Source organism: Streptomyces sp. NPDC048636 (assembly GCF_040650655.1).
GTDB lineage: Bacteria > Actinomycetota > Actinomycetes > Streptomycetales > Streptomycetaceae > Streptomyces.
This window is the reverse complement of the sequence record NZ_JBEZHR010000012.1, coordinates 1-47,781: the sequence shown is the minus strand read 5'-3', so window position 1 is coordinate 47,781 and position 47,781 is coordinate 1. Positions and strand designations below refer to the sequence as shown.

The following is a 47,781-nucleotide window of genomic DNA, read 5'->3' as shown; positions in this document are numbered from 1 at the left end:
CGGGCACCACGGACCCCGGTGACACCGGAGACACCGGAACCGGCACTGAGGATCCGGGTCTTGAGGACCCCGGGACCGGTACGGAGGACCCCGGTCTGGAGGACCTGGGCACCACGGACCCCGGTGACACCGGAGACACCGGAACCGGCACTGAGGATCCGGGTCTTGAGGACCCCGGGACCGGTACGGAGGACCCCGGTCTGGAAGACCCCGGAACCACCGACCCCGGTGACACCGAAGACCCCGGCACCACCGACCCCGACCACACCGGGAAGACCGGAACCCGGCCGCCCGAGCTCGCCGAGACCGGTCACAGCGCCCTGCTCGCCGGGCTCGGCCTGCTCAGCCTCGCGCTGCTGACCGGCGGCACCGTCCTCGTCGTGAAGTCCCGCCGCCCGGAGCGGTGAGCGCGGGCGGCGGGCGCGGACGGCGGTGATACGACCGCGACGGTTACTGGCCCCGGGGCCCCTCGCCCCGGCGGCGCAGCTCGTCATCGAGCTTGTCCGAGCCGGTCTGGATCTGTTCCGAGTGCTTGCCGCCGGTCTTCTTGTCCGCGACGTCGGCACCCTTGCGCGTGGCTTGCCGGGTCTTGTCCGGGTTCTTGCCGAGCGCGCCCTTCAGCTTGTCCATCATGCCCATGACGGTCTCCTTATGGTCCGGCTCGTTCCAGGGGCGGAAGCCACCCCTCCACTCAGGATCAGACACCTGTGCTGGTCTGTCGCGCTGGACGGCCGCATCCCGCGGGAGCACGGCTGGTAACCCCGCTGTCCAGCCCGGTTAGGCTGAGGGCGTCGCCAGGCGGTCGGCCCGGCCCCGAGGTCGTGCCGACTGTCAGTGGTCAAACCGAGCGTGGTCGAACCGAGCGGAGAGCAACCAGTGGCAGAGCGCAAGCCGATCGAGTCATGGCTCACCGACATGGACGGCGTGCTGATGCACGAGGGGATACCGGTTCCCGGTGCGGACCTCTTCGTGAAGCGGCTGCGGGAGACCGGGACGCCCTTCCTGGTGCTCACCAACAACTCCATCTACACCCAGCGCGATCTCCAGGCCCGGCTGTCCCGTATCGGACTCGAGGTGCCGACGGCCAATATCTGGACGTCAGCGCTGGCCACCGCCCAGTTCCTGGACGAGCAGCGCCCCGAGGGCACCGCGTATGTCATCGGTGAGGCGGGGCTGACCACCGCTCTGCACGACATCGGCTACGTCCTCACGGATGTGGAGCCGGACTACGTCGTGCTCGGGGAGACCCGTACCTACAGCTTCGAGTCGCTGACCAAGGCCATCCGCCTGATCAACGACGGTTCGCGGTTCATCGCCACCAACCCCGACGAGATCGGCCCCTCCGCCGAGGGCGCGCTGCCCGCCACCGGTTCGGTGGCCGCGCTGATCACGCGGGCGACCGGCCAGGAGCCGTACTTCGTCGGCAAGCCCAATCCGCTGATGATGCGGGCCGGGCTGAATGTGATCGGTGCGCACTCCGAGACCAGCGCGATGATCGGCGACCGGATGGACACCGATGTGCGGGCCGGGCTCGAAGCGGGTATGGAGACCTTCCTCGTGCTGACCGGTGTCACCAAGGGCGAGGAGGTCGACCGGTTCCCGTACCGGCCGTCCACCGTGGTCGATTCCATCGCCGACCTGGTCGGCCGCATCCGCTGAATGCCCTGGTGAACGCCTGGACTTCCGCGCCGCGCCGGGCGACCCGTTCGGCGCAGTCGAGGTCCGCAGCGGATGCGGTGTCCGGCCGGGCGCGTGAGCCTCGTGGTGGAGGAGGTTCACCATGCGCTCAGCCGCCCTCACTCTCTGTACCGTTGCTCTGGGCACTGTCACTCTCTGTTCCCTCGCCGCGCCGGCCCTCGCCGACCAGCGGCACGACGGCTCCGCCACGATCCGGGTCAGCCCGCTCACCATTCCCCCCGGCGCCGAGGTGGAGGTGCGCGCCTTCGGCTGTCCGGGCAAGGCGGCCACCGCCTCGTCACCGGTCTTCGTCGACGACGCCGAGCTGACCCCGGACGGGGACGCGCTCTTCAGCGAGGCGACGATCCGTTCCACCGCGGCGCGCGGCGCCCACCGGGTCACCGTGGACTGCGGTGACCGGGCGAGCGCCGCGGACGCGGGGGAGAAGGTGTCCGTCGCCGTCGAGCGCCCGCCCTCGCCCATCGCCCCGGCGCACGCGGGCGGCGGGGGCAGCGCACCCGTCGACACCCGGATGCGCGAGGACTTCGGCGGCGCGGAGGCGTACGGCCTGGTGCTCTCCGGCGGTACCGCGCTCGCCGTCGGCGGCCTCGCCGTACACCGGCGGCGCCGCCGTCCCTCCGGTTCGCGGGCGGGCTGAGCGCCATGGACGGATACGGATATGGATACGGCCTGGGAAGCGGCCGGGACGGCGGCCCCGGCGACGAGGACGGCGACGGCGGCGGTGGCCGGAGGTTCCGCGGCACCGGGCGGCTGGCCATGGGTGTCGCCTGGGCGGTGCTGCTGCTCGGCCTGTGGATGTGGGGCCGGGACACCACGGAGGGGACGGGCGGATCGGTGCCGATGACCGGCGATGTGGCCGCGGTCGGACGCCCGCCCGCGCATCCGCTGCCCCCGGCGCACGCACCGCTGCCGTCCGCGCTGCCGAAGAGCGTCGAGATCGACGCGGCGGGGGTACGGGCCCCGGTCGTCGCCAGCGGTCTGGACGGTGCGGGGGCGCTCAAACCGCCGCCGTACGACCGGGCCGGTACGGTCGCCTGGTACCGCGCGGGACCCGAACCCGGGTCCGCGGGCGCGGCGCTGCTGGTGGGTCATCTCGACACCAGGTCCAAACCGGCCGTCTTCCACGGGCTGGGCGAGCTCAGGCGCGGGGCGGCCGTGCGGATCGCGCGGACCGACGGCACCACGGCGGAGTTCACCGTGGAGAACGTGGAACTGGTGCCCAACGAGCGGTTCGACGCCCGGCGGGCGTACGGGGCGCGCACCCGCGACCGTGCCGAACTGCGGCTGATCACCTGCGGGGGCCGCTTCGACAAGGCGACGCGGTCCTACACCGCCAATGTGGTCGTCTCCGCGTATCTGACGGGCACCACCGGGCGGCCCCGGCATCCGGTGGGCGCCGCGGGCGGCGACTCCGGCTGACGGTGCCCGCGGGACGGCGAGCCTGCCCGTCGTCCGCCGTCGCGCGCGGTGCCACCGGATGTGAGACCCGCCACGCACAGCCCCGCTGACTAGTGCGGCGGGGCGAAACCAGGGTCCTGGGTCGCCGATGCGCGCCCCCGCCTCCGGCGCGGTGTGTAAGGATTGATTCGACCGGTCTTGTCCCGCCGGGGGACCACGGCGTGTTCCTCGCGCGTGCACCCAAGGGGGAGTGGATGTACGGCAGTTACACTGGCCGTCGGCATCATGTTGTCCGTCTTCGCAGCCGTCGTGCCCGTGGCCGTACCCGCGCGCTCTCGACCGCCGGAGCCCTGCTGTCACTTGTGACGCTCTCCGGCTGCTTCGGCTCCTCGAGCAGTGGCAGCGGCGACCACGCGGCTTCGGCCGAGCGCCCCCGGCAGCGGCCCAAGGCCACCGTGCCGTACTGGGTGAACCCGGACGGGAGCGCCGCCAAGCAGGTCGCGGCGTACCGCGAGAAGGGCGACCGGAGCCAGGCGAGGCTGATACAGAGGATCGCCGGTCAGCCGGTCGCGGAGTGGCTCGGACTGGACAACCCCGAGGGGCAGGCGAGCGGTTTCACCCACGCCGCGGCCGCGGTCGACCGCAGCGCGCTGCTGGTCTTCTACGAGATCCCGCACCGTGACTGCGGGCAGTACAGCAAGGGCGGCGCCGCCGACGGCAACGCCTATCGCGCCTGGCTGGACAAGGCGGTCCGGGGGATCGGCAACCGCCCGGCGACCGTCATCCTGGAGCCCGACGCGCTGCCGCATGTGGTGGACGGCTGTACGCCGAAGAAGTTCCACGAGGAGCGGTACGACCTGCTGACCGGCGCGGTGGACAAGCTCAAGGGGCTGCCGCACACCAAGGTCTATCTGGACGCGGGCAATCCGCACTGGATCAAGGACCCGCGCCGGATGGCACAGCCGCTGAAGCGGGCGGGTATCGCCAAGGCCGACGGCTTCGCGCTCAACATCTCCAACTACCAGACGACCAAGGAGAACACGGCCTACGGCAGGAAGCTGTCGGCACTGGTCGGCGGCAAGCCCTTCGTGATCGACACCAGCCGGAACGGGAACGGACCGGCGCCGGGCAAGGACGACCCGCAGGCGTGGTGCAATCCGAAGGGCCGCGCGCTGGGTGAGTCGCCGACCACCGACACCGCTGACGAGAATGTCGACGCCTATCTGTGGATCAAGCGTCCGGGCGAGTCGGACGGGCCCTGCAAGGGCGGTCCCAAGGCGGGCCAGTGGTGGCCCAGGTACGCGCTCGATCTCGCCCGTAACGTCGAATAGCCACGCCGCGCCGGATAGTCCGTAGAGCCGGATGTGTGAGGCGGCGCCCGCACGGGCGCCGCCTCCGCTGTACTCAGTCCCGCTTGGCCTTGGCGCCTGCCTTGAGGGCCTTCTTCCCCTTGGCCTTCGCGCCCAGGGTCCTGGCGCCGTCGGCACCCTTGGCGCCCTTGGCCTTGGCGGCTTTGCCGCCGGGCACCTTCACCCAGACCGCCTTCGACGGGGTGCCCTGCTTGTCGACCGCGTTGAGCATGTACCAGCCGGGCGGCACCAGCGAGGAGTCCTTGGGCAGCCGGACGGTGATGCCGTCCTTCTTCCGCTTGAAGTCCACCGCGATCGACCGCTGCTCCACATTGGTCACATGGGTGAAGGAACTCGGCCGCATCAGCCGTACCTTCTTGATCGCCGAGGGGCGGGAGGTGGTGTAGGTCGTCTCGCCGCCGCGCTTCACCGTCCGGGGCTCGGTGTCGGTGAACTTCGGGCGGGAGTCCCGGTAGAGATACGGCGGGGAGTAGATGTCGATCTGCTGCTGGAACTCGCCGGGCTTGGTGTTGGCCTTGTCGCTGAAGAGCGAGTCCGAACCGAAGGTCATCACCCGGCCGTCCGGCAGCAGCAGCGCACCGGAGTGGTAGTTGCGGCCCACCAGCGGGTCGGCCACCGAGCGCGAGGAGTTGGTCCTCGGGTTGTAGATCTCGGCCTTGAGCACGTTGCTGTCGCCACGGCCCCGGTAGTCGCCCGAGCCGTTGGTGGTCAGCACGGTGTCATCGGGGAGGACCACACTGCTGGGGTAGCGGGCCTTGGCGTACAGGTCCGGGCCGTCCTTGAAGCGCGGATCGCTGGCGTGCAGATCGACGATCCGGGTCTTGGCGGTGGCCCGCGCGTCCTCACCGACCCCGCCGCCGCCGAGCACCATATAGCGCTGGTCCTGGGCCGGGGGCAGCAGCACCGACATCGAGGTCTCCAGCAGCCGGGGGTCACTGATCCCCGGCACCACATCGAACTTATTGCTCTTCAGATCCCAGACACCGGGGACGCGGCCCTTGTCGTCGGGACCGTATCCGGCGTTGGAACCGGTGTAGAAGACGCGGCCCTTGTCGGTGAGGAAGAGCGCCGGGTAGGTCGGGAAGAACCGCTTCTTCTTCAGGTACTTCCACTTCTTGGTCTTCGGGTCGTAGATCTCGTTCTTGCCCGGGACCACCTGGCCGATTTCATCCAGACCGGAGACCGAGAGCACCTTGCCGTCCTGAAGGGTGGTCAGCGTCGGGTACCAGCGGGCCTCATGCATGGGGTCGACCGTGATGTAGCGCTCGGCCACCGGGTCGAATTCATAGGCTTCCTTGATGCCCTGGAAGTCCTTCTTGTCGAACGAGAGCTTCTGCGCGATGCCGTAGAAGTTCCGCTTGTCCTTGCCCTTCAGCCCGGAGATCCGGTAATTGTCCTCGGTCCCGGTCTGGTACTTCTTCCCCTTCCGCAGCGCCTCTACATAGACGCGTGCGGTGCTGGGGGTGACACGGACCTTTCCGGTCCTGGCGCTCTTGGTCTTCTTGGCGCGCGGGACCAGCAGCGGGTCCTTGGACGCGAAGGTCTTGCCGCTCTCCTTACCGGTGAAGCGGGTACCGGCCGGGAAGGTCTTGGGCTTGTCCGGATTCTCGTTGTGGACGAACATCAGTCCGCCCGCCTTCTCCACATCGCCCCTGAGCTTCTCGTAGCGCTGGGTGCCGCCCGCCACCAGCAGCTTTCCGTCCGGGAGTTGGGTGTGCCCGGCGCAGAAGAGGTCCTTGGGGGTCGGGATGTTCTTGTAGGTGTTCTTCTCCGGGTCCCACAGCACACTGCGGAAGGACTTGGCGTCGAAGTTCTTGGCGTTGTTCCCGGAGCCCGCGACCAGCAGCACCTTCCCCGTATGGAGCAGTGCCGCGTGGATGGTGTTGATGCGGTATTCCTCGGGGACGTTCACCACGGCCCAGTGGCCGTTGTCCGCCTTGTACTCCGGTTGGTTGATCTTGTACGCGTGATACTTGTCGGAGCTGAAACGGTAGAGGGCCGGGCCATTCATCCCGGCCACCACGATGATCGCCGCCGCACCGATCCCGAAGCGACGGGTGCGGCGACTCGGTCGGTACTTCACTTCTTATCGTCCCCCAAGGGCGGGCTGCGTTTTCCGTTTCTCCTGGCGGACGGTCCACCACCAGGCGATGATCGGCGCGGCTGAGACAGCCAGGGCGAGTGATGCCCAAACGGTCATCGCTGGATGACTGTGGCCGAAGTAGAAGGAAGAGGCGAGCGACCCGCCGAAGACCACCAGGAAGAAAAGATGGATCCTGAAGGTACCGAAGAGGGTGTCGGGGCTCGAGGAGTCGCCCTTGGGGGTCACCACGAAGCGGCTCTTACGGCGTAGTACGGCATCGAAGAGCGACCGGGCGTAGACGGGCGCGGCCAGCGCGGACATCACCATTCCGGCGACCCCGCCGGACCCTTCCGGCTCATGCGGGGAGACATTGTGCCGGCGGTTCCAGACGTAGAGCCCGATCTGGAGGGCGGAGGCGTTGCCGTAGAGCATCATCCAGATGGCGGGGTCGATCTCGATACCGGAGGCCCCGAACCCCAGGAACAGCGCACAGCTCAGCGCGGCCAGGATCCAGTTCAGCGCCGACATCGGATAGAAGATCACCATCAGCGTGTAGTTGAACAGCTTCCCCGGCGGCAGGCTGAACGGCGCCTTCCAGAACTGCTTGAGGATCGTCTCGTAGGTCCCGCGCGACCAGCGCAGCTGCTGGGTGAAGAAGTCGGTCCAGGCGGTCGGTCCCTCGCCGACGGCCAGCACGTCCGGGGTGTAGACCGAGGTCCAGTGGCGGCCGGTGGCCCGGTTGCGGTGCCGGTGCAGCTCGAAGCCGGTGGCCATGTCCTCGGTGATCGAGTCGTACAGCCCGCCGATGCCCTTGATGGCGCTGATCCGCACCGCGTTGTTGGTGCCCACGAACATCGGGCCCCGGTAGGCGTTGCCCGCCCGCTGGATCAGCGCGTGGAACAGGAACTGCTGGCTCTCGGCGGCCTTGGTGACGGCCGTGTCGTAGTTGCCGTAGACCTGCGGGCCGACGACGAAGGCCACGTCCGGGTCGCGGAAGTAGCCGAGCATCCGCTCCAGGTAGTTGGGCAGCGGGACATGGTCGGTGTCGACCGAGGCGAAGAACTCGTAGTCGTCGCCGTGGGCGTCCAGCCAGGCGTTGTAGTTGCCGTGCTTGGTCTTGGCCCGGTGCGGGCCCTTGGCCTGGTTCCACCGCGCCACGCCCTTGCGGGAGAAGTGGTGGACGCCCAGCCTCCGGCAGACCTCCTTGACCTCCGGGTCGTCGCCCTCGTCCAGCAGCCAGATGTGCAGCACGCCCCGGTGGCGCAGCCGGATCGCCGCCTCCAGCGTCTTCGTCACCATCTCCAGCGGCTCCTTGCCGGGGACGAAGGTGGTGATGAAGGCGACCTTGGTCCCGGACTCGGGGATGACGGGTATGGGGTCGCGGGCGACGAGCGTCGCATGGGCGTTGGACACCACGTTCATCGTGCGGAACAGCTCGATCAGCCCGATGGACACCAGCATGACCGCGTCCAGCGCGACCATCGTCGAGCTCATGCCCTCCCGGCTGGTCCAGTGCGAGGGCTGCATCAGCCAGATCAGCAGCCCGAGCGACACCAGCGGGGCCGCCCCCAGCAGCAGCGCCGCCCGTACGCGGTGCGGTTCGTCCGCGAGCAGACGGCGGTAGCGCACCCGGTACGGCCGGTCCGGCTCGGGCCGGGTGAGCGGTCCGGCCAGCCTGCTGTAGTGCTCGTAGTCGTACTTCGGCAGGGGCCGTCGCCGCCGGTGCCGGACCGGTCCGCTCCGGAGCTGGCGCGGGAGGCGCAGCCGGGTGGTGGCGGACGGGTCGTACGGCTGGTGCGACCCGGGCGGCCCGTGCTGTCCCTGCCGCCCCTGCGGCCCGTGCCGCTCGGTCGGCTCGTATGCGGGCTGCCGGGCGCCGGTAGGCGTCGACGTCATGAGTCATTCCCCCCGCACGCGTGGTCTGGCGCGTGTTGTCGGTGCTGTCGGCCGGAATGCCCCCTCGGCCGTAGGCCGCACATTAGTGGAGGCACACACCTGTACGGATGCGGAACGGGTATCTTCTGGTTGTTTGCTGAGTAAATCCTGTGCAAACCGATCCCGCATGTCCGGCGAGCGGGACGACCATCAACTTTGCTGCTGCGAGCCCTTGTTGTCCCTCGGAACCGCCCGTTCCGGGGCTGGTCGCGTTCGCCCGGTCACAGGGGCGAACCGGGGCGGGCAGGGCAAATCCGCGCGACGGAGAACGTCGAGCGGTGGCCGGAAATCGACTACTCGGGATGGGGGGAGGCGAGCCGGGCGCGGATGTTCCCGAAGTGCTCGCGGATGGCCTCCTCGGCCCGCAGCGCGTCCCCCGAGCGCACCGACTCCAGGATCTGCCGGTGCTGCTTGCAGGTCACCTTGGGGTCGGTCGGAATGTCGACCAGATCGGTGCGCACCCGGTGGAAGGCGTCCCAGAACGCCTCCAGCACCTCGCTCAACAGCGTGTTGTCCAGGCTGCCGTAGAGCGCCGCGTGGAACGCCCGGTCCGTCTCCGCCCGTACCGCTCCGGCTCCGGCCTCGGCCTCCATCCGCTGGACGATCGCGTCCAGCTCATCGAGGTCCGCCTCCGGTATCCGCCCCGCCAGTCGCGCTATCAGCCCGGTCTCCACGGCCTCGCGCAGCTCCAGCAGCTGGAGCAGGCTCTCCTCGCCCCGGTAGTGCCCGGCGACGGTCCGGAAGATCAGCCCCTCGATCATCGGCGCCATCGACATCGGCCCGACGTAGGTCCCGAAGCCGTGCCGGATCTCCACGATCCCCATGGCCTGGAGGGCCTTCAGCGCCTCGCGCACGGAGTTGCGGCTGACCCCGAGCAACTCCATCAGCTCGGTCTCGGTGGGCAGCGGAGCCCCCGACGTCAGCCGCTGGTCGACGATCAGCCGCTTGATGCGTTCCTGGATGTCACGCGCCATCCCCCGCGTATGCGCCGCCACGGCCACCGCCACCTCCGATCCGAACAGCTTACCGGGGGAGGCACGCGGTGTCGGTGCTCAGAGCTGCGCGGTGAAGGCGGCCCAGGCGCGGTGGCTGACGGCCAGTTCTCCAGTGGCGGTGTCCTTGGAGTCGCGGATGTGGACGGTGTCGGGGCGTATGGCGACCTCGACGCAGTTGCCGCCTCCGCCGCCGCTGTAGCTGCTCTTGAACCAGTCGCGTTCGGTGGTGCTCACCGGGGCTCCGCCGCGAAGGTGGTGAACGCGGCCCAGGCGTCGTGGGTGACGGCCAGCGAGCCGCAGGTGGTGTCTTTGGAGTCGCGGATGTGGACGGTGTCGGGGCGTATGGCGACCTCGACGCAGTTGCCGCCCCCGCTTCCGCTGTAGCTGCTCTTGAACCAGTCGCGTTCGGTGGTGCTGCTGCTCATAGCGCTCCTCGCATCTGCTCCAACAGGCTCGTGCTGGCCTGAGGGCTCAGAGCCTGTGAGCGCAGTTTGCCATAGCGCTGAAGCATCGCACTGATGGCTTTTGGGTCGGTGATCAGAGCGCTCGTGTCATGTGCTTCGACATAGCCCACCCACCGGTGGTCTTCCGTCTCGGCGAGGTACATCGGCCCATCGCTGCCGAAGTGATCCTCCTGTCGCAGAGGCATGATCTGGATCTCCACGTTCCAGCGGTGTTGCTGTTCAAGCATGTGGTCGAGAAGTGCCTCGGTGACTTCAGCACCCCCGAATTTACGGTCCAATAAAGCCTGTTCGACCACGAAGCAGAACGCGGTGTTCAGCCTGTCAGTGAACAGCTGCTGCCTGGCCAGGCGCGCGACCACTTGTTGTTCCAACTGCTTCGGCGAGATGTGCGGGATGCGACGCTCGAAGATGGCGCGGATGTACGGCTCGGGTTGAAGCAGACCCGGAACGACCGCGCACTCGTACGTGAGGAGCGACACCGACTCCTCCTCGATCCCTGCCCACCGCAGGAACCACGACGCGAGTCCCACCTTCCGTGTCAGCGTCCGGTACGCCGCGCCCAGGATGCGGGCGGCCGGGGCGCCCAGGACTTCCTCCGTGCGCGGGATCAGCTCCTTCGGCGGGAAGCGCCTGCCCTGCTCCATCTTCGCGATGTACGTCGCCGAGTACCGCACGCGTGGGGCGAACTGCTCCTGGGTCAGGCCCGCCTCGTCCCGTAGCGCCTTTAACACCGCACCAAAGGTCTTGAGGCTCTCCGACGTTTCCGGTTCCCTGTCTGTTGTCATACCCGTATGGTCACGGGCAGTGACCGAGGCGGTCCAGTGCGTGCACTGGTACAACGCGAACTGGGTGGGTGTCGGACCTGGCTGACAGCCGGTCGTCACCGGAACGCTTCGGCCATGACCGCTCCACAGGGCCAAGCCCCCGTCACCGTACGTACGTTCGCGCAGCGATTCTCCGCCACCCGGCGCGGCGCCCGGCTCGCCCGGCTGCTGGCCGCGCAGCAGCTCGCCGACTGGGGAGTCCTGGGCGGCCAGGACGCCGCCGTGCTCGTCGTCGCGGAACTGTCCGCCAACGCCGCCCTCCACGGGCGCGTCCCGGGACGGGACTTCACCCTGTTACTGCGGTACGACGACATCGCGGGCCGGGTCGAGATCGAGGTCTCGGACACCCATGACGCGGAGCCCGTGCCCAAGATCCCCGCGTCCGACGACGAACAGGGCCGTGGGCTGCTCCTGGTCGAGGGGCTGGCCGACCGCTGGGGTGTGCGTCCGCGCCGGGGCCCCGGCAAGACCGTGTGGGCCCATGTCGCGGCGGCGACGTGAACCATCCACGCCAAACCGCCAGTCTCCCGGGACGTCCGGAAAGCGGCGTTGCGGACTCCGCGCCATAGTTCCATGGCGGCTTTGCACGCGAGGGCGGCCGGAAAGGAAGTTCCGTGTGACCGAGTCCCGTATGGATGCGGAGGCTTCCGCCCTGCGCGAGCAGATGGTGGAAGGTCTGCGAGAGCGAGGGGCACTCACCTCATCTGCGGTGGAGGCTGCCTTCCGTAAGGTGCCGCGACACCTCTTTGTGCCCGAGGTATCCGCCGAAGAGGCGTACGGGGCACCGGAAGCGGTCTTCACCAAGCGCAACGCGCAGGGCAAGCCGGTCAGCTCGGTCTCGGCTCCGTGGCTGCATGCCCGGATGCTGGAGGCGGCCCAGGTGGTACCCGGTATGAGGGTGCTGGAGATCGGCTCCGGAGGGTGCAACGCGGCGCTGTTGGCGGAGTTGGTCGGTGAGCAGGGGTCGGTGACGACCATGGACATCGATCCCGACATCACCGCGCGGGCGCGCAGGCTGCTTGGAGAGGCGGGCTACGGGCAGGTGCGGGTCAGGGATGCGGACGGTGCCCGGCCGGTCCAGGACGCTCCCGTCCAGGGATTCGACCGCATCGTTGTCACCGTCGGCGCCTCCGATCTGTCGGTGGCATGGCTGGATCAACTCGCTCCAGCGGGACGGCTGGTGGTGCCGCTGCGGTTCCGTGGCCTCTCCCGCACCATCGCCTTTGCCCGGGAACGGGATCACCTGCGCAGCGACACGCTCATCGTCTCCGGCTTTGTCGCCATGCAGGGAGACAGCGCGCACGCGCCACGTGTCGTATGCCTGGCCGGGCGCGAGGTGCGGCTGGTGGTCGACGAGGATCAGCCCGCCGACGCCGACGCACTGACCGCGGCGTTCACCGGCCCCCGGCATGAGCGGTGGACGGGGGTGGAGCTGGGCGGCTCGGAAGGACTGCTGCCCCGGTTGGACGTGTGGCTCGCGGGCGCGGTCGCCCCCTACGGCAGGCTGCGCGCCACGCAGGCAGCGTCCGAGCGTGGCTTGGTGGGCTGGGTACTGAGCAGGGGCGCGCCCGCGGTGTGGGAGCACGACTCGCTGGCCTACGTCACGCTGCGCCAAGCCCCGCAGGCCACTGAGGAGCGTTACGAACTGGGGGTCATCGCCCACGGCCCGCAGCGCGAACGCCTCGCGGCCCACCTGGCCGAGGCTGTCCACCGCTTCGACAAGGTGATCAGGGACGAGGGAGAGCCCGTCGTGCGCGCCTACCGCCGTGACAGCCATGAACCCGGCCCCGGTGGCGTGACGGTCGACAAGCCCAGCGTCCGTTTGGTGATCACCTGAAGACGCGGACCGCCCCGCTGGGGCGGTCCGGATCCACGCCTCCCGGCGTCGAGCGCGGGGAGGCCCGAGTGGAGGGAGTGAAGATGGCATTACCGACACCCCAAGCAGTACCGAGAACCCCGGCACCGCCGACCGAGGAACTGGCCGGGCTGCCCGAGGGGCTGGCCGACGTCTTCGACCTGGACCCTGTCGAGGGGGAGATCGGGAGGCTGGACGTCTGGCTCGGCGGCGACGGCGACGACGACGAGGGCGACACCACTGGGGACGGCTGCGGTGAATCCCCACCGCAGGGTCCGACGACCGGCTGCTGACGGTACTCCGGGCCCGGGCGCGCGCAATGCGTGCCCGGGCTTCCCACTGGCGGGCCCTCACGACGGGATGGTGTGATGCGGAGGCTTTTCGACCCCTGCGCCGTGGCGATGGCCCGGATCCCGCTGTGCCCCCTCCTCGACCCCGTCGGCAGCGACTGCGACGGTGTGTTGAACGAAGGCGTGTTCCTGGCCGGTCGGAGCGCTGCGCAGGCGGTTGCCGAGGGTACGGAGCGCGGACGAGTGACGCGCTGTGCCTACGATCTGCGCTCCCGTATGCGGACCACTCCGCAGGGGGTGTTCGCCGGGGTCGCCCCCGCTGTGTTCGCCGCGCCTGCCCCCGGCATGCGACTGGGGGCCGCCCACCGGACCGTCACCAACCTCAGCCCCGCCTGGCTGACCGCGATAGCGGACCGGTTACTCCACGACGAGCCCGATCTGCTGCCCGCGCTCTCCCTGACCGCCGCATCCTCAGCCGCCATCAGAGGGGACCGGCTGGAAATCGAGCATCCCGCCTCCGCAGGGCCACGGTTCGCCAGCGTGCGCGCCACCGAGGTGTCGCGTCGGCTGCTGGAAGCCAGCCGCGCCGGAGCGTCGGCCGCTGACCTTCTCACCGACCTTCTCAGCCGCCATCCCGGGGCCACCCTGCACCAGGCCGCGCGGGCCGTGGTCGACATGATCGACACCGGTCTGTTGCTGACCGATCTGCTCCCGACCGACGTGCGCGCGGACCCGCTGATCCATCTGCTGGACAAGCTCCCGGCCACAGCGTCGGCACGGACTTCCCTGACCCGCCTGGACCAATTGCTGAACCGAGCCGATGCGCACCCGCCCGGCAACCGGCACAGACGGAAGCTGCTGGAGGAGGCCCGTGACCTGGCGGACACGCTGCATCGGACGAGTAGGCCGCTGGTCGTCGACACCCTCGCGGATGCGGAGATCGCCCTGCCTCCTTTGGTGGGCGAGCAAGCTGCCGAGGCCGCCTCGCTACTCTGGCGGATCGGTCACCGAACCGGTCCGTTGACCGACTATCACCGGCGCTTCTGCGCCGCCTACGGCCGCCACCGGCTCGTACCGCTGCTGGACGTCCTCGACCCCGTCACCGGCCTCGGTCCACCTGGGCCTCACGACGCGATCGGCACCGATGAGGCCCCCGACGCACGCCGCACCGCCGTGCTGGCCGGGCTGCTCTCCGACGCCTTGTCGGAAGGCAGGAACGAGATCGTCCTCCATGAGCGGCACATCGACCAGCTCACCCATCCCTCGCCACTGCCGCCGCCGCGCACCGCCGAGATCCATGTCCAACTGCTGCGCGACGCGGAGGGATTGCGCATCGCGGTCTGCCCCGGCACCGGCTCGCAGAACGCCGGAGCCGCACCCGGCCGCTGGACGAGGTGGCTCCCGGACCTCGCCCCCCGGGAGCAAAGCGACACCGGCAGCGGCCCCATGATCGCGGAAATCGTCTGCCGACCCCGTACCACCGCCGGCGCACTGGCCGCCGAGAGCGGCTCCGCTCCCTGGCGCATCCCGGTCGATGTCCCCGCCCGCCCCGGTGACCTCGTACCCCACAGCCTCGCCGTCACGACTGACGGAACCCACCTGCAACTGTGGTCCACCCACCATCAGCGGCCCGTCATTCCCGTGCTCCACAACCGCGTCGCGCCTCGGCTTCTGCCCCCGGCCGCGCACTTACTCCACCTTCTCGGGCACTCCGGAACCCGGCCGTGGCACCCCTGGAACTGGGGCCCGCTGTCCTGCTGGCCCTACACCCCGCGCGTGCGCTACCGCGACACTCTGCTGGCCCCCGCCCGCTGGCGGGTGCCTGACGCTCTCGTCGCATCCACAGACCGCCATGCCGCTTTCGAAACGGACCTCATGGCGTGGCGCACCCACACGCGGCCGACGCCGCCGCCCGTGCTCGTCGCCGAGGAGGCTGACCGCCGTCTCCCTCTCGACCTGCGCCAGCCCGACCAGCGCGAGTTGCTGCGCCGCAGCATCCGCCGTGGCACCCGCACGCTCGGAGAACCCTTCGCCGCTCCCGAGGAACTGGCCGTGGTCGACGGGCCAAACAGAACCGGCCACCTGATCGACCTCGTCGTCCCTCTCATCCGGCGCCACACTTCCCACCACGCGCCCTCCGATCCGCGGTACGCGCTGCGTGCCGCCGGAACCGGCACTCATCTGCCCGGCAGCTCTTGGCTGTCCGCCGTACTCTGCACCCCCGGCCACCTGCACGACACGGTTCTCACCGAGCTCGCCCCGCTGCTGGCCACCCTCCCCGACGATGTCGACCGCTGGTTCTGGTTGCGCTACACCACCCCAGCCCTCGGACCCCATCTGCGTCTGCGGTTCCACGCCAACCCCCACAGCCTCGCCACCCATATCCAGCCACAACTGGCGAGCTTCGCCGACCGATTGCACCACCGCGGTCTCCTCGGGCCCGGCATGCTGCGCCTGGAGCCGTACGAGCAGGAGATCGAACGCTACGGCGGGGCGCAGGCCATCACCGCCGCCGAGCACCTCTTCTGCGCCGACAGCCGTCTCGCCCTGGCCGCCCTCACCCATACCGAGGATGTGCGCTTTCTCGCTGCCGCCGTCACCGCCGCCGAGACCGCCCGCACTCTTGCTCCCGAGCAGGCCCGCTCGGCCCTGAACCCTGGCCGCCTCACCCGGGACCAGCGCCGTCACCGTGACGCCCTGCGCCCGCACCTCGCGGACGAGCCCCACCCGCTCCTCCCCGCCGATCTGGCCGCAGCGCGCGCAGAGCACCGCGCCGCGCTGATCGCCTACCGGGACGCCGTTCCGCCGCGGTTCACCGCCCGGTGCGCCAGCGATGTCATTCACATGCACGCCAACCGCATGCTTTCCATCGACCCCGGAGTCGAACGGATCATGCGGACCTTGGCCGCCGATCTCCTGCACCGCTCATGAAAGCCGACCTCCACGCCCGGGCCGCCGCGTGCGCCCTGGACATCGCCCGCGATCTACGCGTCCCCAGCGACGTCACCGCTTCCCTGTCGGACCGTGCCGCCCACACCTTGTGCCACGGGCTCGCAGGCACCGCGCTCCTGCACGCATGCCTCGCCGAGGCGGAACCCGGATCGGCCAAAACGGCTGCGGCCCACTGGGACGCTGCGGCACGCCTGCTGGGCAAAGCACCTCCGGACGGCATGCACACCGGCCCCGGAGCCCTTGCCGCTTCCCTGATCATCGGTACCGGCTATCTGGCACCTCACGACCCGCACCAGGCCCTGCTGCCCCGCGCCACGGCCTGGCTCTCGGCTCGTGCCGCCGCGCTCGCTCGCCACCACTTCCATCGGGCCGCCCGTGCAGAAGCAACCCCTTGGGCGGTCTACGACGCCATCAAGGGGCTCACCGGCATCGGGCGCGTCCTTCTCGCTGCTCACACCCGCGGCCACGGCGCCGAAGCCGAGCCGGGGTTGAACGCCGCTCTGACAGCCCTCACCCATATGATCCTCGCCAGCACCGGAACCCGACCGGGCTGGTGGCTTCCGGCCACCCTTCACCCACCCACCGTCCGTATCCCTTCCTCCGGCGCAGCCACCACCGGCCTCGCTCACGGCATCGCCGGTCCGCTCGCCCTCCTGGCCACAGCCCATCGGGCCGGACACACCGTTCCCGGCCAGAACGACGCGATCCACACCGCCGCTCAGTGGCTCCTGACCTGGCAAACTCCCCAGCGCACATGGCCACCCCACGTCAGTGGAACCGCCTTGGACGACGGCCCCAGTGGAACCACCACCCGCATCACAGGGCGCACCACCGCCTGGTGCTACGGGACCCCGGGCATCGCCGCAGCGCTCACCGGGGCTACCCACGCCCTTGGCCTTCCGGCACTCAACCGCACCGCCGCCGCAGCCATGGCCAGCCTCGCCGCCAGGTCACCGGATCACTGGGACACCGAAGGCACAGCCCTCTGCCATGGCAGCGCAGGCATCCTGCAAAGCGCCCTCCGCCTCTCCTGCCGCCCTCTGGTGGACATGGCCGCTCATGCCACGCTGCTCGGCGCCACGACCGCGCGCCCGCACGGCTTCCTCACCGGCCGGGCAGGCACCGCACTGACTCTCGCCGACCTCGGCGGACTGTTGTCGGCCGGACCGACCGCCACTTGGGACTGCCTCCTGCTGCTGTCGTAGCCACGACGGTGTGGGCCCATGTCGCGGCGGCGACTTGAGACATGCTCGAAGGGCGAGAGCCGTTGGGGTGCACACCCCGCGTGATCAGCGCGCAGACCGTGGCGCACACCCCGGTGCGCCGGGGTTCCGGTCTTGGCCGGTCGGCCCCGGATGCGGGAAATTCATCGGCGGGTCAATCGTGACCCTCACACCTTCTTCCTCCAGGAGGGGATATGTCGCGCATTCGTGCCTTAGCCGTCGCTGTCGTCGTCGCCGGGGTTCTCGCCGGTACTGGTACCGGCGCCTCGGCGTTGGCCGCAAGCCGCTTCGACGACGGCAGCTTCGAGACTCCCAGGGCGCCCGCCAACTCGTTCCAGACGGTGTCGGCGGGAGGCACCATCGGTCCGTGGAAGGTCACGTCCGGGAGTGTCGATCTGATCGGGGCCGGGTACTGGCAGGCGGCCGAGGGTGACCAGTCGGTCGACCTCAGCGGCCAGACCGGGGGGACGGTGGCGCAGACGTTCACGACGGTCCCGGGGAAGCGGTACACGGTGACGTACTCCCTGGCGGGCAACCCCGGGTTCGGCCCGGCCGTGAAGACCGGGAAGGTCTTTGTCGACGGGCAGAACTTCCAGGACTTCACCTTCGACACCACGGGCAAGTCCACGACGAACATGGGCTATGTGACCCGTGAGGTGAGCTTCGTGGCCACCGGCACCACCACGACGCTGGCGTTCGCCAGCACCACCAACACGGCCGCCGGACCGGTCCTCGACGACGTCAGGGTCCGTGAGTGCGAACCCTGTCCCTCCTGCTGATCCAGGGCACAGAACCCGGAGCCCCGGCGCGAGCGCGCCGGGGCTCCGGTGCGCAAGGGGAGTCGGCCCGCGCCGAAAAAGCGACTGGGGTTTCTCGGTGAACCGAGAAACCCCAGGTCAGTGGCGAAGCCACGGTGCGCCGCCAGGGACTCGAACCCCGGACCCGCTGATTAAGAGTCAGCTGCTCTAACCAACTGAGCTAGCGGCGCTTGCTGACGGCTGAATCTTACCGGACCCCGGAGGGTGCTCCGGACCGGGGCGGTGGGGGTCCGCATTGGTATGGACATGTCCAAAACCGCTCGCTAATCTCGGACTTGGTCTAGACCGCAATGCACGGCTCACGGACTCCCCACGTCTTCAGGAGCGAAGCATGCGCAACAAGATCCGCGCTGCTGTCATCGGCATCGGTCTCGCGACGGTCTCCGTCCTCGCGACCGGCGGCAGCGCTTCCAGCCACGGGTACACCGACTCACCCATCAGCCGTCAGAAGCTGTGCGCCAACGGGACCGTCACCGGGTGCGGGGCCATTCAGTACGAGCCGCAGAGCGTCGAGGGGCCGAAGGGGTTCCCGGCGGGCGGGCCGGCGGACGGGCTGATCTGCGCGGGCGGGAACAGCCGGTTCGCGGAGCTCGACGATCCGCGGGGCGGCAACTGGCCCGCGACCAGGGTCGGCGCGGGGCAGAGCTATACGTTCAACTGGCGCTTCACCGCCTCGCACGCGACCACCGACTTCCGGTACTACATCACCAGGAACGGATGGGACCCCGGCCAGCGGCTGACCCGCGCGAGCCTGGAGCCGCAGCCGTTCCTGACCGTGCCGTACCACGGGCAGCGGCCGCCGTCCTCGCTCTCCCACGCGGGCACGCTGCCGGGCGGGAAGAGCGGCAGGCATCTGATTCTCGCCGTGTGGACGGTCGCGGACACCGGCAACGCCTTCTACGCCTGCTCGGACGTCCAGTTCTGAGCGAGGCGGGGGCCAGGGGTGCGGTGCTGTCCGGACGGCACCGCACCGTGGTGGACCAGACCGGCGATCAGGGCGATGGTGGCCTCCGCCGACAGCGCGCTGTCCACGATCCGGCCGAAGGCGTCGGCGAAGACCCGGACGTCGTCGGCGCCCTCGACGTAGGTGGGGCCACAGACGTTCTCCTGGGTGACCACGTCCGGCAGCGGACCGCGGAAGCCGACGAGGGTGAACGCGCCCGCGTCACCGGGGTGCGGGGCGGCGTCCAGCGGGATCACCTGGAGGGTGACCGTCGGCCACTCGGCCACCTCCAGCAGCCGCCACAGCTGGGCGGTCATCAGGGCGGGGCGGCCGGTGAACCGGCGGCGCAGGGTGGCCTCGTGGATGACCGCCCACAGTTTCAGCGGAGCGGCGGGGCGGGTGAGGACGGCCTGCCGGGCGAGGCGCACCTCGGCGAGCGCGTCGATCTCGGCCCCGTCGCCGGCCACCGCCCGGGCCGCGATGGTCTCGCGTGCGTAGTCCGGTGTCTGGAGCAGCCCGGGGAGGACCAGCGGGGCGTAGTCGCGGACGGACTCCGCGTCCGACTCCAGGGAGATGTAGTCGGCGTAGGCGGGCGGGACGACCCCGCGGTAGGTCTGCCACCAGCCGCGTTTGGCGGCGTGCTGGGCCAGCACCTCGAGTGCGGTACGGGTGTCGGAGTCGTCGACCGCGTACGCCCGTAGCAGGGTGCCGACCTCGGTGGTGCGGATCGTGGCGTTGGCGTTCTCGATCCGGGAGAGCTTCGGCGCCGTCCAGCGGCGGGCGTGCGCGGAGCCGCTCTCCGCGGCGTTCAGGGCGTCGGCGGCCGCGTCCAGCGTCATCCCCGCCTCCGTGCGCAGTCTGCGCAGTGCGGCCCCCAGGCGCCTGCGCCGGACCGTGGGCACTGGCTGGTAGGACATCCGACCAGTCTGACGTACCACCAACTCACGGGTGGCCGGGGGCATATGCCAGTCTGATGGCCCAGGGGTCGAAACATTGCGAGTGGTACGCCCATGGGCCAGGATCCTCGGGTGAGGCGGCACGCGCCGTGCTTTGGAGGGGCCCCGGACCATATGGCTGAGAACATTCCGCAGCGGTACGTACTGCGCCTCCGTGTCCATCCGCAGACCCTCGCCGAGGTGCGCCGCGCGGTGGGCGCCCGGCTGCGCCGGTGGGGGCGCGAGGAGCTGATCACCGCGGCGGCGATGTGCGTCACCGAGCTGCTGTCCAATGTGCACAAGCACGCCGCGTCCCCCGAGTGCGAACTGACCCTGGAGAACCGCCGGTACGGCGTCTACGCCGCGGTCAGCGATACCGAGTCCGCGCTGCCGGTGGTCAAGGAGCCCGACTTCCTCTCGGAGAGCGGGCGGGGGATGTTCCTGCTGAGCAAGACGGCGCATGCGTGGGGCGCCGATCTCACGCCCACCGGCAAGACGGTCTGGTTCACCCTGCACGCCGAAGTGGTGGATCCCTGACCCACGGCGCCGGTAGCGTGGTGTCCCCCGGTCGCTACACCGTCCCGCATCCGCTGTCATCACCCCCGGATGGGGGTGATTTGTGGTCAGCTCCCCGCTGGCAGGTACCGGACAGCGGCCGGAAACGACGGTCGCGAAGTGTTGTGGGCCCGCTGCGCTGCGTGCGCCCGTCCGGTGTACAACTCGGCGGTTCCCGTAACTTGTTGACAGTTGGACTCCCACGAGGGCGTGCGCGGTCGTGTGCGCCACTGCGCCACGCACCGTTTGGGCAACTCTTTACCTTACGCCCCGCGTTGACGTCGTCGCTGTGTGCGAATTAGTGTCGAGTGGATTTCGCGCAATGCTGCCTCGGTATTGAGGCAAAGGAAATACGAGAACCAGGCCGGTATTTGGAAAAGTAAGTTTCTGAAGCCCTCAGGGGAAGTCATGGTTGGTCTAGTCCGCGCATCCGAGCCTTCTGCCGAGAGTGCGGCGGCGGCTCCGGGCATGGCCCCCGACTACGTGGAGCGCGCTCTGCTCGCGGCGCGCGACCTGATCGAGTCGACGGTCGTACGGCACCGCAGGGAGCTGGCCCAGGACTCCTGGGCGGGGACGGCTCTGGAGAAGGTGCCGCTCGCGGAGGTGATCGACACCCTGGTCGGCGGTGCCGAACGGACCGTGCAGATGGTCATGTCGGGCAGCGAGGAGCAGACGGACGCCCTCTGTGCGACGCTGGCCCGGCCCGTCGGGGGAGCCCGCCGGAATGTGGCCGTCCGGTTGCTCTGCGTGGAGCGCGCCGCGGCCGCGAACGGGATACGCGCGCTGGCGCGCACCGATCCGCGGTGCGAAGTCCGGGTCGGCGACGGCGTACTGACCGAGGCCCTGCTGATCGACGGCCAGCTGGTCTACGTACGGGGCGGGGGCGGCGGCCGGACGGATCCGGCACGGGGCGGCGGACGGCAGGCGGCCCTGGTCGAGGACCCCGCCACGGTACGGGCCCTGGAGCTGATGTTCACCGGAGCCTGGGGAAACGCGGTGGAGCTCGAGGACTACCCGCGGCTGGGCGGGCGGCTCTGCCGGGATTCCGCCCGGCGGATACTGGAATGTCTGCGCACCGGCCACACCGATGAGGTGGCCGCCCGCGAGATGCGGGTTTCGCTGCGCACCTATCGTCGCTATGTCGCGGAGATCATGCGGGAGCTGGGGGCCAGCTCCCGCTTCCAGGCGGGGGTACGGGCGGTGGAAATGGGGCTGCTGCCGAGCCGTCACTGACGGCGCTCGCGACCTTGACCACGTCATCGAGCGGGAAACCCGTGCGGGAGACCCGTACGGGAAACCCGGGCAGGAAATGGGGAGATGAACGACCGCGGACGCGATCCGGGGCCGGAGGCCACATACGCGGGGGACGGGCTGGACCGGACACTGCGGGAGGTGCGGGCGCTCATCGAGTCCACGGTGGTGGAACACCGTGCCCGGCGCTCCCGGAACGAGCAGTTCGCCGAGGTGGGAATTGAGGATTCCGCATTTCTGGCCGCCGCCGAGCAGGTGATCACCCATGCCCGGCGGGGGGTGGACGCGGTGTTCCCGGAGGCCACGGCGCGGATGGCGCCGGCGCACGCGGCGCTGGGGACGCTGCTGACCGGTCTCGACGGCGCGGTGCGGGTGCGGGTGCTGCGCGGCAGATCCGGTCCCGGTGGCGGTCCGCCGCCGGGACCCGCTCCGGTCTCCGTGCCGCTGCCCGGTGCCGAGCGGACGGCGGGGGGCGCGGCGGGGAGTGCGGGGAGTGCGGCGGGGGCCTCCGCACCGGCCGGTTCCGGGAAGTCCCGTGCCGGTGAGGCCGGTTCGGGGGAGTACGGTCCCGGACGGTCGGGTGGGCCCGGGGGTGCCGACGGCACGGGGGGTGCCAGTGGCGCCGGGGGCCAGAGCTCGCACCCCTGCCCCCCTCAGGTGCGTACCGCGGCGATCGCCCTGCCCACCGCCGTCATCGCCGACGGCCGGACCGCGCTGGTGTGCGTCGAGACCGACGAGGGGCGCCGGACCTCGGTGATCCAGGACCCGCTGGTCGTCGGGACCCTGTACGGCATGTTCACCACGATCTGGGCGAGCGCCGTACCGGCCGCCCGCCCCCTCGACTTCGGCAACCGCGCCCGCACCGAGATGGTGCGGCGGGTGCTGGCCCGGCTGCGGGACGGGGTCACCGACGAGGCGGCCGCCCGCGATCTGGCGATCTCGGTCCGCACCTACCGTCGCTATGTCACCGGGATCCTGGAGCTGCTGGAGGCCGGCTCCCGATTCCAGGCGGGCGTCCGCGCCGGTGAACTGGGCATACTCGGCGATCCGCCCAAGCCGCCGCCGGATACAGCGGCCCGCTGACATCCGGTGGCCACCGCCCGCCGGAACGCAAGGTGTCCGGTGGCCTCTTGCGGTCATCCTCGAGGGATTCTCTACCAGCGGCTTACGGCCCGTTCCTACCCTGACCGCGGGGCCGCACACCGTCCGCGTGCCCGGAGTCACGGGGGGATGTCCTATGCCGGAGAGCGACACAGCCAGTGCCCGCGAACGGGTGGCCGCACTGCACCGGCTCAAAGGCGAGGTGCGCGCGGGCGATCCCCGGGCCACCGCGGCCCAGCACGGGAAGGGCAAGCTGACCGTCCGCGAACGTCTTGAGCTGCTGTTCGACGAGGGGTCGTTCACCGAGCTGGAGCCGTTGCGCAGACACCGGGCCACCGGCTTCGGGCTGGAGGACAAGCGGCCGTACACCGATGGCGTGATCACCGGCTGGGGCACGGTGCACGGCCGTACGGTCTTCGCCTTCGCCCATGACTTCCGGATCTTCGGCGGGGCGCTCGGCGAGGCCCATGCCCAGAAGATCCACAAGCTGATGGACCGGGCGCTGGCCGCCGGGGCGCCGCTGGTCTCCCTCAACGACGGCGCGGGCGCCCGGATCCAGGAGGGTGTCTCCGCGCTCGCGGGCTACGGCGGGATCTTCGAGCGCAACACCCGGGCGTCCGGGGTGATTCCGCAGATCAGTGTGATGCTCGGGCCGTGCGCGGGTGGGGCCGCGTACTCCCCGGCCCTGACCGACTTCGTGTTCATGGTCCGGGAGACCTCGCAGATGTTCATCACCGGGCCCGATGTGGTCCAGGCGGTGACCGGCGAGAAGGTCTCGCAGAACGGACTGGGCGGCGCCGATGTGCACGCCGAGACCTCCGGGGTGGCCCACTTCGCCTACGACGACGAGGCGAGCTGTCTGGAGGAGGTGCGCTATCTGCTCTCCCTGCTGCCCGCCAGCAACCGCGAGACCCCTCCGCGGGTCCCCTGTGACGATCCGCCCGACCGCCGCTGTGACGCGCTGCTGGACCTGGTGCCGCTCAACGGCAACCGCCCGTACGACATGCGCGCGGTCATCGAGGAGATCGTCGACGACGGTGAGCATATGGAGGTCCATGAGCGCTGGGCCACCAGCGTGCTGTGCACCCTGGCCCGGCTGGACGGCCATCTGGTGGGCGTCGTCGCCAACCAGCCGCTGTCGCTGGCCGGGGTGCTGGACATCGAGTCCTCCGAGAAGGCGGCGCGGTTCGTCCAGTTCTGCGACGCGTTCAACATCCCCCTGGTGACGCTGGTGGACGTGCCCGGCTTCCTGCCCGGGGTGGACCAGGAGCACGGCGGCATCATCCGGCACGGCGCCAAGCTGCTCTACGCGTACTGCAACGCGACCGTGCCGCGTGTCCAGCTGATCCTGCGCAAGGCGTACGGCGGGGCGTACATCGTGATGGACTCCCGTTCCATCGGCTGCGATCTCTCCTTCGCCTGGCCGACCAACGAGATCGCGGTGATGGGCGCCGAGGCCGCGGCCAATGTGGTCTTCCGCCGCCGGATCGCCGCCGCCGAGGACCCCGGCACCGTACGCGGCCAGCTGGTCAAGGAGTACGCGGCCGAGCTGATGCACCCCTACTACGCGGCCGAGCGCGGGCTCGTGGACGATGTCATCGATCCGGGGCTGACCCGGCAGACCCTCATCGCGGCGCTGGAGATGCTCCGCGCCAAACATGCCCCGCTGCCTGCGCGAAAACATGGAAATCCACCGACGTAACTATTTCGTTTTCCCCATCGACATTGTAATCGGCGGTGTGCGGGCGATAGGTTGCACGCGGGCGTGCCGAGAAGGCAACAGCCGGTATTGCAAGGGGATTTGGGGATGACCGAAGGGGACGGAAGGGGTGCGACCGCCACGGCGGCCGCGGGCGGCGAGCCGAGGACCACGGCGCCGCATTCACCCCGACCGGGACGTGCACGAAAGTCCGGCGACACCACCGGAAAGGCACATCGCGGGGGCAGGAGTCGGCAAAGCAACAGGGGTTCGCATGGCCGTCACGTTCCGGTGAAGCGCCGCCGGACCGTCTTCCACGGGGTGCTGCCACCCCTGGTAATGGGGCTGCTGCTGCTTCTCGTATGGGACATCGTCACCCGTACCGGAATGGTTGCGGAGTTTTATCTGCCCGGTCCGGGCGCGCTGGCGAGCCGATTCCTGGACGAGGTGCGGAACGGTCAGCTCCTGGACTACACCCAGGAGACGGTGTGGGAGGCGCTGGCGGGCGGCGGGCTCGGGATCGCGGTGGCGCTGCCGCTGGGCTATCTCATCGCCCGCAACGAGCTGGCGGCCGCGGCGCTCCAGCCGTATGTGGCCGCCTCGCAGGCCATGCCCGCGGTGGCGCTGGCCCCGCTGTTCGCCCTGTGGCTGGGCTATGGGCTGCTGCCCATCGCGGTGCTCTGCGCCCTGCTGGTGTTCTTTCCCATCCTGGTCAACACCGTGCTGGGGCTGCGCTCACTGGACCCCGACGTGATGGGGGCCGCGCGCGTGGACGGTGTGGGGTGGTGGGGGATGCTCTGGTACATCGAGCTGCCGCTCGCCCTGCCCAGCATCCTCGCCGGGGTGCGCAACGGCCTCACGCTCTCCATCACCGGCGCCGTCGTCGGTGAGTTCGTGATGGGCGGTGAGGGGCTCGGCCAGCTGCTGACGATGCAGCGCCAGGAGGCCGACACCGAGGGGCTGTTCGCCTCGCTCGTCATGCTCTGCCTGCTGGCCGCCATTCAGTACGGGGTGGTCCGGCTGGTCGAGAAGCTCGTTCAGCGCGACTGACATCGTTCACTCAAGAGGAGAAGCAGTGCGTTTTGTGAGGACCTCCACCAGCCGTACCCGCAGATACCGGGTCACGGGGGCGGCTCTTGCGTCGGTCGTGGCGCTGGCCACGCTGACCTCATGCGCCGAGGAGCCGGAGGGTGCGGGGGGCAAGAGTGGCGATGGCATCACCGTGGGGCTGACATACACGCCCAATATCCAGTTCGCACCGTTTTACGCGGCCGCCGAAAAGGGCTACTACAAGGACGCCGGGCTGCATGTGACCTTGCGTCATCACGGCGCGGCCGAAGACCTCTTCGGGGCCCTGAAGTCGGGCAAGGAAGATGTGGTCTACGCGGGCGGCGACGAGATGCTCCAGGCTCGTTCCAAGAATGTGCCGATCGTGGACATCGCCACCTTTTACCAGAAATACCCGGTGGGTCTGATCGTGCCCAAGGACTCCGGCATCCGGAAACCCGAGGACCTCAAGGGCCGCAAGATCGGCACCCCCGGCCCCTTTGGCGAGACATATTTCGGTTTGCTGGCGCTCCTGAAGGAGGGCGGTCTTTCCGCCAAGGACGCCAAAATCCAGAACATCGGCTTCACCCAGCAGGCCGCCCTGACCGGAAAGAAGGTCGACGGTGTCATGGGCTACCTGAATAACGACGCCATCGCCTTCAAGGAGGCGGGAACCTCGGTACGGTCGATTACGCTCGACTCGGGTGCCGAGGGAGAACCGCTGGTCGGCGTGGGTCTGGGGGCCAAGAAGGACACGCTGGACAAGCGTGGCGACGAGATGAAGAAGTTCGTCGACGCCTCGCTGCGCGGTATGCAGTACGTGATGGATCACCCGGATGACGCCATCGAGCTGAGCCAGAAGTATGTACCGAGCCTGCGCGGTGAGAAGCAGCAGAAGAACGCGCGCGCGGTGCTCAAGGCCACCACACCGCTGCTGAAGAACGACCAGGGCGAGGTGGGCGTCAATGACCCGCAGACCTGGACCCGGATGGCGGACTTCATGTACGGCCAGGGGCTGCTGGAGAAGACCGTGACCCCCGAGGACGCCTACGACAACGCGTATCTGCCGAAGTCGTGAGCCGGGGCCGGTGGGCGTGAGCCACGGCAGGTGAGAGACGCCGCGGGCGGCGGGCGCTTTACGCGTCCGCCGCCCGTGTCACATCCGCCGCCCGCCGGTGCAGGGCCGCCGCCACCGCGAAGGCCACCGCGGCCCCGGCCGCCAGCGCCACCCAGCTGCCCGTGGCCGAGGTCCGGGAGATCACGAACAGTCCGATGGCCGGGCCCGAGGCGGTGCCCAGGTTCCAGGCCAGCGAGGCCAGCGCGCTCGCCCGGCCCACCGCCGTCTCGCCGGACCAGCGCAGCAGCAGCGGATAGAAGGCCGACGAGTACGTCAGCTCACCCGCCGCGAACACCACCGCGAAGGCCAGCAGCAGTCCATGGCGCACTGCGGCCGGGGCCGAGGGACCGGCCAGCGCCGCGCCCAGGCCACAGCCGAAGGCCCCGGCCCACAGCACCGGTCCGGCCGCGAGCCCGACCGTCTCCGGCAGCCGCTCCAGCCAGCGGCTCAGCAACGGCTGAAGGGCCACCAGGGCGAAGGAGTTGGCCGCCACCACGGCGCTCACCCAGCCCAGGGAGACGCCCATATGGTCGTGCATCAGCAGCGGGACGGTCGCCTCGATCTGGGTGAATCCGACGATCGCGAACAGTGCCTGGGCGACCACCAGCAGGGCCATGGTCCGGACCCGCAGCAGCGTGCGGTAGGTCGGCCCGGACGGGCCGCCGCCGGTTTCCGGCGCCTCCCGCGTGGTGTGCGCCTCGGCCCCCTTCGGCCGTAGCGCCCGGACCACCACGACCAGCGGCACCGCCGCCAGCGCGTTGGCCAGATAGAGCCAGCGCAGCGTCCCGGCCGGGGTCGAGGCGCCGTGCAGGGCGAGCCCGGCCACCACCGAACCGAACCCGATCCCGGCGTTGTTGACGATGTGCCGGACGGTGAACGCCGTCCGGCGGCCGCTCTCCGGTACGGCGAGGTCCACCACGCCCACGATCGAGGCGTAGAAGAGCCCGAACCCGACCCCGACACAGGCGCCGGAGACCAGTACCAGCGCCACCCCGTCGGCCGGGGCCAGCAGCCCGTACCCCACGGCCAGCGCCGCACCGCCGATCGCCGCCACCCGGTGCGGACCCCGGCGGTCGGCCAGCGGACCGCCGAGGAGGGCCGCGGCGAAGCTGGCCGCGGCCATCGCGAGGAAGTAGCCGCCCGCGGCCCGCGAGCCGAGCCCCAGCAGTCGGCTGATGTAGATCGCGGTGAACGGGAAGCACAGGCCGTTGCCCAGGCTGGAGAGCAGCAGTACGCCCATGAGCAGGCCGAACGGCCGGCCCAGGGGCGTACGGGCGGCGGACCCGGGCCCGGCCCCGGTCTTCTCGGGACGCGTCCCGGTCACGCGGTGAGCGCGGCGCGCACCTTGAGCAGCTCCTCGACCGTGCGCAGATCGTAGGGCGCGGGCAGCGAGACCACGATGTGCACCGCCCCCGCCTCGGCGAACCCCTCGACCAGCGGCAGCTGGTCCGGGTTGACCATGACCGTACGGGCGACCGCACCGGGGTCCCGGCCGACCCGCTCGCACCACTGGTCCAGCACCCCGCTCAGCTCGCGGAACTCGGCGACCGGGTCCTCGGAGGCCCAGCCGTACCAGTTCCACCAGTCGGCCTCCCGGGCCACCAGCTCCAGGGTGCGCCGCCGCCCGCCACCGCCGATCAGCACCGGAAGCCGCCCGGCGGGCCCGGGGTTGAGCCGGGCCAGCCGCTCCTTGACGGCCGTGACGGCGGCGGCGAAGGCGTCCATGCGCGCGGCCGGACCGGGGAACGGGATGCCGTACTCGGTGTGCTCGGCCTCGAACCAGCCCGCGCCCAGACCCAGTACCAGCCGTCCGCCGCTGAGCTGGTCCACGGTGCGGGCCATATCGGCGAGCACATCCGGATTGCGGAAGGCGGTGCAGCTCACCAGCGGGCCGATGGTGGCGCGCTGGGTCTCGACCGCCATCGCGGACAGCAGCGACCAGCATTCGTAGTGGCGTCCGGACGGATCGCCGGTGTGCGGGAGGAAGTGGTCCCACGTCCACAGGGAGTCGACGCCGAGGGCGTCGGCCTCGCGCCAGGCGGTGCGCAGTTCCGCGATACCGGTGTGCTGGGGGTGGAGTTGTACGCCTACGCGCAGGGACACGACGGTCCTTTCTCACAGGTGCCGGGGTGGTTCGGATGCGGTGTCGGACCCGCCGGGTTACGGGGTGACGACAACCCGGTAGACGGGGGTCTCGGCGGTCTGCTGGAGCGCCTTCTCCACCTCGTCGAGCGCGTAGCGGGCGGTGACCAGCGTCTCGAGCCGTTCGGAGAGACCGCCGCCGCGCAGCAGTTCGGCCGCGGCGCGCCAGTCGTCGGGCTCGTGGCTGAAGGAGCCGGTGACGGTGAGCTGGCGGCGGTGCACCTCGTAGCCGGGCAGTTCGGCGGGCGGGCCGTCGGGGCCGCCGCCGAAGAGCACGATGGTGCCGCCGTCGGCGACGGCGGCCAGGGCGGAGGCGATGGACTCCTTGGACGCGATGGTCACGAACACCACGTCGGCGGGCGGGAGCTGACCGATGTCGGCGGGGGTGACGGCCGCGTCCGCCCCGGCCCCGGCGATGGCGGCGAGCCGCCGCTCGTCGCGTTCGACCACACAGACGCCGCGGGCCTGGAGGTGCCGGGCGACGGCGAGGTGCAGCTGGCCCATATAGCCCGCGCCGATCACGGTGACCCGGTCACCGGCGCGGAATCCGCCGCGGCGCAGCGAGTGGACCACACAGGCCAGCGGTTCGCCCATGGCGGCCACGGCGGGGTCGGTGTCGCCCACCGACCACACCCGGGAGGCGGGCAGCACGATGTACTCGCCCAGCCCCGCGCCCATGGCGATGGCGCCGTCCTCGCGGACCTGGCCCTGGAGGGCGACGCAGATGGCGGACTGGCCGCGGCGGCAGGCCCGGCAGGTGCCGCAGCGGGGGAGGCCGTCGAGGGTGACCAGGGAGCCGACGGCGGGCATGTCCTCCAGACCGGCGGCCTTGGCGCCGACCTTCTCCACCCAGCCGGATATCTCATGGCCGGCGGCGGCAGGGTAAACGTTCATGCGCCCGGCGTACAGATTGGCCTCCATGGTGCAGATGCCGCACGCCGCGATGCGTACGAGCACCTCGGAGTCGCCCACGTCGGGCACAGGTATCTCTCTGATCTCCACCTGGCCGGGCGCGGTGATGACTGCGGTACGCATGGGAACTGCCTTCCGGATAACGGACGTTGTGCCCGGAGGCTATGTCGCGCCGTCACCGGTGGCAAGAAAAGGTCAGTGGCCGGAACCTGACGAGGAGGACGCGCGCCGGAAGGTCCACCAGATGATCGCGGCCCCGGCCGCGGCGGCGATCGCGCCGACGACGGAGGCGACATGCATGGCGTGGACGAACCCCTGGTCCGCGAGGTCGGACAGCCGCGGCATCCGCAGCCGGGCGCCGACCAGCCGGGTGGCCTCGGGGGACTCCCGCGCGGAGTCGGCCGCGCCCCGGGGCAGCTTGTCCAGATCGGGGGTGATCCGGTCACGGTAGACGGTGACCAGGACGGAGCCGAGGACGGCGACCCCGAGGACACCGCCGATCTGCCGCATCGCGTTGTTGACCGCGGATCCGGCGCCGGTGCGGTCGGCGGGCAGCACCGCCATGATGGCCTCGGTGGTGGGGGCCACGGCGGCGCCCATGCCCAGGCCCTGGAGAACGAGGAAGACCCAGAACAGCGGCAGTCCGCTGTCCTCGTCGAGGAAGACATAGGCGCAGAAGCCGGTGGTGGCGATCAGCATGGCGGTGGTGACCACCGCCCGCACCCCGTACGCCCGGACCAGCTTGGCCGAGAGCGGCGCACCGAGTAAGACGCCCAGGGCGACGGGTGCGATGGACAGGCCGCACTCCAGCGGGGTCTGCCCGTGCACGCCCTGGAGATAGAAACTGGTGTAGTACATCGAGCCGTTCAGGCCGAAGAAGGTGAGCATCACCGCCACGCTGGCGCCGGTGAACCGGATGTCCCGGAAGAGCCGTACGTCGAAGCTGGGATTGGCCACCCGCAGCTCGACCAGGACGAACACCACCACCAGCAGCGCGCCCCCGGCGAGCGCGGCGACAATGGCCGGATCGGTCCAGTCGTTGCGGTGGCCGCCCTCGATGACGCCCCAGACGATGGCGAAGAGACCGGCGGTGGAGAGCACCACGCCCAGCGGGTCGAACTTCTGCCGGACCCGGGTGGCCACCCCGGGCAGGAAGACCAGCGACCCGGCCACGCACAGCACCACGATCGGCACATTGACCAGGAAGACCGAACCCCACCAGAAGTGGTCCAGCAGCGCCCCGCTGAGCATCGGCCCGGTGGCGATGGCGATCCCGCTGGAGCCGGACCAGATGGCGATGGCGGTGGCGCGGTGCCGCTCGTCGAAGACCTGGGCGATCAGCGCGAGGGTGGCGGGCATGATCAGGGCGCTGCCGATGCCCATCGCGCCCCGGGCGACGATGAGTTCGGTGGCCGAGCCGGAGTAGGCGGCCCAGGCGGAGGCGGCGCCGAACACGACCATGCCGGTGAGCAGCAGCCGACGGTGCCCGTAGCGGTCGGCGAGCACCCCGCCGGTGAACAGCAGCACCGCGAAGACCAGGGTGTAGGAGCTGATGCTCCACTGGAGCTCGTTGGGGCTGGCGCCGAGCCCCTCGTCGGGGTCGGCCAGGGTCTTCAGCGCGACGTTCAGCACGGTGTTGTCGAGCCAGACGGCCAGCTGGGACAGGACGAGGACGGAGAGCGCGAGCCATTGGCTGCCGGTCGGTGAGGGCGATGGTGCGGCCGGTGCGGTATCGGTCGTCGCGGCGTTCTGTGCAGCCATGGGGGCGGCGCCTTTCGGGACCACGGAGAGGGAGGGGGGTCCGCGTCGTACGTCAAGGGACGGCTTGCTGTCTCATGCGCTGGCTCAATGAGGAAGTTACCAATCGGCCGAGCTGAGGCGCAGCCCCTTGGTCACACCGGCCTGTTCAGCGGCTGTAGGACGAGGGTATTCCCCGGCGAGAACTGTCCTATAAGTAACGATCTTCCTTGCCGTACGGGAGACGTCTCGTTACTGTGCGGCATAAGGGAACGGGGGTGTCCTTTTGAGCCACTTCGGAATTCAACTAAATGACCGAACGGTCATTGACGGTATCGACGATATTGACAACGGGGCGGGTGCCGGCGGGACGGTTCGCAGGGAACCGGAAGCCAGGTCGGACAACTTGGAGCAGGCTCTGGGAGAGGCGTTACGCCTGCTGGAGTCGGCTGTTCATCATCATCGGCGCAGCGCCATGGCCTCCGCGACCGCCGAACTCCCGGTGGCCGGGGAAGCGGTGGCCGGATGGGTCGCGCGGCTGGTGCTGCGCGCCGAGCGCGATGTGATCTGGAGTCTGCCGGAGGTGACGTGCGAGGAGCACGCCCGGCTGATCGCGCAGACGCTGCTCCAGCTCGCGGGCAAGGGGGTCAGGACGCGGATGCTGTGCCCGCCGCGGGTGATCCGCGGGGCCGCGTGGCAGCGTTCCGTCGGCACCGTCGAGCGGCTGGACGTCCGCGTCTTCGACGGGGTGCGCCAGGAGTTGGTGGTGGTGGACGGTGGCGCGGTGATCGCACCCGATGCCTCCCCGGGGGAGCCCGGCGGATCCCGGGCCTCGATGATCCAGAACTCGACCGTGGCCGACATGCTGCACCAACTGCTGTGCGGGATGTGGGACACGGCCCAGCGGCCGATGCGGCCGCTGTCCTTCGAGGGCGGTGCGCGCGGCCGGGTGCTGCGCGAGGTGCTGACGCTGATGGCCGAGGGCTACAAGGACGACGCCGCGGCCCGCAAACTGGGCCTCTCGGTGCGTACCTACCGTCGCTATGTGGCCGACATCATGCGTGACCTGAAGGTCGAATCCCGGTTCCAGGCCGGAGTGCGCGCCGCGCGCGCCGGGCTCATGGAGCCCGACGGCGACTGACGCCATCTGCCGGGGGAGGTCGGATTCCGGGTGATATGCGTGGTCTGCACGTCAGCTTCCTGACAGATTCTTGCGGAATCCACGGTCATACGTTTCAGTAACCGGCCTCCACCGGCAGCTTTATGACAGCCACCGAGGGCAGCCAGCAGGGTTCATCGGGCACATGACAGCTAGTGGACTCTGGGGTTGTCGGGCTGGGTACCGGCGCATAGCGTCACTGGCAGGTTCGCCGCTTTGCCCATGCCCAAAAATGGAGGTGCGCGGTAATGTCCGCCATCGTCGAAGAGCACCGGGAAACCATCAAGGAAATCGTTACCGATATTCTTGAGATAGATCCCGACGAGGTCACCGAGACCAGTCTCTTCAAGGAAGAGCACGACGCGGACTCGCTGCGGGCCATTGAAATTCTTGCGGCGTTGGAAAAAAATTTCAACGTTGTCATCAATCAGTCCGAACTCAGCCGGATGGTCAATCTGCGCGGCGTCTACGAGGTGGTTTCCGACGCGGCGGGCTGGTGACGGACTCTCGGCGGATTCGTCGGAAGGCAGAGCGATATGCGTGGTGAGCCGGGTCGCAGGGTGGTCGTCACGGGCCTCGGAGCGGTGTCGGGCATAGGCATCGGCGCCGCCGAATTCCTCGCCGGGCTGCGCGCGGGGAAGAGCGCGGCCAAGCCCATCACCGCCTTCGACACCGAGGGCTTCGAACACGCCGTCGCATGTGAGGTCACGGATTTCGACCCCGGGCAGTGGATCCGCAATCTGCGGCCCCGCACCCTCGGCCGGGCGAGCCAGTTCGCCGTCTCCGCCGCGCGGATGGCGGTGGCGGACGCCGGGCTCCCGGAGAGCGAACTGCGGGAACTGTCCTGTCTGATATCCGTCGGCACCACCGACGGAGAGTCCAGGGATCTGGACCATCTGGTCGAGGTGGAGGTGGACCTCGGCCCGGAGCGGATGGACCCGGTCATCGCCCGCCGGGTGCCGGCCGGACGGCTGTCGGCCACCATCGCCCATGAGTTCGGCCTCACCCGCGCCGAGGCCGTCACCCTGCCCACCGCCTGTGCCGCGGGCAACTACGCGATCGGCTACGGCTTCGACGCCATCCGCGACGGGGACGTGGACATCGCCCTGTGCGGCGGCGCCGACGCCCTGTGCCGCAAGACCTTCACCGGCTTCTACCGGCTGGGCACCATCGCCCCCGAGCGCTGCCAGCCCTTCGACAAGGACCGCAAGGGCATCCTCACCGGTGAGGGCGCGGGCATCCTGGTGCTGGAGAGCCTGGAGTCGGCGCTCGCCCGGGGCGCCCGGATCTACGCCGAGGTCCTCGGCTACGGCCTCAACTGCGACGCCGACCACCCGGTGGCCCCCAACCAGGACAGCGTGGCCCGCTGTATGCAACTGGCCCTGGACAACGCCCGCGTCAAGCCCGCCGAGGTCGACTTCATCTCCGCGCACGGCACCGGCACCCGGGCCAATGACATCACCGAGGCCCGCGCCATCCACCAGGTCTTCGGCGAGCACACCGCACCGCGCACCGTCTCCGTCAAGTCGATGATCGGTCACTCCATGGGTGCCGCCGGGGCGCTGGCCTCCATCGCCTGCGCGCTCGCCATCACCGAGGGGTTCGTCCCGCCGACCATCAACCATGTCGAGACCGACCCCGAGTGCGGGCTCGACTGTGTGCCCAACCGGGCCGTGGCCGCCGATCTGCGGGTGGTGCAGAACAACGGCCTGGCGTTCGGCGGCAACAACGCCGTGGTGATCTTCGGCAAGCACGGTTCGGTCGGATCATGAGCCAGCTGGTGACCGGCGCGGGCGCCGTGACAAGCGTGGGCGAGGGCGTCGACGAGATCTTCCAGGCCCTGTGCGCCGGCACCAGCGGACTCCATGAACTGCGCGGCTTCGACAAGGACCGGTACCGGGGCCGCCACGCGTACGAGATCGACGACCGGCCGGTCGGCGGTTCGGACGTACCCGGCCGCGCCACCGCCTGGCTGCTGCGCGCGATCGAGGAGGCCATCGCCAAGGCCGGTCTCGACGAGGACCTGAGCGAGGTCCCCGTCCTGGTCGGCACCGGGCTGCGGGAGCTGCGCTCGGCCGAACTGGCCTGGCGGGACCGCACCGGATTCGACATCGGGCGGCTGCACTTCGGCCCCGCCCTGCGCGAGCGGTTCCGCGCGGTGCGCACCCACACCTTCGCCGGGGCCTGCTCGGCCTCGCTCTACGCCCTCGCCCTCGGCAGCGATCTGCTGGCGAGCGGCGCCGCGGACACCGTCGTCGTCGCCGGGGTCGACACCCTGACCGAGAGCATGTACGGGCTGCTGGACCGGGTGAACAGCGAACCCCCCGACCGGGTACGGCCCTTCGACCGCTCCCGCCGCGGTGTCCTCATGGGCGACGGCGCCGCCGCGGTGGTGCTGCGCCGCGAGGAGCCCGGCGCCGCGTCCGCCGCGCTCGGGCGGCTGCTGGCCGTCAGCATGAACTGCGACGCACGCCATGTCACCGCCCCCGACGCCCAGGGCATCGCCGACGCGGTGCACGAGGCGCAGTGGCGCGCGGGCGTCAAACCCCGCGATATCGACCTGGTGCTGCTGCACGGCACCGGCACCCAGCTCAACGACACCGCCGAGGCCACCGCCCTGGCGGACGTCTACGGCTCCGATGTCGGCGGACCGCTGATGACCGCCATCAAGTCCATGACCGGCCACACCTCCGGCGGTTCCGGGCTGCTCAGCCTGATCGTCGCGCTGCGGTCGCTGGCCACCGGCCAGGTGCCACCCACCCTGCACCTGACCGATCCGCTGCCGGAGGCCGCGGAATTCCGCTTCGTCCGGGAGCCGGTCAGCGGCGCGGGGCTCACCCTCGCCCAGATCGACGCGTTCGGCTTCGGCGGGGTCAACGCGGTGGCCGTCGTGGAGAGGACCTGCCGATGACCGCGCACCCCGACGCGGTCCTCATCACCGGAGTCGGCCTGGCGCTGCCCGGCGCGGACACCCCGGACGCGCTGCTGGGCGACGCCCGCCCCGCCGCCGCGCCGTTCGACACCACCGCCCGGATCGGCCGCCGCGGCCACCGCTACAAGGACCGGGCCACCCGGCTGGCGCTGTGCGCCGCCCTCGAGGCGCTGCGGGACGCCGCCCTGGTCTCCGGCGAGGACGCCGAACTGACCGTGCCGGGCGCCACCGTGGGCGTGGTCGGCAGCTCCAACCTCGGCAACCTGGACACCGCGTGCCTCACCGCCGCCACCATCGCCGAGGAGTCCGCAGGCGGGCTGAGCCCCATGAGCCTGCCCAACGCCTCCAGCAATGTGATCGCCTCCTGGGTGGCGATCCGGCACGGACTGCGCGGCCCCAACCTGATGCTGTGCAACGGACCCGCCTCCGGCCTCGACGCCGTTCACTGGGGCGCCACGCTCGTCGCCGCCGGACGGGTCCGCCGGGCCCTGGTGGTCGGCGTCGAGACCCATAACCCCGTGGTGGAGGACCTGTCCGGCGCCCCGGCCGGAGACCTGCTCGACGGCGCCGCCGCCGTCGTCGTCGAAGGCGCCCGCTGGGCGGGCGCGCGCGGGGCACGGGGCGCCGCCGTCCTCGGCCCGTACGAGCGGCGGCCCGGGCTCGGCCCGTGTGTGGCGGCGCTGCTGCCCCAAGGCCCGCCCCCCGGCGTCTGGTTCACCCCCGAGCGCTACGAGGCCCCCGACGCCGACGCCACCGGCGCGGCCGCACCGGTGTCCGCCACCGTGCCCCGGCACGACCTCAGCCTCGCCTTCGGCCGTGCCTCCGGCGCCCTCGGCGTCCTCCAGTGCGCCGCCGCGGTCGGCTGGCTGGCCGCCGACGGCTCCGGGGACGCCCTGCTCACCTGCGGCGACGACACCGCCGACGCCGTGGCCGGGCTGCTGCTGCGCCCCATGACCGCCCCGCGCCCCGGCCAGGGCGGCGCCTCCCGTTCAGCGACGTCAGCGACGTCAGCGACGTCAGCGATATCCGCGTTTTCCGCGTTTTCCGCGTTTTCCGCGTTCTCAGCGATTTCAGCGATGGAGAGCCCCTGATGACAGCCGCCCCGCCGATGCGGACCAAAGCCCTGCTGGCCGACACCACCACGGTGCGGCTGCGCCCGCGCTACGAGGGCTCCAACATCTGCACCTGGATCGGGTTCAAGCACGTCAACTACCTCGTCGAGGAAGCCGTGCTGATCCACTTCGCGCGCTGCGGGGCACCCGCCCGGCTGCTCTACGAGGAGCACGGCCTGGGGCTGGACATCGTCTCCCTGAACACCCGGATCCTGCACGCCTTCCACCTGGACGACGAGGCCGAGGCCGAGGTGGTCCCGGCCACCTCCGACGGCGACACCACCCTCGGTTTCACCGTGGTCCTCCGCGTCGGCCGCGACGGCTCCACCCTCAAGGCCGTCACCGCCACGGTGCGCGTCGCCCTGCGCACCGACACCTATCTGGACGCGCCCGCACAGCCCCCGGGCGAACTGGCCCGCTTCACCACCGGGCGGCTGGGCTCGGACGCGCCGCCCGCCGGAGTGCCGGTGCCCGCACTGCCCGCGGACGCCGATGAGCGGGCCGTACTCGACGCGCTGACCGAGGGCCGCAACGCCCACGGCTGGAAGTGGACGATCCCGTACCCGTACTGCCACTTCACCGAACGGCTCCAGATGTCCGGCTATCTGCGGCTGATGGAGGAGGCCAAGGACCGTTTCGTGGGTGCCCGCGGCATCTCCATCAAAACCCTGCTGGACGACCGGAGGTGGATCCCCGTCGTGCCGCGGTCCGAGCTGCGGATCACCGGTGAGGCGCTGATGGAGGAGGACCTCTACACGGTCTACACCGTGGAGGAGGTCTTCAAGGACCTCACCTACACCGCCCGGATGGACTGCTACGTCCTCCGCGACGGCGCCCTCGCCCTCACCGCCACCGGCCGGATCGTGCACGGCTACGCGCTGATCGAGAACCGCCGCGACTGGCGGCTGGTCCCCTTCGACCAGCGGGTGCTGGAGGCCATCGGCGGGAAGGCGAGCGCCCCCTGATGGACGATGTGCTGATCACCGGGCTCGGGGCGCTGTCCCCGCTGGGCTCGGGCGTCGACGCCCTCTGGCGCGGGATGCGCACGGGGGACACCGCCCCGGTGAAGGTGCCCGATCCGCTGGCCCGGATGGACCATCCGCTGATGTATCTGGTGCCCGAGGCCGATCTGCCGGACGGGCCCGCCGAGTGGGACGGGCTGCCGCTGGGCCGTGGTTCGCAGTTCGCCCTGGAGGCGGCGCGCCAGGCCGTCGAGGACGCCGGGCTCGGCCGCGGCGGCGAGGGGCCCGATCCGCGCCGGGTGGCCGTCATCCTCGGCAGCGGCATGGGCGACACCGACCTCCATGAGCGCTGGTGGACCGGGGCCGATCCGGGCTCCGGCCGCTGGGCGCCGGTCTATCCGCTGGCCGCGGCGGTGGCCTCGTGGTTCGGCGCCCAGTCCACCGCCACCTGTGTCAGCAACGCCTGTGCGGCCAGCGGTTACGCCCTGTCCGAGGGGGCCGACCTGATCCGCTCCGGCGAGGCGGACGTGGTGATCGCGGGCGGTGCCGAGGCGTACTCCCGGGTGGCCCTGGCCTGTTTCAACCGGCTGGGCGCGATCGATCCCGAGCGCTGCCGCCCGTTCGCCGCCGACCGCGACGGCACCCTGTTCGGCGAGGGCTCGGCCGTCCTGGTCCTGGAGTCCGCGTCCCACGCCCGCGCCCGCTCCGCCCGTACCGTCTACGGCCGTCTGGCGGGCACCGGGTGGAGCTGCGACGCACACCACCCGACCGCGCCCGAGCCCGGCGGCGCCCAGATCGAGCGGGCCATGCGGGACGCGCTGCGGGAGGCGGGGGTGCGCGGCACGGCCGGGGAGCGGGGCCTGGGCTTCGTGGTGCCGCACGGCACCGGCACCGATCTGAACGATGTGGTGGAGAGCCGGATCCTGGACGCGCTGGCCGACGGCCCCGAGGCGCCCGCCCCGCTGTACAGCATGAAGGCGCTGATCGGGCACACCGGTGGCGCGGCGGCCGCGTTCGCGGCGCTGGCCGCCCTTCTGGTGCTGCACCACCGGACGCTGCCGCCCAATGTGCCGGTCGGGGCGCTCGACCCCGAGTGCCCGGTACGGCTGCCGTCCGAGCCGTCCCCGGTCACCGCGGCCTACGCACTGGTCAACGCCTACGCGTTCGGTGGCAACAACATCTCGCTCGTCTTCGGGGAGGCCGGGGCATGAACGGCACCGATCTGGTGGTGGCGGGCGTGGGCACGGTGAGCGCCGACGGCTTCGACTTCCGCACCGCGCTCGGCCGCCGCGGGTACAAGTACCTGCCCCCGGCCAGCCAGTACTTCCTGGCCGCGGCCAAGCGCGCGCTGGCCGCCGCCGGTCCGGACGCCCTGGAGGCGACGGAGCCCGAGCGGCGCGGTGCCGCGGTGGGCACCAACAGCGCGGCCGTCGCGCTCCACCGGGCCATGGACGACACGGTGACCGGGACCGGCGCCGGGGGGCTGAGCCCGGTGCTCGCGCCCTACTTCTCCATCAATCTGTTCGGCAGCCGACTGGCCACCGAATACGACCTCAAGGGCTTCAACCTGACCCTCACCACCCCCAGGGTGGCCGGGTTCGAGGCGCTTCGCACCGGCCAGCGCGCGGTGGCCGCGGGCCGGGCGCGGCTGCTGATCGCCGGGGCCACCGAGGAGGCGCTGCCCGAGGGCGAACCCGGCGCGGACACCTCGGAGTCCGGGGCGGTCGCGCTGCTGCTGGAGCCCGCCGCCTCGGTCGCGGCCCGGGGCGGGCGGGCGCTGGGGCGGCTCGGCATCCGCACGTCCTTCCTGCCGCCGCAGCTGGCCACCGCCGCCGACGGTGCCGACCGGGCGGCGGCGCTGGTCCGGGACGCGCTCGACGCCCTCGGCCACCGGCCGGACGCCCCGCTGACCAGCACCGCCCTGCTCGACGGCTCCCCGGTGGGGGAGGCGGTCGCGGCGGCGCTGGAGGAGATCACCGAGGACGGGAAGTACGAGCGGATCCCGGCGGGCGCGGGCGCCCTGGCACCGGTGGCGCGGGCCGCCGCCGCCCTGGACGGTGACCCGGGCCGGGCACACGCGGTCGTCACCGCGGCCGCCGAGGGACATCTCGCCGTCTGCCTGGTCACTCCGGGCTCCACCGGGACCGGCGTCGACGGACACCCGATGAGCACACCGCGGAGGGCGGACGACCGATGATCACCTCACTCGACGGATCCTGGTGTCTGGTGCTCGGCGCCTCCAGTGGGATGGGCCTGGCCATCGGCCATGAACTGGCCCGCGCGGGCGTCAACATCCTGGGCGTGCACTTCGACACCGCCGACGGACAGGAGAAGGCCGCCGTCGCCCGCGAGGAGATGCGCGCCCACGGCGTCCAGGCGCACTTCTACAACGCCAACGCCGCCTCCGCCCGTACCCGCGAGGAGCTGCTGCCGCGATTCGCGGAGCTGACCGGGGAGACCGGTGTCCGCATCGTCGTCCACTCACTGGCCTTCGGCACCCTGGTGCCGTACATCGCCCCGGAGGGGGAGGAGGGGCTGACCTCACGTCAGATGAACATGACGCTCGATGTGATGGCCCACTCCCTCGTCTACTGGACCCAGGACCTGTTCACCGCGGGACTGCTCCGCCAGGGCGCCAAGGTGTACGCCATGACCAGCGCCGGGGGGAACCGGGTGATGCCCCACTACGGCGCCGTGTCCGCCGCCAAGGCCGCCCTGGAGTCCCATGTGCGCCAGCTCGCCCTGGAGCTGGCGCCCTCCGGGATCGCCGTCAACGCCCTGCGCGCCGGGGTGACGCTGACCCCGTCCATGCGACGGATCCCCGACAGCGAGCGGGTCGCCGCCCGCGCCACCGGGCTCAATCCGCACCGGCGGCTGACCCGGCCCGAGGACGTGGCCGAGGCCGTCTCCCTGCTCTCCCGCACCGACTCCTCCTGGATCACCGGCAATGTGATCGGGGTCGACGGCGGCGAGCTCCTGACCTGACGAGGACACGCACATGACTGACCATCTGCTCATCGAGAGCGGCGGACCGCAGACCGGACCCGCCTGCGAGCGGTTCGTCGGCGACGCGGTGCGGCTGGCCGGGGACGGCCACCGGGTGGTGCTGTTCCTCGTCGAGAACGGGGTGACCGCCGCAGTGCCCGGCGCCTCACCGGCCGTCGCGACCCTGCTGCGCGACGGCGGCGAACTGTGGGTGGACGCCTTCTCGGCCGCCCAGCGCGCCCTGCCCGCGGCCGATCTGCTGCCCGCCTCCCGGCTGGTGGAGATGGACGAGGTGGCCGCCGAGCTGCTGGCGCCCCGGGTGCGGGCGGTGTGGCACTGATGCCCCGGCCCGTACCCCGTACCGAGGTGCTGCTCAATCTGTTCGGCGCGCCGCACCAGACCGACCTGGTCACCTCCGCGCTGCGGCTGGCGACCGCGCTGCTCGACCGCGGCGCCCGGGTACAGATCTGGAGCTGTGGCGACGCCACCAGGCTGACCTCCGCCGCGCTCGGCGACACCGCACCGCGCGACCTGTCCGACCCGGGGCGGGAACACCCGTCGGTGGCCCGGGTCGTCCGGGATCTGATCGCCGCGCACCCCGACCGGCTGTACTGGTACGTCTGCCGTTTCTGCGCCGACCAGCGCGGAGCGGGCGAGCAGATCCCCGAGGTGCGCGTCCGGGCGCCGTTCGTCTTCGCCGAGCATGTCCGCGCCGCCGACAAGAGCCTGATCATGGGGGTGTGCTGAGCCATGGCGGACCAGGCGCGCTGGCTGCTGATCATGGAGAAGGCGTACCGGGGCTCGGTCGAGACCCAGTTCGCCGACGCCCTCTACTGCGTCCCCGAACTGCACCGGCAGAGTGGTGGATGCGATCTGGTGCTGCGCGGCCCCGCCGCCGGATACGCGCTCGCCACCGACTTCACACCGGCCGTGCGCGTCGGCGGCCGGACCTTGGCCTCGCTGCCCGACCCGGGTGGTTCGGTGACCCGGCTGATGGCGGCCGGGGTGACCGTCATGGTCGAGGAGGACGGGCTGACCGCGCTGGGCCGCACCGCCCGCGACCGGCTGCTGCCGGGCGTCCAGGTCATCGAGGGCGGCGCGCTGGCGTCCCGCTGGCCCGGCTATGAACAGGTGTGGTTCCTGTGACCGCGCCCGCCGCTCCCCCCGCCACCACCGCCGTCACCACCGAAGGAGTCCACGGATCCATGAACGCTGCCGCCGGGGCCGTCCCGGTCATCTCGGCCTGGACCGCCGTCTCGCCCCTGGGACTGAGCGGGGCGGACTTCACCACGGGGCTGCGGTCCGGCCGGAAGGCCGGTACCCCGCTGGACCCCGAGGAGTGGTCCGCGCCGTTCCGGGAGGCGTGCCTTGTCCCCGGCTTCCACATCCGGCAGATCCTGGGCCGTAAGGGCACCCGCTCGATGGACCGGGCCACCGGTCTGGCGGTGATCGCGCTCCGCGCGCTGCTGCACGGCGAGAACGGCGAGCACACCGCCGAGGGCGGGAGCGGCGCGGGCGAACGGCTCCCGGGCGTCGGCGAGCACACCGGACTCGCCCTGGGCACCAGCACCGGCAGCGCCCAGAGCATCATGGACTTCACCCGTGACTCGCTCGTCAGCGAACGGCCCTTCTTCGTCGACCCGGCCCGTTTCCCCAACACGGTGATGAACTGCGCGGCCGGACAGTCCGCCATCTGGCACGGGCTCAAGGGCCCCAACACCACCATCGCCGGGGGCCGCGCCACCGGACTGCTCGCCCTCCGGTACGCGCTGCGGCTCCAGCGCGCAGGACGCGCGGGCCCGGTGCTGTGCGGCGCGGTCGAGGAGTTCTCCTCCGCCCGCGCCTGGCTGGAGTGGCACACCCGCGCCGACGAGGACGCCGCCGCCGTGCTCGGCGAGGGCGCGGCCGTCTGGCTGCTGGAGCCGGAGGCCACCGCGGCCGAACACGGCCGCCGGGCCCTCGCCGAGGTCACCGGGCTGGAGTTCGGCTGCGCCCCGGGCGCCGACGCCGTCCGCACCGTGCTCGCCGAGGTGATCCGGCGCCTGCTGGACCGTACCGGGGTGGACCCCGGCGAGGTGCGGATGGTCGCCGACTCCCGGGCCCCCGGTGCCGAGGGCGCGGCCGAACGCGCCGCCCTCGCCGAGGTCTTCGAGAGCCATCGGCCGCCCGTCATCTCGGCCGCCGACCTCATCGGCGACACCTGCGCCGCCTCGGCGGCCTTCCAGATCGCCGCGGTCCTCGCGCTCGCCGAGCGCGAGGGCCTCGCCCCCGGCGGGCACGCCCTGGTCACCTCCGCCGACCGGGACGGCGTCGTCGGGGCGGCCCTGTTGCGGATCCGGTGAGGGCCGGCCGCCCCGAGCGCACAAGGAGTTGGTTGATATGACGGGCAGTGATGTGACCTCCGGAGAACCGGCGGACGCCCCACCGCGCACCGCGCTGGTCTTCCCCGGCCAGGGCGCACAGAAGGCGGGCATGGGCGCGGCATGGCGGGACGCCCCGTCCTGGCCGCTGGTGGCCGGGATCTCCGAGTACACCGGGATCGATGTCGAGGAGCTGCTGCTCAAGGCGGACGACGAGACGCTGCGCCGGACCGACCTCGCCCAGATCGCGGTGTTCACCATCGAGGTGCTGGTGCACCGGGAGGCCAGTGCGGCCGGAGTGCTGGGCGAGGTGGTGGCCTGTGCCGGGCACAGCCTCGGCGAGTACTCCGCGCTCTACGCGGCCGGGGCGGTACCGCTCGCCGACGCCGCCCGGGTGGTCGCCGCCCGCGGCCGGGCGATGCGCGCCTGCGCCGAGCGTTCCCCGGGCACGATGGCCGCCGTGGTCCGGCTCGGCGCGGAGACCGTGGAGGACCTGGTCGCGCGGGTCCGGCAGGAGGGCCCGGAGATCTGGGTCGCCAATATGAACGCGCCCGGCGCCATCGTGGTCTCGGGCACCGCGGCGGGCGTGGACCGGCTCGCCGAGCTGGCCGTCGAGGCCGAGGGCAAGGTGATCCGGCTCGCCGTCGGCGGCGCCTTCCACAGCCCGCTGATGGCGGCGGCCGCCGACGAGCTGCGCGAGGCCCTGGCCGCCGTGCACTTCGCCCCCGAGCATCTGCCCGTCGTCGCCAATGTGGACGCCCGCGCCCACCGCACCGGCGCGCGCTGGCGGGAGCTCGAACTCGACCAGCTCACCAGCCCGGTGCGCTGGGAGGCGGGCGTCCGCACACTGGCCGCGGAGCTCGGCTGTACCCGGTTCGTGGAGCTCGGCCCCGGCCGCCAGCTCACCGGGATGATCCGGCGGACCGTCGAGGGGGCCGTGACCGTACCGGTCGACTCGCCCCAGGCGCTCGCCAAACTCACCACCGATCCCCGCTGACGCGGCGGAAGGAGACACCCCCATGGCTGACACCACCACCGTCGACAAGGAAGAACTGCGCACCTTCGTCGCGGATGTGCTCGATGTGGACGAGGAGGACGTCACCGACGACGCCGACTTCGTCAAGACACTCGGCGTGGACTCGCTCATGGCCCTGGAGGTCATGGTCGTCCTGGAGAAGAAGTACGCGGTGAAGCTGGAGGAGCAGGAGATGAAGGACATCACCTGTCTGCGGAAGGTCCACGAGCTGCTCGTCTCGAAGCTGGAGAAGTGATGACGACGGCGTCCGCGTGCGGACCGGTCGACGGCACCGTGGACGTCGTCGAACCCGGCGCCCCCGGTGAGCGCCCCGCCCGGTGCGAGGTCGGGATCCCGGAGACGGAGCGGGTGCTCGCCGGGCACTTCCCCGGCTTCCCCATCCTCCCCGGGGTGTGCGTCGTGGAGTACGTCCAACGCGGCGCCCTCGCCACCCTGCCCGGGCCGGACCGGCGCTGGCGGCTCGCGGCCCTGGAGTCCTCCCGCTTCCTCAGCCCGGTCTACCCCGGCGACACCCTCAGCTGTGAGCTGAACTGGACGCGGGAGGGGGCGGACTGGCGCTGCCGGGCCCGCGCCGCCACCGGCCGCGGCCCCGCCGCCCAGATCCGGCTGCGCTTCACCGAACGTACCGCCAAGGGGGCCGCCGGATGATCGGGGTCGGCGAGATCAAGCGGATCCTGCCGCACCGCTATCCCATGCTGCTGGTCGACCGGGTCACCGAGGTCGTCCCCGGTGAGCGGGCCAGCGGGCTGAAGGCCATCACCTGCAACGAGCCCTGGTACGCGAAGGTGCCGGACGACGCACCCGAGGAGGACTACCACTACCCGTGGACCGTCCTGCTGGAGTCCTGGTGCCATGTGGCCGGGGTGCTGGTCGCCCGGGAGCGGCCCAACCCGGACGTCCGGACCGGGATGGCCATGCTGCTCGGCGGGGTCACCGACACCGGCTTCCACCACCCCGTCGTCCCCGGCGATGTGGTGGAGCACCACGTACGGCTGGCCCGCCGGGTCGGCGACACCTATGTCTTCGAGGGCGAGAGCCTGGTCGGGGACACCACCGTCCTGACCGTCGGACGGCTGACCATGACGATGCGTCCGGCGTCCGAGCTCACCGACGCCCCCGCCGGCGCCTAGGAGGAACCCCACCGCATGTCCGACAACGAACGACGGGTCGCACTGGTCTCCGGCGGCTCCCGGGGGATCGGCCGCGCCACCGTGCTGCGCCTGGCCCGGGACGGCTTCGACGTGGCGTTCTGCCACGGCTCCAGCCCCGAGGCGGCCCGTGCCCTGGAGAAGGAGGCGGCCCAGGCGGACGGCGGGCGGGTGATCGGCAGGCGGACCGACGTGCGGGACATGGCGGCGGTCCGCGACCTGGTCGCGTTCACCGAGGACGAGCTCGGCCCCGTCGATGTCGCGGTGACCTCGGCGGGCGTCACCCGTGACAATCCGCTGCTGCTGATGCGGGACGAGGAGTGGCGGGGCGTCATGGACGTCAACCTGGACGGCACTTACCACGTCTGCCGCTCGGTGGTATTCGGAATGATGAAGCGCAAGTCCGGATGCGTGGTGACCATATCCTCGGTGGCGGGGGTGCACGGCCATGCCACCCAGAGCAACTACGCCGCCTCCAAGGCCGGGATCATCGGCTTCACCAAGTCACTGGCCAAGGAGGTCGGACGGTACGGCATCCGGGCCAATGTGGTCGCACCCGGCTTTGTCGACACGGATATGACGGCGTCGCTGCCGGACAGTGTGCGGAAGGATGCGGAGAAGAGCGTTCCGCTCCGTCGCTTCGGCCGCCCCGAGGAGATCGCCGACATGGTCGCCTATCTGACCACCGCGGAGTATGTGACCGGTGCGGTGTTCCAGGTCGACGGCGGCGTCGTCATCTGAGCGGAGTACCAAGGACCGGACGGACCGAGGAGGGGGACGGACGTGGCAGCCAAGCGCAGCAAAGTGCCGCGGTTCTATTTCAATTTCCGCAGCCCGTACAGCTGGATCGCCTACCGTGACCTGATGGACCGCTATCCGGATGTCGCAGCGGCGGTGGAGTGGCACCCCTGGTGGGAGCCGGACGCGGACGGCGAGCGCCGGATGGCCGAGCGGCGCCGCCGCTTCCCGTACACGGCGATGTCGCGGGACAAGCATCTGTATGTGCTCCAGGACGTGCGCAGGCTCACCGCCGACCGCGGCCTCACGGTCACCTGGCCGGTGGACATGGACCCGGTCTGGGAGGTGCCGCACCTGGCGTACTTCCTCGCCGTCGACGCGGGACTCGGCCCGGCCTTTGTCGAGCGCGTCTACCGGGCGCGCTGGGAGGAGGGCCGGAACATCTGCGACCGGGTGACCGTCGCGGAGATCGCCGATGAACTGGGGCTTCCGGCCGGTCCGCTGGCGGACGCCGCCGACGACGCGGAGCTGCGCGGCGGACGGGGGCTCGCGGCGCTGCTCGCGCTGAGCGAGGACGGGGCGTTCGGAGTGCCGTTCTTCACCCTGGGCTACGACAAGTACTGGGGTGTGGACCGGCTGCCCGTCTTCGCCGACGCGGTCCGCTCCCGGAGCGCCGGTTCCGGTTCCGCCTCCGGCACCGTGCCGCCGCCCGCGGACGCCGTGCCCGGCGGCGCCGACTTCGCCGCGGCCCGCTCCGGCGACCTGGGCCACGCCGGAGGGTGCGGCTGACACCCGTACTCCCACCGCCCCCCTCCTGAGAGCTCCGCGCCGCCCACGGGCCGCCGACCCCCCACCCGTCCCGACCCGAGACGAGACCGCCCTGACCGCCGACGGACAGTCCATCCCCTCCTGGAGGACGCAGATGCCCGAGCCACGCCAGAAGTCGCTGCGCCCTCCCTCACTGGTGGCCCGCGCCTTCTCGGCCGCGGCGCTTCCGGTGGCCCCGCTGTACGGGGCCTCCCTGGCGTATCTGGCCTTCCACCCGCGTAACCGCGCACAGCGGGCGGACCCGGGCGACCACGGACTGCCGTACACCGAGCTGAAGATCCCCTTCAGCGGCCGGAAGTACGTCCACGCCTGGCTGTGCCCCGGGGCCACGGACCGGGTGGTGGTGCTCGGGCACAGCCTGGGGACCAGCAAGGACCACAGCCTGCGCCATGCGCGGTTCCTGCACGACGCCGGATACACGGTCTGCCTCTTCGACCACCGCAACCACGGCGCCAGCGGCGACGACCGCTCGCTGCTGGGCCTGGGCGACCGGTTCGCCAGCGATGTCATAGCCGTGGTGGAGCGGCTGCGGGAACGCCACGGCTACGCCACCGCGCGGATAGCCGTCTACGGCTTCTCCTTCTCGTGCTTCTCGTCCATGTGGGCGCTGACGCACGACGGGTTCGAAGTCGACGCGCTGGTCTGCGACAGCGGGCCGGGCCACGATGTGGCGCCGCTGCTGCGCAAGTTCCTGGAGGCGGAGGCGCTGCCGGTGCCCGCGCCGCTGAGCGCGGAGCCGTCCCGTTCGGTGGTGACCCGGGCGCTGTGCGCGCTGGGTCCGGCGATGCTGCGGGCGCAGTGGCCGCCTCCGGTGACCGGTACGTTCGCCAAGATCCCGCTGCTGTTCATGTCGGGCGAGCACGATGCGATCGTGCCGCCGTCCTCGGTGGACGCCCTGGCCGAGCGTTATGACCAGGCCGAGACCCACGTCCTGCCGGGTGCCGGGCATCTGCTCGGACTGGAGACCGACCCCGAGGCGTACGCGAGCGTGGTGCTGGACTTCCTCGAGCGGGCCCTGGGGTAGCAAACGTGACCGTCCTCGCCGGGCGGTACTTCTGGAAGAGGGAAGAGAGAGCATGCAGAAGGTGCTCATCGCCAATCGTGGCGAGATCGCTGTTCGTGTTGCCCGTGCCTGTCGGGATGCCGGAATCGCCAGCGTGGCCGTCTACGCCGATCC

At 71.0% G+C, this 47,781-nt stretch carries 50 protein-coding genes, 1 tRNA gene and 1 pseudogene; 39 read left to right on the top strand and 13 right to left on the bottom strand.

Annotated elements, in window-relative coordinates:
• Nucleotides 1–407 (top strand): annotated as a pseudogene (locus tag AB0C66_RS27370) (hypothetical protein); the annotation flags it as partial.
• A 43-nt stretch (nt 408–450) separates the two neighbouring features.
• Here AB0C66_RS27370 and AB0C66_RS27365 read toward each other — a convergent pair.
• On the bottom strand, nt 451–639 hold the full coding sequence (locus AB0C66_RS27365; protein ID WP_362443988.1) for an antitoxin: 189 nt from the start codon (nt 637–639) through the stop codon (nt 451–453).
• A 237-nt stretch (nt 640–876) separates the two neighbouring features.
• Here AB0C66_RS27365 and AB0C66_RS27360 point away from each other — a divergent pair, with 237 nt between their 5' ends.
• The 4 genes from AB0C66_RS27360 to AB0C66_RS27345 all read left to right on the top strand — a co-directional run bounded on the left by AB0C66_RS27360 (nt 877) and on the right by AB0C66_RS27345 (nt 4,427).
• Nucleotides 877–1,659 carry an HAD-IIA family hydrolase gene (locus AB0C66_RS27360; RefSeq protein ID WP_362443985.1) on the top strand — a complete coding sequence of 261 codons (783 nt, stop codon included), beginning with the start codon at nt 877–879 and terminating at the stop codon, nt 1,657–1,659.
• A gap of 121 nt (nt 1,660–1,780) precedes the next feature.
• Complete coding sequence (locus AB0C66_RS27355) at nt 1,781–2,335, top strand: hypothetical protein (protein WP_362443983.1); 555 nt, start codon at nt 1,781–1,783, stop codon at nt 2,333–2,335.
• Between the two features lie 119 nt (nt 2,336–2,454).
• The gene (locus AB0C66_RS27350) at nt 2,455–3,117 is read left to right on the top strand and encodes a class F sortase (RefSeq protein ID WP_362444399.1); all 663 of its coding nucleotides are present in this window, start codon (nt 2,455–2,457) and stop codon (nt 3,115–3,117) included.
• Between the two features lie 233 nt (nt 3,118–3,350).
• Nucleotides 3,351–4,427, top strand: a complete 1,077-nt coding sequence (locus AB0C66_RS27345) for a glycoside hydrolase family 6 protein (protein WP_362443981.1) — start codon at nt 3,351–3,353, stop codon at nt 4,425–4,427.
• Between the two features lie 73 nt (nt 4,428–4,500).
• Here AB0C66_RS27345 and AB0C66_RS27340 read toward each other — a convergent pair whose 3' ends face one another.
• The 6 genes from AB0C66_RS27340 to AB0C66_RS27315 all read right to left on the bottom strand — a co-directional run bounded on the left by AB0C66_RS27340 (nt 4,501) and on the right by AB0C66_RS27315 (nt 10,728).
• Nucleotides 4,501–6,549: a galactose oxidase early set domain-containing protein gene (locus AB0C66_RS27340; RefSeq protein ID WP_362443979.1), complete on the bottom strand. Its 2,049-nt coding sequence runs from the start codon at nt 6,547–6,549 to the stop codon at nt 4,501–4,503.
• Nucleotides 6,550–6,552: 3 nt separating this feature from the next.
• The gene (locus tag AB0C66_RS27335) at nt 6,553–8,445 is read right to left on the bottom strand and encodes a cellulose synthase catalytic subunit (RefSeq protein WP_362443976.1); all 1,893 of its coding nucleotides are present in this window, start codon (nt 8,443–8,445) and stop codon (nt 6,553–6,555) included.
• 332 nt (nt 8,446–8,777) lie between these two features.
• Nucleotides 8,778–9,458 (bottom strand): FadR/GntR family transcriptional regulator, encoded by a 681-nt coding sequence (locus AB0C66_RS27330; RefSeq protein WP_362444396.1) that lies wholly within the window; start codon nt 9,456–9,458, stop codon nt 8,778–8,780.
• Between the two features lie 78 nt (nt 9,459–9,536).
• On the bottom strand, nt 9,537–9,713 hold the full coding sequence (locus tag AB0C66_RS27325; RefSeq protein WP_362443973.1) for a DUF397 domain-containing protein: 177 nt from the start codon (nt 9,711–9,713) through the stop codon (nt 9,537–9,539).
• Nucleotides 9,710–9,904 carry a DUF397 domain-containing protein gene (locus AB0C66_RS27320; protein WP_362443970.1) on the bottom strand — a complete coding sequence of 65 codons (195 nt, stop codon included), beginning with the start codon at nt 9,902–9,904 and terminating at the stop codon, nt 9,710–9,712. Before AB0C66_RS27320 ends, AB0C66_RS27325 begins: the two co-directional genes overlap by 4 nt.
• The gene (locus AB0C66_RS27315; protein WP_362443967.1) at nt 9,901–10,728 is read right to left on the bottom strand and encodes a helix-turn-helix transcriptional regulator; all 828 of its coding nucleotides are present in this window, start codon (nt 10,726–10,728) and stop codon (nt 9,901–9,903) included. Before AB0C66_RS27315 ends, AB0C66_RS27320 begins: the two co-directional genes overlap by 4 nt.
• A gap of 114 nt (nt 10,729–10,842) precedes the next feature.
• Here AB0C66_RS27315 and AB0C66_RS27310 point away from each other — a divergent pair, with 114 nt between their 5' ends.
• The 6 genes from AB0C66_RS27310 (at nt 10,843) to AB0C66_RS27285 (ending at nt 17,866) form a co-directional block, all read left to right on the top strand.
• Entirely contained in the window at nt 10,843–11,268 is a 426-nt protein-coding gene (locus AB0C66_RS27310) for an ATP-binding protein (RefSeq protein WP_362443964.1), read from the top strand.
• A 115-nt stretch (nt 11,269–11,383) separates the two neighbouring features.
• Nucleotides 11,384–12,604: a methyltransferase, FxLD system gene (fxlM, locus tag AB0C66_RS27305; RefSeq protein ID WP_362443961.1), complete on the top strand. Its 1,221-nt coding sequence runs from the start codon at nt 11,384–11,386 to the stop codon at nt 12,602–12,604.
• An 83-nt stretch (nt 12,605–12,687) separates the two neighbouring features.
• Entirely contained in the window at nt 12,688–12,915 is a 228-nt protein-coding gene (locus AB0C66_RS27300; RefSeq protein WP_362443958.1) for a hypothetical protein, read from the top strand.
• Nucleotides 12,916–12,990: 75 nt separating this feature from the next.
• Nucleotides 12,991–15,843 carry a lantibiotic dehydratase gene (locus AB0C66_RS27295; RefSeq protein WP_362443955.1) on the top strand — a complete coding sequence of 951 codons (2,853 nt, stop codon included), beginning with the start codon at nt 12,991–12,993 and terminating at the stop codon, nt 15,841–15,843.
• The gene (locus AB0C66_RS27290) at nt 15,840–17,069 is read left to right on the top strand and encodes a lanthionine synthetase LanC family protein (protein ID WP_362443952.1); all 1,230 of its coding nucleotides are present in this window, start codon (nt 15,840–15,842) and stop codon (nt 17,067–17,069) included. Before AB0C66_RS27295 ends, AB0C66_RS27290 begins: the two co-directional genes overlap by 4 nt.
• Nucleotides 17,070–17,281: 212 nt before the next feature.
• A complete protein-coding gene (locus AB0C66_RS27285) occupies nt 17,282–17,866 on the top strand; it encodes a choice-of-anchor C family protein (protein ID WP_362443950.1) in 585 nt (194 codons plus the stop codon).
• Between the two features lie 135 nt (nt 17,867–18,001).
• Here AB0C66_RS27285 and AB0C66_RS27280 read toward each other — a convergent pair.
• A tRNA-Lys gene (locus tag AB0C66_RS27280) sits at nt 18,002–18,075 on the bottom strand.
• A 161-nt stretch (nt 18,076–18,236) separates the two neighbouring features.
• Here AB0C66_RS27280 and AB0C66_RS27275 point away from each other — a divergent pair.
• The gene (locus AB0C66_RS27275) at nt 18,237–18,830 is read left to right on the top strand and encodes a lytic polysaccharide monooxygenase auxiliary activity family 9 protein (protein WP_362443948.1); all 594 of its coding nucleotides are present in this window, start codon (nt 18,237–18,239) and stop codon (nt 18,828–18,830) included.
• Here the strand turns inward: AB0C66_RS27275 and AB0C66_RS27270 are convergent.
• Entirely contained in the window at nt 18,803–19,765 is a 963-nt protein-coding gene (locus AB0C66_RS27270; RefSeq protein ID WP_362443946.1) for a DUF5753 domain-containing protein, read from the bottom strand. The genes AB0C66_RS27275 and AB0C66_RS27270 overlap by 28 nt on opposite strands.
• A 153-nt stretch (nt 19,766–19,918) precedes the next feature.
• On the opposite strand from AB0C66_RS27270, the gene AB0C66_RS27265 reads away from it, so the two are divergent.
• From AB0C66_RS27265 to AB0C66_RS27240, 6 genes are all read left to right on the top strand, one after another.
• The gene (locus tag AB0C66_RS27265; protein ID WP_362443944.1) at nt 19,919–20,320 is read left to right on the top strand and encodes an ATP-binding protein; all 402 of its coding nucleotides are present in this window, start codon (nt 19,919–19,921) and stop codon (nt 20,318–20,320) included.
• A 486-nt stretch (nt 20,321–20,806) separates the two neighbouring features.
• A complete protein-coding gene (locus tag AB0C66_RS27260; RefSeq protein WP_362443941.1) occupies nt 20,807–21,571 on the top strand; it encodes a hypothetical protein in 765 nt (254 codons plus the stop codon).
• An 84-nt stretch (nt 21,572–21,655) separates the two neighbouring features.
• Entirely contained in the window at nt 21,656–22,672 is a 1,017-nt protein-coding gene (locus AB0C66_RS27255; RefSeq protein WP_362443939.1) for a DNA-binding response regulator, read from the top strand.
• 154 nt (nt 22,673–22,826) lie between these two features.
• A complete protein-coding gene (locus AB0C66_RS27250; RefSeq protein ID WP_362443937.1) occupies nt 22,827–24,392 on the top strand; it encodes an acyl-CoA carboxylase subunit beta in 1,566 nt (521 codons plus the stop codon).
• A 483-nt stretch (nt 24,393–24,875) separates the two neighbouring features.
• Nucleotides 24,876–25,439 carry an ABC transporter permease gene (locus AB0C66_RS27245; RefSeq protein ID WP_362444393.1) on the top strand — a complete coding sequence of 188 codons (564 nt, stop codon included), beginning with the start codon at nt 24,876–24,878 and terminating at the stop codon, nt 25,437–25,439.
• Between the two features lie 34 nt (nt 25,440–25,473).
• Nucleotides 25,474–26,514, top strand: a complete 1,041-nt coding sequence (locus tag AB0C66_RS27240) for an ABC transporter substrate-binding protein (protein WP_362443934.1) — start codon at nt 25,474–25,476, stop codon at nt 26,512–26,514.
• Nucleotides 26,515–26,572: 58 nt separating this feature from the next.
• On the opposite strand, the gene AB0C66_RS27235 is transcribed toward AB0C66_RS27240, so the two are convergent.
• The 4 genes from AB0C66_RS27235 to AB0C66_RS27220 form a co-directional block, all read right to left on the bottom strand.
• Nucleotides 26,573–27,877 (bottom strand): MFS transporter, encoded by a 1,305-nt coding sequence (locus AB0C66_RS27235; protein ID WP_362443932.1) that lies wholly within the window; start codon nt 27,875–27,877, stop codon nt 26,573–26,575.
• Complete coding sequence (locus AB0C66_RS27230; RefSeq protein WP_362443929.1) at nt 27,874–28,656, bottom strand: LLM class F420-dependent oxidoreductase; 783 nt, start codon at nt 28,654–28,656, stop codon at nt 27,874–27,876. Before AB0C66_RS27230 ends, AB0C66_RS27235 begins: the two co-directional genes overlap by 4 nt.
• A 57-nt stretch (nt 28,657–28,713) precedes the next feature.
• Nucleotides 28,714–29,730: an alcohol dehydrogenase catalytic domain-containing protein gene (locus AB0C66_RS27225; protein ID WP_362443926.1), complete on the bottom strand. Its 1,017-nt coding sequence runs from the start codon at nt 29,728–29,730 to the stop codon at nt 28,714–28,716.
• Nucleotides 29,731–29,802: 72 nt separating this feature from the next.
• On the bottom strand, nt 29,803–31,368 hold the full coding sequence (locus AB0C66_RS27220; protein ID WP_362443923.1) for an MFS transporter: 1,566 nt from the start codon (nt 31,366–31,368) through the stop codon (nt 29,803–29,805).
• Nucleotides 31,369–31,819: 451 nt separating this feature from the next.
• Between AB0C66_RS27220 and AB0C66_RS27215 the strand changes: the two genes are divergently transcribed.
• The 21 genes from AB0C66_RS27215 to AB0C66_RS27115 all read left to right on the top strand — a co-directional run.
• Entirely contained in the window at nt 31,820–32,485 is a 666-nt protein-coding gene (locus tag AB0C66_RS27215) for a helix-turn-helix transcriptional regulator (RefSeq protein ID WP_362443920.1), read from the top strand.
• Between the two features lie 266 nt (nt 32,486–32,751).
• Nucleotides 32,752–33,003 (top strand): acyl carrier protein, encoded by a 252-nt coding sequence (locus AB0C66_RS27210; RefSeq protein WP_362443917.1) that lies wholly within the window; start codon nt 32,752–32,754, stop codon nt 33,001–33,003.
• 36 nt (nt 33,004–33,039) lie between these two features.
• Complete coding sequence (locus AB0C66_RS27205) at nt 33,040–34,275, top strand: beta-ketoacyl-[acyl-carrier-protein] synthase family protein (protein WP_362443915.1); 1,236 nt, start codon at nt 33,040–33,042, stop codon at nt 34,273–34,275.
• The gene (locus tag AB0C66_RS27200) at nt 34,272–35,414 is read left to right on the top strand and encodes a beta-ketoacyl synthase N-terminal-like domain-containing protein (RefSeq protein ID WP_362443912.1); all 1,143 of its coding nucleotides are present in this window, start codon (nt 34,272–34,274) and stop codon (nt 35,412–35,414) included. The genes AB0C66_RS27205 and AB0C66_RS27200 overlap by 4 nt, the downstream gene beginning before the upstream one ends.
• Nucleotides 35,411–36,526, top strand: coding sequence for a beta-ketoacyl synthase N-terminal-like domain-containing protein (locus AB0C66_RS27195; RefSeq protein WP_362443909.1), 1,116 nt, complete (start codon nt 35,411–35,413; stop codon nt 36,524–36,526). Before AB0C66_RS27200 ends, AB0C66_RS27195 begins: the two co-directional genes overlap by 4 nt.
• Complete coding sequence (locus AB0C66_RS27190; RefSeq protein WP_362443907.1) at nt 36,526–37,512, top strand: hypothetical protein; 987 nt, start codon at nt 36,526–36,528, stop codon at nt 37,510–37,512. Before AB0C66_RS27195 ends, AB0C66_RS27190 begins: the two co-directional genes overlap by 1 nt.
• Complete coding sequence (locus AB0C66_RS27185) at nt 37,512–38,720, top strand: beta-ketoacyl-[acyl-carrier-protein] synthase family protein (protein WP_362443904.1); 1,209 nt, start codon at nt 37,512–37,514, stop codon at nt 38,718–38,720. Before AB0C66_RS27190 ends, AB0C66_RS27185 begins: the two co-directional genes overlap by 1 nt.
• Entirely contained in the window at nt 38,717–39,706 is a 990-nt protein-coding gene (locus AB0C66_RS27180; protein WP_362443902.1) for a beta-ketoacyl synthase N-terminal-like domain-containing protein, read from the top strand. The genes AB0C66_RS27185 and AB0C66_RS27180 overlap by 4 nt, the downstream gene beginning before the upstream one ends.
• On the top strand, nt 39,703–40,494 hold the full coding sequence (locus AB0C66_RS27175) for an SDR family oxidoreductase (protein ID WP_362443899.1): 792 nt from the start codon (nt 39,703–39,705) through the stop codon (nt 40,492–40,494). The genes AB0C66_RS27180 and AB0C66_RS27175 overlap by 4 nt, the downstream gene beginning before the upstream one ends.
• A 13-nt stretch (nt 40,495–40,507) precedes the next feature.
• Nucleotides 40,508–40,834 (top strand): hypothetical protein, encoded by a 327-nt coding sequence (locus AB0C66_RS27170; protein WP_362443896.1) that lies wholly within the window; start codon nt 40,508–40,510, stop codon nt 40,832–40,834.
• Complete coding sequence (locus AB0C66_RS27165) at nt 40,834–41,241, top strand: hypothetical protein (protein ID WP_362444390.1); 408 nt, start codon at nt 40,834–40,836, stop codon at nt 41,239–41,241. Before AB0C66_RS27170 ends, AB0C66_RS27165 begins: the two co-directional genes overlap by 1 nt.
• 3 nt (nt 41,242–41,244) lie before the next feature.
• On the top strand, nt 41,245–41,640 hold the full coding sequence (locus AB0C66_RS27160; RefSeq protein ID WP_362443894.1) for a hypothetical protein: 396 nt from the start codon (nt 41,245–41,247) through the stop codon (nt 41,638–41,640).
• Between the two features lie 59 nt (nt 41,641–41,699).
• A complete protein-coding gene (locus AB0C66_RS27155) occupies nt 41,700–42,836 on the top strand; it encodes a beta-ketoacyl synthase N-terminal-like domain-containing protein (RefSeq protein ID WP_362443891.1) in 1,137 nt (378 codons plus the stop codon).
• 37 nt (nt 42,837–42,873) lie between these two features.
• The gene (locus tag AB0C66_RS27150) at nt 42,874–43,851 is read left to right on the top strand and encodes an ACP S-malonyltransferase (RefSeq protein WP_362443888.1); all 978 of its coding nucleotides are present in this window, start codon (nt 42,874–42,876) and stop codon (nt 43,849–43,851) included.
• A 22-nt stretch (nt 43,852–43,873) separates the two neighbouring features.
• On the top strand, nt 43,874–44,125 hold the full coding sequence (locus AB0C66_RS27145; RefSeq protein ID WP_362443885.1) for an acyl carrier protein: 252 nt from the start codon (nt 43,874–43,876) through the stop codon (nt 44,123–44,125).
• The gene (locus AB0C66_RS27140; RefSeq protein WP_362443882.1) at nt 44,125–44,538 is read left to right on the top strand and encodes a 3-hydroxyacyl-ACP dehydratase; all 414 of its coding nucleotides are present in this window, start codon (nt 44,125–44,127) and stop codon (nt 44,536–44,538) included. Before AB0C66_RS27145 ends, AB0C66_RS27140 begins: the two co-directional genes overlap by 1 nt.
• Nucleotides 44,535–45,020, top strand: a complete 486-nt coding sequence (locus tag AB0C66_RS27135) for a beta-hydroxyacyl-ACP dehydratase (protein ID WP_362443879.1) — start codon at nt 44,535–44,537, stop codon at nt 45,018–45,020. Before AB0C66_RS27140 ends, AB0C66_RS27135 begins: the two co-directional genes overlap by 4 nt.
• A 15-nt stretch (nt 45,021–45,035) precedes the next feature.
• Complete coding sequence (gene fabG, locus AB0C66_RS27130) at nt 45,036–45,779, top strand: 3-oxoacyl-ACP reductase FabG (protein WP_362443876.1); 744 nt, start codon at nt 45,036–45,038, stop codon at nt 45,777–45,779.
• 42 nt (nt 45,780–45,821) lie between these two features.
• Nucleotides 45,822–46,565 carry a DsbA family protein gene (locus AB0C66_RS27125; protein WP_362443873.1) on the top strand — a complete coding sequence of 248 codons (744 nt, stop codon included), beginning with the start codon at nt 45,822–45,824 and terminating at the stop codon, nt 46,563–46,565.
• A gap of 133 nt (nt 46,566–46,698) precedes the next feature.
• Nucleotides 46,699–47,628 (top strand): alpha/beta fold hydrolase, encoded by a 930-nt coding sequence (locus tag AB0C66_RS27120; protein WP_362443870.1) that lies wholly within the window; start codon nt 46,699–46,701, stop codon nt 47,626–47,628.
• 52 nt (nt 47,629–47,680) lie between these two features.
• On the top strand, nt 47,681–47,781 hold a 101-nt coding region (locus tag AB0C66_RS27115), incomplete at its 3' end, for a biotin carboxylase N-terminal domain-containing protein (RefSeq protein ID WP_344316556.1).

Bases quoted from the DNA above. Each gene is read 5' to 3' on its own strand.
- AB0C66_RS27365 (WP_362443988.1), bottom strand. From the start codon at position 639: ATGGGCATGATGGACAAGCTGAAGGGCGCGCTCGGCAAGAACCCGGAC.
- AB0C66_RS27355 (WP_362443983.1), top strand. From the start codon at position 1,781: ATGCGCTCAGCCGCCCTCACTCTCTGTACCGTTGCTCTGGGCACTGTC.
- AB0C66_RS27350 (WP_362444399.1), top strand. From the start codon at position 2,455: ATGGGTGTCGCCTGGGCGGTGCTGCTGCTCGGCCTGTGGATGTGGGGC.
- AB0C66_RS27345 (WP_362443981.1), top strand. From the start codon at position 3,351: ATGTACGGCAGTTACACTGGCCGTCGGCATCATGTTGTCCGTCTTCGC.
- AB0C66_RS27335 (WP_362443976.1), bottom strand. From the start codon at position 8,445: ATGACGTCGACGCCTACCGGCGCCCGGCAGCCCGCATACGAGCCGACC.
- AB0C66_RS27330 (WP_362444396.1), bottom strand. From the start codon at position 9,458: ATGGCGCGTGACATCCAGGAACGCATCAAGCGGCTGATCGTCGACCAG.
- AB0C66_RS27320 (WP_362443970.1), bottom strand. From the start codon at position 9,904: ATGAGCAGCAGCACCACCGAACGCGACTGGTTCAAGAGCAGCTACAGC.
- AB0C66_RS27315 (WP_362443967.1), bottom strand. From the start codon at position 10,728: ATGACAACAGACAGGGAACCGGAAACGTCGGAGAGCCTCAAGACCTTT.
- AB0C66_RS27310 (WP_362443964.1), top strand. From the start codon at position 10,843: ATGACCGCTCCACAGGGCCAAGCCCCCGTCACCGTACGTACGTTCGCG.
- AB0C66_RS27300 (WP_362443958.1), top strand. From the start codon at position 12,688: ATGGCATTACCGACACCCCAAGCAGTACCGAGAACCCCGGCACCGCCG.
- AB0C66_RS27295 (WP_362443955.1), top strand. From the start codon at position 12,991: ATGCGGAGGCTTTTCGACCCCTGCGCCGTGGCGATGGCCCGGATCCCG.
- AB0C66_RS27290 (WP_362443952.1), top strand. From the start codon at position 15,840: ATGAAAGCCGACCTCCACGCCCGGGCCGCCGCGTGCGCCCTGGACATC.
- AB0C66_RS27285 (WP_362443950.1), top strand. From the start codon at position 17,282: ATGTCGCGCATTCGTGCCTTAGCCGTCGCTGTCGTCGTCGCCGGGGTT.
- AB0C66_RS27275 (WP_362443948.1), top strand. From the start codon at position 18,237: ATGCGCAACAAGATCCGCGCTGCTGTCATCGGCATCGGTCTCGCGACG.
- AB0C66_RS27270 (WP_362443946.1), bottom strand. From the start codon at position 19,765: ATGTCCTACCAGCCAGTGCCCACGGTCCGGCGCAGGCGCCTGGGGGCC.
- AB0C66_RS27265 (WP_362443944.1), top strand. From the start codon at position 19,919: ATGGCTGAGAACATTCCGCAGCGGTACGTACTGCGCCTCCGTGTCCAT.
- AB0C66_RS27260 (WP_362443941.1), top strand. From the start codon at position 20,807: ATGGCCCCCGACTACGTGGAGCGCGCTCTGCTCGCGGCGCGCGACCTG.
- AB0C66_RS27255 (WP_362443939.1), top strand. From the start codon at position 21,656: ATGAACGACCGCGGACGCGATCCGGGGCCGGAGGCCACATACGCGGGG.
- AB0C66_RS27250 (WP_362443937.1), top strand. From the start codon at position 22,827: ATGCCGGAGAGCGACACAGCCAGTGCCCGCGAACGGGTGGCCGCACTG.
- AB0C66_RS27225 (WP_362443926.1), bottom strand. From the start codon at position 29,730: ATGCGTACCGCAGTCATCACCGCGCCCGGCCAGGTGGAGATCAGAGAG.
- AB0C66_RS27220 (WP_362443923.1), bottom strand. From the start codon at position 31,368: ATGGCTGCACAGAACGCCGCGACGACCGATACCGCACCGGCCGCACCA.
- AB0C66_RS27215 (WP_362443920.1), top strand. From the start codon at position 31,820: ATGGCCTCCGCGACCGCCGAACTCCCGGTGGCCGGGGAAGCGGTGGCC.
- AB0C66_RS27210 (WP_362443917.1), top strand. From the start codon at position 32,752: ATGTCCGCCATCGTCGAAGAGCACCGGGAAACCATCAAGGAAATCGTT.
- AB0C66_RS27205 (WP_362443915.1), top strand. From the start codon at position 33,040: ATGCGTGGTGAGCCGGGTCGCAGGGTGGTCGTCACGGGCCTCGGAGCG.
- AB0C66_RS27200 (WP_362443912.1), top strand. From the start codon at position 34,272: ATGAGCCAGCTGGTGACCGGCGCGGGCGCCGTGACAAGCGTGGGCGAG.
- AB0C66_RS27195 (WP_362443909.1), top strand. From the start codon at position 35,411: ATGACCGCGCACCCCGACGCGGTCCTCATCACCGGAGTCGGCCTGGCG.
- AB0C66_RS27190 (WP_362443907.1), top strand. From the start codon at position 36,526: ATGACAGCCGCCCCGCCGATGCGGACCAAAGCCCTGCTGGCCGACACC.
- AB0C66_RS27185 (WP_362443904.1), top strand. From the start codon at position 37,512: ATGGACGATGTGCTGATCACCGGGCTCGGGGCGCTGTCCCCGCTGGGC.
- AB0C66_RS27180 (WP_362443902.1), top strand. From the start codon at position 38,717: ATGAACGGCACCGATCTGGTGGTGGCGGGCGTGGGCACGGTGAGCGCC.
- AB0C66_RS27175 (WP_362443899.1), top strand. From the start codon at position 39,703: ATGATCACCTCACTCGACGGATCCTGGTGTCTGGTGCTCGGCGCCTCC.
- AB0C66_RS27170 (WP_362443896.1), top strand. From the start codon at position 40,508: ATGACTGACCATCTGCTCATCGAGAGCGGCGGACCGCAGACCGGACCC.
- AB0C66_RS27165 (WP_362444390.1), top strand. From the start codon at position 40,834: ATGCCCCGGCCCGTACCCCGTACCGAGGTGCTGCTCAATCTGTTCGGC.
- AB0C66_RS27160 (WP_362443894.1), top strand. From the start codon at position 41,245: ATGGCGGACCAGGCGCGCTGGCTGCTGATCATGGAGAAGGCGTACCGG.
- AB0C66_RS27155 (WP_362443891.1), top strand. From the start codon at position 41,700: ATGAACGCTGCCGCCGGGGCCGTCCCGGTCATCTCGGCCTGGACCGCC.
- AB0C66_RS27150 (WP_362443888.1), top strand. From the start codon at position 42,874: ATGACGGGCAGTGATGTGACCTCCGGAGAACCGGCGGACGCCCCACCG.
- AB0C66_RS27145 (WP_362443885.1), top strand. From the start codon at position 43,874: ATGGCTGACACCACCACCGTCGACAAGGAAGAACTGCGCACCTTCGTC.
- AB0C66_RS27140 (WP_362443882.1), top strand. From the start codon at position 44,125: ATGACGACGGCGTCCGCGTGCGGACCGGTCGACGGCACCGTGGACGTC.
- AB0C66_RS27135 (WP_362443879.1), top strand. From the start codon at position 44,535: ATGATCGGGGTCGGCGAGATCAAGCGGATCCTGCCGCACCGCTATCCC.
- fabG (WP_362443876.1), top strand. From the start codon at position 45,036: ATGTCCGACAACGAACGACGGGTCGCACTGGTCTCCGGCGGCTCCCGG.
- AB0C66_RS27120 (WP_362443870.1), top strand. From the start codon at position 46,699: ATGCCCGAGCCACGCCAGAAGTCGCTGCGCCCTCCCTCACTGGTGGCC.